This window comes from Nonomuraea sp. NPDC050547, from assembly GCF_044457345.1.
In the GTDB taxonomy this organism is placed as follows: Bacteria; Actinomycetota; Actinomycetes; order Streptosporangiales; family Streptosporangiaceae; genus Nonomuraea.
In genome coordinates this window covers 56125-112819 of the sequence record NZ_JBITGW010000008.1, presented here as the reverse complement: position 1 = coordinate 112819, position 56695 = coordinate 56125, and the positions used below count along the sequence as shown (strand labels likewise).

Sequence of the window (56695 nt, the reverse complement as noted above, 5' to 3'; positions counted from 1 at the left end):
CCGCGGCCGAACGGCTGCGCGGGTGGCGGCGGGCGTCGAAGGCGATGATGCGCCAGGAGAGCCCGATCTGCGGGGCGGCCAGGCCGGCGCCGGAAGGCTCCTTACGGAGCGTGGCCAGCAGGTCTCCGGCCGCGTTCAGCACGGCGGGATCGGCCGGTTCGACCGGCTCCGCCGTACGCGACAAGGTCGGGTGCGGCGCCCGCAGGATCTCCCTGACCGCACCCTCGCCGACGATCACCACACACCCCGGCGGGTCGGAAACGCGGCACGGACCGGCACAGTGGCCTCCTGTGGTGGGTGGGCGGCGCTGGAATCCCCGTCTTCACAGCAGATCCGGTTCCATGGGACGGAAGGTGATCTCCGAGTCGAGCCCGGAGCCCACGGCGGCCAGGCGGCGCATGAGCCCGGCCACGTCCACCTCGGCGGGCAGGTCGACGTCGGCGATGAGCACGTAGAGGCGGCCGGTGAGGCGGGTGCTCATGCCCGTGATGTTGCCGCCGACCGAGGCGAGCACGGCGCTGACGGCCGAGATGATGCCCGGCCGGTCGGGGCCGTGGACGGTCAGGACGTAGCCGATGCCGGTGCCGGGGCAGCCGAAGTCGCGCCTGGCCTCGACCGCCGAGACCATCACCACCAGCTCGGGCTGCGACAGGTGACGGGTCAGCTCCCTGGTGTCGAGCTCGCCCGAGACGAGCAGCATCATCGCCACGTGACCGCCCAGGAGGGTCATCGTGGAGTCCTGGATGTTCGCTCCGCACTCGGCGAGCGCCCCTGTCACCGCCGCGATCACGCCGGGCCTGTCGACGCCGAGCACGGTCACCGCTGAGAGCCCCAACCCAGGATCTCCTTCTCGATCACGCCTTAGCGGCGCATGGTCGCCACCGCGGCCCTGAACCCGTCACGCGGGTGCTCCATCTCGCCCAGCGAGATCGTCTCGCGCTTGAAGAAGAGCGCGAGAGTCCAGTCGACGACGACGCGGACCTTGCGGTTCAGCGTGGGCACCCGGGACAGATGGTAGGTGCGGTGCATGAACCATGCAGGGAATCCGCGAAGCTTGACCCCGTAGACGTTGGCGACACCCTGGTGAAGGCCGAGTCCGGCGACCGATCCGACGTACTTGTGGCGGTATTCGACCAGTTCCTGCCCGCGCAGGCTGCGGACGACGTTGTCGGCCAGAACCTTGGCCTGGCGCACCGCGTGCTGGGCGTTGGGCGCGCAGTACTCGCCCGGGTTGGTCACGTCGGGCACGCCGGCGGAGTCACCGGCGGCGAAGGCGTCACGGACGCCGGCGACCGTGAGCATCGTGGTGGTCTTGATCCGGCCGCGTTCGTCGACCGGGAGCCCGCCTTCGGCCACGATCGGGCTGGGCTTGACGCCGGCCGTCCACACGAGCGTCTCGGCGTCGAACTCGGTGCCGTCCGAGAGCACCACGTGGCCGTCCTCGCAGGACTCCAGGCGGGTCTCCAGCTTCACCTCGATGCCGCGCTCGCGCAGCTGCTCCAGCGTCCACTTGCCCATCTCGGGGCCGACCTCGGGCAGCACCCGGGCGGTCGCCTCGACGAGCACCCAGCGGATGTCGGCGGCCTTGATGTTGCGGTAGTAGCGGGTGGAGTGCTTGGCCATGTCCTCCAGCTCGGCCAGGGCCTCCACCCCGGCGAAGCCGGCGCCGACCACGACGAAGGTGAGCGCGCGGCGGCGTACCTCGGGGTCCTCGCTCGACTCGGCCACGTCCAGCAGGTGCAGGACGCGGTTGCGCAGCGCGATGGCCTCGCCGACGGTCTTGAAGCCGATGCCGATGTCGGTCAGGCCGGGGATCGGGAGCGTGCGCGAGATCGAGCCGGCGGCCATGACGATGACGTCGTAGGCGATCTCGCGGGGCGCGCCCTCCGGAGGCTCGAAGGTGACGGTGCGCTCGCCGTGGTCGACCTTGGTGACCCGCCCGTTGAGTATGCGCACCTTGGGCAGCACCCGCCGCAGCGGGGCGACCACGTGCCGGGGCGAGAGGTTTCCCGCGGCGGCCTCGGGGAGGAACGGCTGGTAGGTCATGTAGGAGTTGGGGTCGATGATCGAGACGCGCACGCTGCCGTCGCGCAGCTCCCTGCGGAACTTGCGCTGCAGCCGAAGCGCGGTGTACAGGCCGACGTATCCGCCGCCGACAATCAAGATGTGCTTGTTCATCTTGAAGCCCCATCCCTCGTGGAATGCTTGTGAAAGCATTCACAAGCTTACGCCGGGGGCGCGGGAAAACGCCAATCCCCTGGACATGGCGCGCGTCACACCGACAGTTCGCGGGCCCTGCCGAAGACGTCGTCCAGCATTTCCGCGGTGACCCTGCCGGTGAAGGTGTTCTGCTGGCTGGGGTGATAAGTCCCGAGCAGCGTGACCGGCGTCTCGCCATGTGAGACCTTCACCTCGACGCCGTGCCCGAACGCCGGCCGGGGGCGCGGCAGCTCGTATCCGGCCTCGCGCAACGCCGGCCACATCGCCTGCCAGGCGAATCCCCCCAGCGCCACCACGACCCGCACGCTCGGCGCGCACAGCGCCATCTCACGGGCCAGCCAGGGGAAGCAGGCGTCCCGCTCCCCCGTCGTCGGCTTGTTCTCCGGCGGGGCGCAGCGCACCGCCGCCATCATCCGCGCGCCGACGAGCTCCTGCCCGTCGCCCGCGTGCGTGCTGGTCTCCTGTACGGCCAGCCCCACCCGATACAGCGAGGCGAACAACCAGTCGCCGCTGCGGTCCCCCGTGAAGATGCGCCCCGTCCTGTTGCCCCCGTGGGCCGCCGGCGCCAGCCCCACCAGCAGCACGCGCGGCTCGGAGGCGCCCCACCCGGCGATCGGGCGCCCCCAGTACGTCTCGGTCGCGAACGCGCGCCGCCGCACCTCGGCGACTTCCTCCCGCCAGGCCACCAGACGGGGGCACGCACGGCAGACCGACTGCCTGGCGGCGAGCTCCGTGAGGGTGCTGCTGGTGGCGGCGAGGCGGCGCACGTCCGCGGGATCGCGGGCGACCGGCGTCTCGGCGGTGGCCGGGTCGCCGGGCCAGCCGGTGCCAGGAGGTACGAAGCTCATGGCACCGATGGTGCCCGATCAGCGGTGATCGGGCGGCCCTTCAGCGGGTCCTGGAGGGGCTGGAGGTGCCCGTGGGCGACTCTGACGGGCTCGGCTCGCTCTTGGCGGACTCCGACGGCTTCTCCGGCGAGCGCGGCGCCTCGGACGCGGTCACGCCCGGCTCGGGCGTGCTGAGGGCCGCGCTCGGCTCCGGCGTTCTGAAGGCCGCGCACGGGCGCGTCGTCGGCGGGGCCGAGGCCTGGCCGCCCGGCTCGTCGAGCTGGACGTCCGGGTCCTCGACCAGCGGCAGCGGGAAGCGGTTGAGCACCGGCTCGCCACAGCTGCGGTCCACGCGGTAGCCGAATTGGTCGGGGCTGGTGGTGATCGGCTGGCCGTCCTGGTCGTAGAGCAGGACGTCAGACAGCGGGGTGCCGTCCTTGGCGTAGGGCTTGATGTTGTAGACGGTGTCACCGAAAGCGGCTGGCTCCATCTCCACCGGCCTGTTCATCGTGTAGGCCAGGTGCTCGTCCCGGGAGCTCCAGGTCGACGCGGTCGCCAGGCCGCCGAGGATCACGAGGGCGACCAGGGCGTTGGCCGCGATGGTGAAGCCGCGCAGGACCCGGCCGGAGGCGTGCCTGCCGTACCAGATGGAGCCGAGGATCGCCCCGATCACCAGCAGGAGGTCCACCGGGTTGCCCGGCACGAGCCGCACGGGCCCGATCACCGAGACCGCGCCCATCGCGGCCGCGTAGCCGCGCAGGACCCACCACCCCGGCCGCAGCTGCGGCATGAAGGCGACGACCTCCTGGTAGGCCGACTGGCGGCGCAGCCACGCCAGCGCGGGGGCGAACCTGCGGCGCTCGCGCGGGCTCTGCGGGCGGCCCCCGTAGGCGGCCACGAGCTCCTCCGCGTAGGCCCCGGGCGGGCCGAGCCGCTCTTCGAGCGGCAGTTCCGACTCCTCCGCGATCTCCGCGAGGTGGTCGTCGAGGTCTTCGAGGAGCTCGTCCCGATCGGGGTGATCGGCCAGAGCCTCGCGTACGGCTTGCGCGTACTGGGCCGGGGTCATCGTGCGCTCCCCTCCGTGAGCAGGTTCGCCATCGTGGCGGAGAAGGTGGTCCAGGTCTTGGCCTGCGCCGCGTACATGCCGCGGCCTACCTCGTTCAGCCCGTAGTACTTGCGGTGCGGGCCCTCGTCGGAGGCGACCACGTAGGAGTTGAGCGCGCCGGCCTTGAACAGGCGGCGCAGCGTGCCGTACACGGAGGCGTCGCCGACCTCGTCGAGCCCGGCGTCCCTGAGCCTGCGCACGACGTCGTAGCCGTATCCGTCGCGCTCGCCGAGCACGGCGAGCACGGCCAGGTCCAGCACGCCCTTGAGGAGCTGGCTGTTATCCACGCGATGCACACTACTGTGCAATGCGTAATAGTGGCAAGAAGAAACCGGACGGCGCCACGGTGGGCGCCGTCCGGCCTCAGATCAATCCTGGTTCTCGCTCAGCGTCAGAGCTTCGGAGCCTCAGGGGTCTTGCTGTCCGTGGGCGTCGGCGTCGGCGCGGGGGTCGACAAGCAGCCCACGTAGCGGTCGGCGGAGGAGTCGCTGTTGTTCGGCCCGGAGACCGACAACGTGATGACGCCACCGTCGCGCGCGGCACCCGTCAGGGCGTGGTCCGGCAGCGAGACTCGCTCAGAACCGCCGTGGTAGCCGAAGTAGGCGGTGCCACGGTAAACGGTGCTGCCGTTGACCGACCACGAGTACTCGACGCGGGCGCGGCCGGTGGAGCTGACCGTGCCGGAAGCGTCGACCCTGCAGGCGGTCTGGTTGGTGACCGCGGACACGTTCGAGGCCGAGACCTTCACGGCCGGGGCCTCGTCCTTGCACCACACCTTGTAGTAGGCGCGGTTGGAGGACGTGCTGTCCGGGCCGAGAATCTCCAGAACCGCGGAGCCGCGGTGGCTGTACCTCGGCGAGAAGCCGAAGTAGACCTTGCGGGCGTCCCAGACCTTGATCTTGCCGTAGTCGACGACGTGACCGTTGAGGACCCAGCGGTAACGGACCCAGGTCGGGTCGGAAACCCTGATCAGGCCAACAAAGTCGATCTTGTCGCCAGGGGTGCAGGAACCGACGTAGCTGTCGGGGCTCGCCCAAGCGCGCGCCCAGACCTGCGGGTCCTTGTCAGTGCGGACCGGGCCCTTGTGGCAGTTGACGTCGAAGTAACCCTTGCGGGACGTCACCTTCCGCGGGCTCAGGACCTGGAGGGCCTCCCAGCCCTGGACATCCTCGTCGAAGTCGATGCTCGTCTTGACGTTGATGTACTTGGTGCCCTTGCCGACCTTGACGGTCTTCACGCCGCTCTTGGAGCCGTCGCCGTGCAGCCACCGGTACGAGACCTTGGCGCCCTTGGACGAGGAAACCTTGATGCGGGACGTGACATCGACCTGAACAGGACAGGCACCCTCGTAGGAACGAGGGTTGGCCTTGGGCGTCGAAACCGACACCTTGGCCTTGGAGGAGGTCACCTTGGCGCCGGCTGTGGTGGCCTTGCTCGCCGAGGCGGTCGAGGCCGCGGATGCCGGGGTGGCCATAAGACCCGACACCATGGCGGCCAGCACGGCGGTGGTGGCGCCGAGCGCCGCCACCCTCCGTGCCAACACAGTGGACTTCATCTGAGAGTGCTCCATTCCGTGAGGAACTAGATGCGCTCGGGAACGGTCGCCACGTCGCCACTATCTGTGCACGACAATATGGCAAAGCCCCCGTAAAGCTTCCTTACTTAAGCACAGATCAGATTGCAGTCACAATACGAATCAAGCCCGGTAACGTACCGATTTCGCGACCTTATCGGGCGACCGACCACGCAATTCCGTCGAGGATGTCGTGCTCCGAGACGATGACCTGCGAAAATGCGAACCGCCTCAGGACACGATCCAGTATCAGCGCGCCGGCCCCGATGACATCGGCCCTGCCGGGGTGCATCACCGGCACGGCAAGACGATCACCATGCGTCATCGAAAGAAGTCTGCGGGTTACTTCGTGAACCTGTTCGGTGGAAATCCGGGAGTGGTGAATTTTATCCGAGTCATATGTCGGCAGGTCGAGGGCCATACCGGCGAGCGTTGTCACCGAACCCGCGAGGCCGACCAAAGTCCGCGCCTTCTGAACCGGTACAGATTCCGTCACCCGATCCAGCGCCGCCTCGATATCGGCCACCGCGGATTCGAGTTCGGCGGCCGTCGGCGGATCGTTCCTGATGTAACGCTCGGTCAGCCGTACGCTGCCGACGTCGACCGAGATCGCCCCCTCGACCCGGTCACCGCCCACCACGAACTCCGTCGACCCGCCCCCGATGTCCAGCACCAGGTACGGCGGCCGCGCCCCCGCCTCCGGCGAGAGCCCGGCCAGGCCCCTGGTCGCGCCGGTGAAGGACAGCGTGGCCTCCTCGTCCCCGGTGACCACCTCGGGATCGACGCCGAAGATCTCGCGCACGCCCTCGGCGAACTCCTGCCGGTTGGCCGCGTCCCGCGTGGCGCTCGTGGCCACCACCCGCGTCTCCTCGGCGGCGTGGTGGTCGATCAGCTCGCGGTAACGGCGCATGGCGGCGAACGTGCGCCGCAGCGCCTGCGGGGCCAGCCGACCGGTCCGGTCGACGTCCTCGCCCAGGCGGACGATCTCCATCAGTCGTTCGAGGTCGCGCAGCGAGTCTCCGGCCACGTCCGCGATCAGCAGGCGCACCGAGTTGGTGCCGCAGTCGACGGCGGCCACGCGCGTGCTCATACGCACGGGCCGTCCTTCCACCACTCGCCGAGCGCGTCGAGCGCCTCTTCGCCGAACGGGTTGCCGCCGGGGACCGCCAGCTCGTGCGCGACCAGCGCGTGCAGGCACTTGACCCGCAGCGGCATCCCGCCTGTGCTCTGCATGTCGCGCGGCAGCGGCTCCATGTCCTCGTCCTCGGCGGCCTTGTCACGCCGGGCGATGTAGTCCTCGTGGGCGGCCTGGTAGGCGGCGGCCAGCTCGGGGTCCTCCGCCAGCCTCGCCTGCATCTCGCGCATCAGGCCGGAGCCTTCGAGCGTGCCGATGGCGGAGGTCGCCTTGGGGCAGGTCAGGTAGTAGAGCGTGGGGAACGGCGTGCCGTCGGGCAGCCGCGGCGCGGTCTCCACCACGTCGGGGTTGCCGCAGGGACAGCGGTGCGCCACCGAGCGCACGCCCCTCGGCGGGCGGCCGAGCTGCCGGGTGACCGCCTCGATGTCGCTACTTTCCACTCTGATCCTTAACGGTCTTCTCCCCTGTGGGCGCCTTCTGCCCCTTGCCGGTGTCGGCGGCCTCGATCGACTCCCACAACGTCTGGTACCACGGCGGCAGGTCCGCCTGCTCCTGCGCCGCCACCTTCTGCGGGCTCGCGTCCGGCCGCGTCACCACGTAGCACTTCTCGCCGGGGCCGCAGTAGTGCAGCCGCTCCTTGGCGGTGCGCTTGGCCCAGTTGGGGTCGCTGATCCGCCTGGACTCCTCGGCCAGCGCCTGCCGCTCGGCCTCGACCTGGGCCTTCTGTTCCTCGAGCTCGGCGATGTTGCGCCGGTTGGCGATGTACTCGCGCACCGGATAGGCCAGGCTCATCGCGATCGCGCACACCACCACCGCGAGGATGGCGGCCCGTCCGGTCAGCTGTGGTCTCTTCGCCAATGCGTCCCTCCCGGGCTGTGCTGGTAGGGCCGGCGTCCGCCGTGGACGCCGGCCGTACCCGAAACTAGCGCTGGAAGCGCGGGAAAGCCGCGCGACCCGCGTAACGGGCGGCGTCGTCGAGGAGCTCCTCGATGCGCAGCAGCTGGTTGTACTTGGCGACCCGGTCGGAGCGGGCGGGCGCGCCGGTCTTGATCTGGCCGCAGTTCACGGCGACGGCGAGGTCGGCGATGGTGGTGTCCTCGGTCTCGCCTGAGCGGTGGCTCATCATGCACTTGTAGCCATTGCGGTGGGCCAGGTCGACCGCGTCGAGGGTCTCGGACAGGGTGCCGATCTGGTTGACCTTGACCAGCAGCGCGTTGGCGGAGCCCTCGCGGATGCCGCGCTCCAGGCGCTCGGGGTTGGTCACGAACAGATCGTCGCCGACGAGCTGCACCTTGTCGCCGAGGGCGGTGGTGATGGCCTTCCAGCCCTCCCAGTCCTCCTCGTTCAGCGGGTCCTCGATGGAGACCAGCGGGTAGTTGGCGACCAGGTCCTCGTAGAAGGCGATCAGCTCGGTGGCCGACAGGCCCTTGCCGTCGATGGTGTAGACGCCGTCCTTGTGGAACTCGGAGGCGGCCACGTCGAGCGCGAGCCCGATGTCCTCGCCGGGCGTGTAGCCGGCCTTCTCGATCGCGACCAGGATGAGGTCGAGCGCGTCGCGGTTGGAGGGCAGGCTGGGGGCGAAGCCGCCCTCGTCGCCCAGGCCGGTGGCGTAGCCCTTCTCCTTCAGCACGCCCTTGAGCGCGTGGTAGACCTCGGTGCCCATGCGCACGGCCTCTTTGAAGCTCGACGCGCCGATCGGGGCGATCATGAACTCCTGGATGTCCACGTTGGTGTCGGCGTGGGCGCCGCCGTTGAGGATGTTCATCATCGGGACGGGCAGCACGTGCGCGTTGGGGCCGCCCACGTAGCGGAAGAGCGGCAGTTCGGCGCTTTCGGCGGCGGCCTTGGCCACGGCCAGCGAGACGCCCAGAATGGCGTTGGCGCCCAGCTTGGACTTGTTGGGCGTGCCGTCCAGGTCGATCATGATCTGGTCGACGATCCGCTGGTCTTCGGCCTCGACCCCGTGCACCTCGTCGAAGATCTCGTCGGTGACCGCGAGCACGGCCTTCTCGACGCCCTTGCCGAGGTAGCGCTCGCCGCCGTCACGCAGCTCGACGGCCTCGAACTGGCCGGTGGACGCGCCGCTGGGCACCGCCGCGCGGCCGGTGCTGCCGTCGTCGAGCACCACCTCGACCTCGACGGTGGGGTTACCACGAGAGTCGAGGATCTCGCGGGCGTAGACGACCTCGATGGTAGCCACGTCAAAGCTCCTAGAGTCGAAAGGGCAGTTCGCTCCCAGAGCCTATCGAGGTCTACCAGCCGGTACGGCTACCACCCCACAAGGTCCCAAACCGCCATCTCCTCGTCAGGTTTGGCCACCACCACGGACTTCCTGCCGTTGAACTGACCGATCGCCAGGGCGGTGGCGCGCCCGCTCGACGCGGGCAGATCCCTGACCCGCCTGCACGTGCGCGGATCCCAGACGCTCAGCCCGTCGATGCCGGTGACCAGCGCGCCCTTGGTCAGCGCGAAGTCGTCGATGGGCATGGCCGGGGAAGCCCCCTTGGAGGGGACCTTCACGGTGCACCGCTGCCGCTGCCCCTCTTGGTCGTAGATCTTCACGCCGACCCCCTCGACGCGGACCGCGACCAGCCCGTCGGCCGCCTCGACGCCGGAGGCGGGCGACCCCGGCTCGACGACCGCCCTGGGCTTGACCTTGGTGCTGCTCCACGGGTCGATGCGCTGCAGGATCCCCTTGCTCATGATCGCGAACACGTTCGTGCCGGCGCCCGCCCAGGCCACGTCGTGGACCGACTGGCCCACCCGCCACAGGCTCGACTGCTTGCCGCTGGCCAGGTCCCAGGCCTGCATGCGGCCGTCGGCGCAGCTCACGTACGCGGAGGCGCCTTTCTGCGAGGGCACGACGGACATCGCCGAACGGCCCCCGCCCCGGCACGCCCTGATCGTCTCGACGGCGTTGCCCCGTCCGGGCTGCCACACGCGGACCGCGCCGTCGGCCGCCGACCACACGATGGACTGCCTGGTGCCGATCTTGGTGAAGGCCAGCGAGCCGATGTCCCCGGCGCCCATCGCGACGGAGTTGATGATCTCGCCGCTGTCGGGTTCCCACAGCTCGATGCGCTTGCTGCTCTCGTTGGCCGCCGCCACCAGGCTCCCGTCGCCCAGGGAGCCGAGCGCGATCTTGGTGATCTGGTCATCGCTGTCGCCGAACGCCGTAATGCGCGGGCCGCCGTCCGCCGAGGAGGCCGCCCCGTCGTCGCCCATGGTCACCCCGCCGCCGCGCATCGTCAGCCCGATCGCGCCGCCGAACATCACCACGAGGGCCAGACCGGCCACCGCCATCCGCCGCCTGCGCCGCCTGACCCGCCGTACCGCGGGCCTGGTCTCCTCCGTACGCCTCGTCAGGGTCTTGAGCACCTCGGCCGCGCCGGGCCGGTGGGCGGGGACCTTCGCCAGGCAGGAGGTGAGCACCGAGCGCAGCGGCTCCTCGATGCCCGACAGGTCGGGAGAGGCGTTGAGGATGCGGTGCATGACCGCCGGGATCGAGTCGCCGCCGAACAACGACGTGCCGGTGGCGGCGTAGGCCATGGTGGAGGCCCAGGCGAACATGTCCGAAGCCGGTGTCACGCTCTCGCCGGAGATCTGCTCGGGCGCCATGTAGCCGGGCGTGCCGACGACGGAGCTGGTGGCGGTCGTGGCCGACTCGGGAGTACGCGCGACGCCGAAGTCGATCACCCGCGGCCCGTCGGGGCCGATGAGCACGTTGTTCGGCTTGAAGTCGCGGTGCACGATCTGCGCCTCGTGGATGGCGGCCAGCGACCGCGCGGTGGCGACGGCCAGGCCCGTGAGCGCCTCGCCGCTCATCGGCCCGTTCTGGGCCACGTACTGCTGGAGCGACGGGCCGTCCACGAACTCGCTGATCAGGTACGGCCGGTCGTCCAGGACCCCGGCCTCGATGATCCGGGCCGTGCCGTGCCCGGCGACCTTCTCCGCGGTCTCCGCCTCGGCCAGGAACCGGCGTACCGCGCGGCGGTCGTTGACCAGCCGGGCGTGCAGCACCTTCACCGCGACCTGGCCCCGCTCGGCGTCCTCCCCCAGGTACACCGAGCCCTGCCCGCCGTCGCCGAGCACGCCGATCAGGCGGTATCCCGCCACTTCACGAGGTTCGCCCGATCTCAGGCGGCGCACCTCAGCCATTCGCTACTCCCCCCGTAAACCCCGAACGATCCTGACATCTCCCGACATATCCCGCCACTTGGGTTTAGTCGGGCGCGGATCACGCCGGTGCTCAGGTGGTGCGCGTTTCCCAGTTGCGCACGCGCTCGCGGTAGTCGCGGGCCGCCCCGCGCAGCTCCGCCTCCGGGTCGAGGCCGGCCTCCTGCGCCCGGCGTACCAGGTCGAACAGCTCGCGGGCCACCCCCTGACCCACCGCCTGCGCCAGCGCCTCGGGGGCGCCGGACCGTTCGGCCCGACGGACGAGCTGGGCGGCCAGCGACAGCGACGGCTGGCCCATCGGGACGCCGTCCAGGATCGACTCGGTGCCCTTCTCGGCCCGCTCGGCGGCCTTGATGGCCTCCCAGTTGTCGTTCACCTCGTCGGCGGTCTCCGCCCTGACGCTGCCGAACACGTGCGGGTGCCGCCTGACCAGCTTCTCGACGATGCCCTCCGCGACGTCGTCGATGTCGAACGACTCGGCCACCCGCGCGTGGAAGACCACCTGCAGCAGCAGGTCCCCGAGTTCCTCACGCAGCGCCGGGTAGTCGCCGTGCTCGATCGTCTCCAGGACCTCGTAGGCCTCCTCCAGCAGGTACGGCACCAGCGTCTCGTGCGTCTGCTTGCGATCCCAGGGGCATTCCACGCGCAACCGGTCCATCACGCCGACCAGGTCGAGCATCCGGGCGCCCGGCAGGTCGTAGGAGCCGGGCACGATCTCGATCACCGGCGGCTCGTCCAGCGCCAGGGCGGCGTGCCCGGCCGCGCGCAGGAAGTCCTCGTCGTCCATGGCCAGCCAGACGAGCGTGGCGGCGGCGGCCCGCCGTACCAGCTCGGCCGGATTCTGCGGGCCGACCGTGACCTCGACGCCCGCCTCGGCGAGGTAGGGCAGCTGCGGGTGGGCGGCCGAGGCGGTCAGCACCTCGCCCGAGCGCAGCGCCTGCCACGCCTGGTGGCTGAGCAGGCCGGGAGCGACCCTGGGCGAGGTGGTGACGACGATGAGCGGCATGCTCAGCCCTGCGGCTGCTGTTGCTGCTGCTGGGGCTGCTGGGTGGGCGTGAGCTTGCCGAAGCGGCCCGTGTCGACGAACATCGACGGGTTCTCCTGCGTCGGCTGCGTGTTCAGCTGGCCGTAGCGCGGGCTGTAGGTGACCTTGACGGTGGTGAACTCCGAACGGAGCTTCTCGATCGCCTGCTGATTCTGGGCGCCGCCGAGCTGCTGGAGGATCTTCTGGATCGACAGCTCGCCGCGCAGGTAGTCGCGGGCGTCGCCCGGGGGCACGCCCTTCGACAGCAGGTTCATCGCCGGAGTCTGCTGCTGGCCCGGGTCCTTCAGCGCGGTGTCGATCTCCGACTCGCTGACCTGGACCTTGTACCTCTGCGCGAGCTGGCGGTACACCGCCTCGTTCGTCATCCGGAACAGGACGAACTGGTTGAGCGGCACCTGAAGCGCGCTCGCGTCCAGCCGCGCCGCGGTCAGCGCCTTCTCATACTGCTGGACCTCGGAGTTGAGGTCCTTCGCCGCGATGCGCTCCCCACCGACGACGGCGGCGGCGCCCGCCTCGACCGGGCTGGAGCAGGCGGTCAGCGCGACACCCACCGCGGCGGCGGCCACGGCCACTCGAATCGACTTCACGTGCATCCTTTCCGACAAAAACCGGCGCTAGCTTACCCGTGCGGGCTCCAGGAACATCGCCTCGACCAGATCCCCGCACCATTTGAGCAGGTCCAGGTCGCGAAGAGGCTGCCCGCCCACCGGCTTGGTCTTCGGCATCGGCACCAGGAGCGTCTCCGCCGCCTGCTTGTAGATGGCGCTCTTGTACAACCGGTCCAGGCGTACCTGCTGCGACTCCTTCAGCACGACCGGGCCGAACTTGACGTTCTGCCCCTGCAGCGTCACGTCCGTGAGCCCCGCCTGACGGGCCCTGAGCCGGAAGCGTGCCACCGCCAGGAGGTTCTCGACCTGCACGGGCGGCTTGCCGTACCGGTCGGTGAGCTCGGCGCGCACCTCGTCGATGCCGAGGTCGGAGGCGATCGCGGCGACCCGCTTGTAGGCCTCCAGCCGCAGCCGCTCCGAGGTGACGTAGTGGTGCGGGATGTGCGCGTTGATCGGCAGCTCGACCTTCACGTCGTGCTGCTCCTGCACGACCTGCTGCCCCGACAGCTTCGCCTTCTGCTCCTGTACGGCTTCCGCCATCAACCGGACATAGAGATCGAAGCCCACCCCGGCGATGAACCCCGACTGCTCGGCCCCCAGCACGTTGCCCGCGCCGCGGATCTCCAGGTCCTTCATCGCGACATACATGCCGGCGCCCATCTCGGTGTGCTGGGCGATCGTGGCCAGGCGCTCGTGCGCGGTCTCGGTGAGCGGCTTCTCCGGCGGATACAGGAAGTAGGCGTAGCCGCGCTCGCGGCCCCGGCCCACGCGTCCGCGCAGCTGGTGGAGCTGGGACAGGCCGTAGTTGTCCGCCCGGTCGACGATGAGCGTGTTGGCGTTGGGCACGTCGAGTCCGGACTCGACGATCGTGGTGCACACGAGCACGTCGTACTCGCGCTCCCAGAAGCCCACCATGATCTTCTCAAGCTGGTGCTCGTTCATCTGGCCGTGCGCGACAGCGACGCGCGCCTCGGGCACGAGCTCCTTGACCCGCGCGGCCACCCGGTTGATGGAGGCCACCCGGTTGTGCACGAAGAAGATCTGGCCGTCGCGCATGAGCTCGCGGCGGATCGCGGCGGTGAGCTGCTTCTCGTCGTAGGGGCCGACGAAGGTGAGGATCGGGTGCCGTTCCTCCGGCGGGGTCAGGATCGTGGACATCTCGCGGATGCCGGTCAGGCCCATCTCCAGCGTGCGCGGGATCGGCGTGGCCGACATCGCCAGCACGTCCACCTGCGTGCGCAGGTGCTTCATGGCCTCTTTGTGCTCGACGCCGAAGCGCTGCTCCTCGTCGATGATGATCAGGCCGAGGTCCTTGAAGCGCACCTCGGGGCTGAGCAGGCGGTGGGTGCCGATGACGATGTCCACCGCGCCCGAGCGCAACCCCTCCAGCGTGCCCTTGACCTCGCCGTCGGTCTGGAAGCGGGAGACCGGCTTGAGCGAGACAGGGAAGCTGGAGAACCGCTCGGTGAACGTCGACATGTGCTGCTGCACCAGCAGCGTCGTGGGCACCAGCACCGCGACCTGCTTGCCGTCCTGCACCGCCTTGAAGGCCGCGCGCACCGCGATCTCCGTCTTGCCGTAGCCGACGTCGCCGCAGATGAGGCGGTCCATGGGGACGCCGCGCTCCATGTCGCGCTTGACCTCGTCGATGGCCTCCAGCTGGTCGCCGGTCTCGGCGTACGGGAAGGCGTCCTCCATCTCGCGCTGCCACGGCGAGTCGCCGGCGAAGGCGTGGCCCGGACTGGCCATGCGGGCGCTGTAGAGCCTGATCAGCTCGCCGGCGATCTCCTTGACGGCCTTCTTGGCCTTGGCCTTGGCCTTGCCCCAGTCGGCGCCGCCCATGCGGTTGAGCGTGGGGGCCTCGCCGCCCACGTACCTGGTGACCTCGTCGAGCTGGTCGGTGGGCACGTAGAGGCGGTCGCCCTTGGCGTACTCGATGACCAGGTACTCCCTGGTCGCCCCCTGGACCGTGCGCTGGACCATCTCGATGTAGCGGCCGACGCCGTGCTGCTCGTGCACCACGTGGTCGCCGACCTTGAGCTGGAGCGGGTCGACCATGTTGCGCCGGCGGCTGGGCAGGCGGCGCATGTCCTTGGTGGAGGCCTTCTGCCCGACGAGGTCGAGGTGGGTGAGGACGGCGAGGTCCTTGGTGACGAAGCCGTGCTCGATGAGGCCGGTGGTGACGTGGACGACCTTGGGCTCCGGCGCCTTGTCCAGATATTTCTGCAGACGGGCGGGAACGTCCACGCCCTTGAGCAGCTCGACCATGCGCTCGGCCGAGCCCATGCCCTCGCTGAGCAGCACGACCGCCTTGTCCTCCGCCAGCCAGCCCTTGATGTCGGCCAGCGCCCGCGCCGTGTCGCCCCGATACGCCTCCGAGTCGTGCGCGTCCAGCTCCACCCCGGACCCGAACGGCGCCAGCGTCCACCACGGCTGCCCCAGCGCGCCGGTGTGCCCGCGCACGTCGTCCAGCGTCCTGAAGGCGGCGGCGCCGAGATCGATGGGCGCCTCGCCACCGGCCGCCGCGTTGATCCACGACGCCTCGAGAAACTCCTGAGAAGTCCGCACGAGCTCCTCGGCCCGCCCCCGGATCCGCTCCGGGTCACACACGAACACCGCCGACCGCGCCGGAAGATGATCGACCAGCAGGTCCATCTCCCCCGCCAGCACCGGCGCGAACGCCTCCATCCCCTCCACCGGCAGACCCTCGGCCAGCTGGTCGAGCACCTCCGCCAGCGAAGGATGCTCCTCCCCCAGCGCCCTGGCCCGCTCCCGCACCTCGGGCGTCAGCAGCAGTTCCCGGCACGGCGGCGCGAACAACCCGTCCTCCGCCGCCTCCAGCGAACGCTGGTCGGCCACCTTGAACCAGCGGATCTCCTCGACCGTGTCGCCCCAGAACTCCAGCCGCAGCGGATGCTCCTCCGTCGGCGGGAACACGTCCAGCAGCCCGCCGCGCACCGCCACCTCACCGCGCCGCTCCACCATGTCCACGCGGTGGTAGCCGTTGGTGACCAGCCGGTCGACCACGTCGTCGAGATCGGCGTCGTCGCCCGCCCGCAGCCGGATCGGCTCCAGATCGCCGAGCCCCTTCACGATGGGCTGCAGAAGGGCGCGCACCGGCGCCACGATCACACTGAGCGGCCCGGCCGAGACGTCACCGCGCACCGGATGCGCCAGCCTCCTGAGCACCGCCAGCCGCTGGCCCACGGTGTCGCTGCGCGGCGAGAGCCGTTCGTGCGGCAGCGTCTCCCAGGCGGGGAAGACGGCGACGGTGCCGGGCTCGATCAGGCTCGTGAGCGCCGCCGCCAGATCCTCGGCCTCCCGCCCGGTCGCCGTGACGGCCAGCACCGTCCGCCGGTCATGGCCGACCAGCGCGGCCACCCCGAACGGACGCATGGCCGCGGGCGCGACCAGCGCGACATCGCCGCCCTCCTCGAGAGCGGCGGTCAACTTGGGATCGGCGGCAACAAGGTCAAGCAGTCCGGAAAGACTCATCCACAGCCCCACGCAACATGATCGCCCCAGCCCGGGGCAACACGACTACCCCCGGCCTGTATCGGTCGCGGGGGTCACCCCCACCCTACTGTCCGCCCCCACACCCATCCCCCACGCCCCGTCCCCTCGTCCCCCGCCTTCCGTCTTCTCCGCCGTCCCCGTCTCCTCGTCCTCTCCCCCTCTCCCCGTCTCAACGGTGGCTGCACATTTCGTGCGTTCTGCCTCTCCGCCCCTTGCCCGCCGCACATCCCGCGCGCCCGGCCCATCCCTTACGGCTGCGCCACACACCCGCCTCCCACCGACATGGGCGAGCGTCCGTGCAAGGTCGCCCGGCAGTCGGACAGACGCACCTCCGTAACGGCGCCCGTTCACCACCCGCGCGGCCCCGGCACCCAGGCGGCGCTGCTGCGCCCCGGCACCCAGGCGGCGCTGCTGTGCCCCGGCACCAGGCGGCGCGCTGTGCCCAGGCAGCACTCAGGTGGCGCGCTGTGCCGAAGCAGCCGGATCTGGGCGGCGACCCGCTCGGCAAGTCACCGCGAAGGACCAGCCGTTGACCCGAGCGGCGACGGGGGTGGGTTAATCGGGTGGGGGGAGGAGGGCTTCTGAGCCCATGGGGAGGAAGCCGGCGGCGAGGAAGGCGCGGACGCTGGCGGCGTTGCCCGGGGCCACCTGGGCCCATACGGGTTCCGGGGTCAGGTGGCGGGCGGCGGTGGCCAAGGTGCGGCCCAGGCCCTTGCCCCGGTGTTCGGGGGCGATCTCCACGGCGGCCTCCCAGCGGCCCGCGACGCCTCGGCCCAGGACGAGGAGGCCGCCCTCGCATCCCCACGCGCGTACGCCGTCGCGGTGGCGGTGGGCTCGCGCGACCCTCGGGTGGGCGCGGCTCGTGACCTCGGCCAGGGCGGCCGACGGGGGGCCGGGCAGGGGCTGGGCGAGGAGGAGCATGTCCAGGCCGTCCACGCGGCGGCCGGTCTTGCGTTCCAGGGCGCGAAGGAAGGGTGGGTTCAGCGGCGCCGACAGGTCGCCTTCCGGCAGGCGGGCGCGCAGCCAGATGGGGTGGAGGTCGGCGAAGACCACGGTGTGGGCGGTGAAGGCGATGATGCCCAGATCTCGGGTGGTGGGTTGCGGGAGGAGGTCCACGGCTCCGTCGGGAGCGGGCAGTTGTCCGGCCGCCACGCCGTCAAGGAGGTCCTTCAGCGTCTCCACTCCGACATTTCACCAGATTTATCCCTACTTGCCGCGTTACGAGTCGGTCCCGATTCACGGTTTCCGCCCGATCCCGGCTCACGGTTCCCTCGGGTCCGGTTCATGGTTCCCTCGGGTCCGGTTCGTGGTTCCGCTCGGTCCCGGTTCATGGCTTCCGTGCGGGTGGTGAAACAGGCGCCGTCGCGGCGGCGCGTTTGTCCGACTGCCGGGCGACCTTGCACGGAGGCGCGCCCATGGCGGCGGGGGGCGTGGGGGCGGCTTGCCGTAACGGATGGGCGCGGAACGAGACACGACGGAGGGGCAGTCTGCCGCAACGGACCGGTGTGAGGCGAGGCGCGGGAGACACGCATAGGAGCGACCCGCCACAACGGACCAGAGCGAGGGGCGGCAAAGACGCACGGAGATGGTCTGACGTAGCGGACAGGTGCGAAGCAAGGCGCGGACAGAGGCGCGTGGGGCGGGCACCGCGCGGGAGCTTTGGCGCAGGACGGGAGGGAGTGGGCGGGAGGTTTGGTGCGGGGGTGGTGGAAGCGGACGAACTGGGGGTGCGGGGGAAAGGGGGCTGGGAAGAGTGGAGAAATGCGCAACTAAGAGCGATCGAGTGATTACTGTTGGTGACATGTCAGAGGTGCGTGCGGTCGCTCTGCGGGGCGACCTGTTTGGTCAGCGGATCCGCGAGCAGTGGACCGAGCAGCTGGGGCGGCGGCTCGACATTCTCATCGCCGGATGCGCGCGTGACGAGCCGCTCCTTCTGGAGCGCATGGAGACCAGGGTCACGGGGGTCGATGAGGAACTGCCCGCTGTCCGGGCGGTCGTCGAGGGGCGGCAGGACCTGGCCTCGTGGGCGCTGGGTGACATGCGGTCGGTGCCGATGCCGCCGCGGTCGTTCGACGTGATCCAGCTGACGTTTCTGCTGGAGCGGATCCAGCATGCCGAGCTGGTTCTCGACCGCATGCTCCAGGCTCTACGGCCGGGCGGGCTGGTGCTGCTCAGGATGCGCGATCGGCGTTCCGCCTATGGGTGGTGCGATCGGGCCGTTCCGTCATGGCTGCGGTCGCTGCTCTGGAAGCGGCTGGTCGCCGAGGGCACTCCGGGGCCGCTGCCGGCCGTGTACGAGCCGATCACCTCGCGCGACGGCATGCACGCCTTCTGCCTCACCCGCGGCCTGATGATCACCGACGACCAGACGGCGACCACCGGGCCTGCCATGGGCCGGATCGGGAGTGCGGCCGTCGCGCTCGTGGACAAACTCACGCGCGGCCGCCTCCCGTCCTCTCACGACGAGGTGACGATGGTCATCCGCAAACCCCAGAACCACTTCGCCCGGCTCATCTAGGCGTCAGCACCCCGACCCAGGGGTCCTCCTTCGTCTTGTCCTGATAGCCGCTGAGCTGCCGCTTCACCGAGCCGTCCACGCCTATCAGCATCAGCGCCGAATGAAACTCGTTGTCGCATTCGCCGGCGCATGCCAGGGCGAGGACGCTCTCGTCGTCGGCCCACGCGTGGAGTTGCAGCGCCTGCTGCCTGCCGACGACGCGGCCGGTCGCCTTCTCGGTGATCGAGGTGGGCAGGCCGTCCCGGCCGAGGAGCAGGGTGCCGTTGGGCGACAGCGGTGTGACGCGCGCGCTGGAGTACTTCTCAGGGGGCGCTTCGTGCTCGCGTCCGTCCGGGGTGAAATACACGCGGCTCGGCTCTCCGCCGCGGCCCTCCCAGACCAGCGTGCCGTCCTGGCTCCAGTTGAAGTTCTGTGAGCCGGCGGGAAGGAGGTTCTCGTCGTTGGGCATGGGGCGGAACGCCACCTCTTTGGTCGGCACGTCCACGACGTAGAAGCCGGTGCGGGTCGTCGGGAGGTGCTCCTCGGAGTTGGGGCCGACCCGCTTCCATCGCATGGGGTACTCGGCGTAGGCGGTGGCCAGCAGCTTCGTGCCGTCGGGTGACCATTTCAGGCCGATGACGTCCTGGTCCAGCTCGATCCAGGTCAGGAACTGCCCGGTGTTCAGGTCGAGTATGCCGATCCTGCGCCCCATCACCTCGCCTTCGAGCACGGCGGCCACCTGCAGGCCCGGCGCCACGTCCAGCCACGCGTAGGGCGTCTTCTCATAGGTGCCGGTCCGGGGGTTCAGCAGCCACCAGGTATGGCGGCGCCGCTCCCACCGGCCGCCCAGTTTCTCCGTCGAGTACACGAAATATGAGGAGATCGCGTAATTCCCCGCCGCGATCATGTTCCTGGGCGGGACGTTGTCCACGTCCGCCCGCACGTCCGTCGGCGCCGGTGACGGCCTGGCGGGCAACGTCACCTCGGTCGCGGGCCTGATCACGATGTCTCCCTCTCTGGTCACGATCGTCGCCGCCACGGCCAGCGCCGCCGCGACCCCCACCGCCAGCGCGCCGTAGACCCAGGGCCGCCGGGCACGCCGCCGTAGCGCCCGGTCGGCCAGGTCGTGCGGCACCTGGACCTCGTCGGCCCACTCGCCCATCACCTCGCGCAACTGATTCGTCATCCCACTACCTCCAGCTCCGGGAAGAGCTCCCGCAACTTGGCCAGCGATCGGTGTGCGGTGCTCCGCACGGTCCCGACCGAGCAGCCCAGTACCTTGGCCACCTCGTGGTCGGGCAGGTCCTCGAAGTAGCGCAGCACCAGGACCGTCCGCTGCCGCGGGGTCAGCCTGGCCAGCGCGCCGCGTAAGACCATGCGCAGTTCGCTCTGGTGGGTGGAGTCCGCCTCCGCCAGGTCGGGGACCGCCGGGCGCACCACCTCCGGCCGCCGTCCCGCCGCCCGCCACCAGCTCACCTGCTGGCGGTACATGACCTGGCGTATATATGCCTCGGGCGTGCTCACCCGCCGCCATTTCCCCGCGAGTTTCGACAGCGCGATCTGCACCAGGTCCTCCGCCGCGTGCTGGTCACCGCCGGTCAGCAGGAACGCCAGCCGCATCAGGGCGGGAGACCGCGCCGCGACGAACTCGCGGAAGGCTGGTTCGTCCACGTTCACCTCCAATGGGTCACCCCTAAGACGCCGCATGCACGGTCCCGCTATGCCTGCCGCACGCTAGAGTTCCTTCCTACCGATTCACTTGGGATGGAATACGTGGAGTTCACCCCAGACGAGCGCGAACTCGCCGATCTCGAACTTCTCCTTTCAGGGGCCTTCGAGCCGCTCAAGGGCTTTCTCGGGCACGACGACCTGCACTCCGTCGAGGAGCGCGGCACCTTGGCCGACGGCACGCCCTGGCCCGCGCCGGTGGCACTCCACCTGCCCGAGCAGGCAGGACCCGGCGACGAGGTCACCCTCCTCGACCCCGAAGGCCTGCCGCTGGCCGTGGTCACCGTGACCGGGCAGGGCGCCACCGGGCCGCTCAGGAGCCTCAACCCGCCGGAGCACGGGCCGTTCGCGCGGCTGCGCCGTACCCCTGAGCAGGTCCGCGCCGAGCTGGGCGGGCGCGAGACGCTCGCGATCACGATGCGCGGCCCCCTCGACGACCTCGGCGAGGTCGTCGCCACCGCCAAGGAGCTCGGCGCGCGCATCCTCCTTCTTCCTCTCGCGTACGGCGAAGCCGGCCCGGCCGTCGTCCGAGCCGCGCTCAAGGCCAAGAACCAGCTCCCCGAGGACACCCTCGTCGTCCCCGTGCCACTCGCGCCGCGCGAGGAACCCGAGCTCGACCTCGAACTACGCGAGCACGTCGCCGCCGCCTACGGAGCCACCGAGCACCTCGCCGGCCCGGAGCCCGTGAAGATCCCCGGGCCGCCGCACCGGCGCGGGCTGGTGGTGTTCTTCACTGGTCTGTCCGGTTCGGGCAAGTCCACGATCGCCCGCGGGCTGCGTGACGCGCTGCTCGAAGAGGGCGGCAGGACGATCACCTACCTCGACGGGGACGTGGTGCGGCACCTGCTGTCGAAGGGGCTGACGTTCTCCAAGGAGGACCGCGACCTCAACATCCGGCGCATCGGCTTCGTCGCCGCCGAGACCGCGCGGCACGGCGGCCTGGCCATCTGCGCCCCGATCGCCCCCTACGCACGGACCCGGGACGAGGTGCGGGCCATGGTGGAGGGGGTCGGGGCGGACTTCCTGCTGGTCCACGTGGCCACGCCGCTGGAGGAGTGCGAGCGGCGCGACCGCAAGGGCCTGTACGCCAAGGCCCGCTCCGGCGCCATCCCGTCGTTCACCGGCGTCTCCGATCCGTACGAGGAGCCCGAGGACGCCGACCTCGCGATCGACACCACGCACCTCTCGATCGAGGCGGCGGTGTCGCGGGTGCTGGACACCCTGCGCGCCGGGCGCTGGATCCGCTGACGTTCAGGGGCGCGGAACCCGGGTGGAGCGGAAGTAGGGGTCGCGGGCCAGGTCGGTGAAGGCACGGCGGCCCTCCGCCGTGGTGTCGAAGCGCGTGTCGCCGCGCGGCGCCTTCGGGGAGTCGAAGTAGACCAGCGCCCTGATCTGCGGATAGTGCTTGATCTGGGCCCGGACCGACTCGTAGAAGGCGCGTTTGAACGCGCGGTCGCTCCAGCGCTCGAAGACGCCCCATTCGGCGACCATGATGGGTTTGCCGGGAAAGCGCCACTGCATCCAGCGGTAGAAGCCCGGCCAGCCGGGGTAGTCCTTGCGGGTCTTGTTGACCAGCCCGGCCAGGTCGCGGACGTTGTCGTCGGCGTAGGGGTCCATGGCGACCCAGTCGACGACGTCGTCACCCGGGTACAGGTTCTGGAACCAGGACTTGGCGGCCCAGTTGGGCGCGCCCATGTAGGTCATGACGGTGATGGCGTTCTTCACGCCCTTCTCCCGCAGCCGGAGCACCACGTGCCGGTACATGGCGGCGTAGTCGGCCGCCTGCATGCCGGAGCCCGCCGAGGGCACGACGTCGTTCTCCGGTTCGTGGTGGATCGTGAGGAAGAAGCGCTCAGGGAACGTGTCGCGGACGTGCGCCGCCAGCCGGTCGATCCGGCGGTCGAGCGCGCCGTCGGCGATCTCGGCCCACGTGTGCTCGAACGAGGGCTTCCAGTTGATGAGCAGCATGCGTGGTTGGAGGGGGTCTCGGGCGAGCTCGATCTCCTTGTCCGTGGGGAACAACTCCTTCCCCCGGTGGTAGACGTGCACGATGTCGGCGGTCGCGCCCATCCGCTCCTCCGCCCTGTGTACGGCCCTGCCGACCGGCAGCCCGGTGAAGATCTCGGGCGCCATGCCCCACCAGGCGCCGCACGACGGGATGAGCTTGGCCGTGACCGCGCAGGCCGGCGACCTTTCGATGCCCAGTCTTCCGTCGACCAGGGCGGCGTCGGCCGGGCCCGGATCGCGTACGCCCTCGGCGCCGCTGCAGGCCGCGACCGGCAGGAGGGCGCCGATCAGCAGCATCGTCATCCCGATTTTTCGGCTTTTAGTAAGAATTCCCCGTTGAAACACGTCGACCCCTTTGTCCTTCCTCCCGGGACCCCCACCCCGGGGTAAAACAACGTTGCAACTTTGCCACGACTGGGCGACACTTTCAGCCAGTGCCACCTTCCCGGCTTTCCACGGCCGAGGTGGTTCGATGCGCGGGAAATCGCAGGTACACTCGGGGAACCGAGCTTGCCGAGAGCGCCGATCAGTCACCGCGGAATACACTCCGCCGCCAATTCCTTTCGCCCGATTTTGAGTGGCATTTCCCTATTATCTTGGGACATTTCCGGGCGGATGGCGGAGCCGTATCGGAGAAAATCTTCCGTATTCAAACGGGGCAATATCTGCGCGCCCTATAGTGACGCAGAGTCGCCGATCGGAAGCACGGGGTAAACACTTCCATGAGCCCGCCGCCGGCCGTCCAGGCCCGTAGCTCCGGCACGGACCTGGCGGAGCACCTGTCGCTGCTCCGCAGGCGCAAGCTGCTCTTCGCCGGCTGCATGCTGGCCGCGGTCGCCGCCGCGCTCGGCCTCTGGAGGCTCCTGCCACCCGCCTACACCGCGACCACCGAGGTGCTGGTCGCCCCGGTCGGCGTCCAGGAGCAGAACAACCAGGTCACCAGCCGCCAGCGCGAGGCGCTCAACCTCGACACCGAGGCGCGGATCGCGCAGTCGGCCGTCGTGGCGGCCATGACGGCGACGGCGCTCAGGATCCCGGTGGCCGAGCCGGCCGAGGTGAGCGTGCCGCCCAACTCGTCGGTGCTGGCGATCGCGGTCACCGCGGCGGACCCGCGGACAGCCGTCGCGCAGTCGCGGGCCTACGGCCAGGCGTACCTGACCCATCGCACCGAATCCGCGCAGACCGCGCTCGCCGCCCAGCAGAAGGCGCTCCTGGCCAAGCTCAAACAGGTCAACTCCGCCCTCGGCGACACCGCCGAGCAGGTGACCAAGCTGCGCAGGGGCACCGCCGGCCACGCCGTCGCCACCCACCGGCAGACCGTGCTCAACCGGCAGGCCCTCAGCCTGACGATGAAGTACGACAGCCTGAAGACGGTGGCCATCACACCGGGCACGGTGATCAGCGAGGCGGCCACGCCGACCGCGCCCAGCGCGCCCAGCCTGCCGCTGTATCTCGGCGCCGGCCTCATGCTCGGCCTGCTGACTGGTTCCGCCGCCGCCTACGGCCGCGACCGGCTCGACACCCGGCTGCGCCGCGCCGCCGACGTCGAGCGGCTGACCGGGGTCGCCGTCCTGGCCGACCTGTCCGATCAGGTCAAGGTCCTGGACAAGGGCACGCTCCACGACCTGGCCTCCTCGGTGGTCGCGGCATGCCCCGGCAAGCGGCTGCTGGTCAGGGTGGTCCCGCCCGGTCCCGGCGCGCACGCCCTGGCCGCCCCGCTGTCCGCCCGTGCCCGGCTGTCGGTGCTCAGCGGCGAGGACGTGGGCGACCTGGCCAAGACCGACGCGGCGATCCTCCTGATCACGTTGCGCAAGGCCGCGGCCGCGGACGTCGCGGCGGCCGTACGCCATCTGAGCAGGCACGACGTGCCGATCATCGGCGCTGTGACCTGCACGGGCGACCTCCCGGCACCGCCGGAGAAGTCCAGGGCGCTGCCGAAGCTGTCGCAGACCCTCGACAAGCTCGTCGTCCCCGCGCCCGCGCCCGAGCCCGAGACCACCCCCATGCCCGCCGTCACCGACACCCCGGGCGCCAAGCCGTGAAGGATCCGGCGTGGCCGATCGCCGCGCTCCTCGTCGGCTACCCCGTGTGGTGGGCCCTGGGTTTCGGCGGCCTGTCGGTCGTGGTGATGGCGGTGCCGATGGCGGTCATCCTGTGGCGGCGCCGGCCCATCAGGCTGCCGCGCGGCGCGGGGCTGTGGGTACTGCTGCTGGCCGGCTACCTGGTCAGCGGGCTGGCGCTGGCCGAGGCGCCGCCCGGCACCTACGGCGGCCTCGGGCCCGGGCGGCTGATCGGCTACGGCATGCGGTTCGCGCTCTACGCCTCCCTGTTCGTCGTCGTCCTCTACCTGGGCAACCTCACGAAACAGGAGCTGTCGCAGCTGCGGCTGGTGCGGATGCTGGGCGTGCTGTTCGTCTGGACGGTGGCCGGCGGACTGCTCGGCGTCCTGTTCCCGAAGTTCGCCTACACCTCACCGGTCGAGCTCGTGCTGCCCGGCTGGATCGCCGACAACTCCTTCGTGCAGAACCTCATCCACCCCACCGCCGCCCAGACGCAGAAGGTGCTCGGCTACGGCCTGCCCCGCCCCGAGGCCCCCTTCGAATGGGCCAACGCCTGGGGCAGCAACCTGTCGATCCTGCTGGTCTGGTTCGTGGTCGGCTGGTGGGTGTACGGCGGGCGGCACCGCAAGGCGGCGGCCGTGGTGCTGATCTGCCTGGCCGCCGTCCCCGTCGTGTACTCGCTCAACCGCGGCCTGTGGATCGGCCTCGGCCTGGCCGCCCTCTACCTCGTGGTCCGGGTCGGCGGCCGGACGAGGCTCACCGTCTGCGCGATCGCCGCCGCCGGCGCGCTGGTCTTCGCGCTGAGCCCACTGGCCCCGCTGGTCATTCAACGCCTCGACAACCCGCATTCCAACGACATCCGGGCGTTCACCGTCTCGGCGACGATCGAGGCCGCCGCCCACTCCCCGGTGATCGGCTTCGGCAACACCCGCAACGCCACCGGCAACCACCGCACGATCACCACCGGCAAGACCGACTGGTGCGCCGGCTGCGGCCATCCGCCGCTGGGCAGCGACGGGCAGCTCTGGCTGCTGCTCATCACCCAGGGCGTCACCGGCGCCGTCCTCTACATGGCCTTCTTCGCCGGCGCGGTGCGCCGTCACTGGCGCGACCGCAGCCCCGTCGGGCTGGCCGGGGTGCTGGTGATGCTGCTGGTGCTGTTCTACATGTTCGTCTACGACGGCCTGGTCACGCCGCTCAGCCTCTACCTCATCTCCTTCGCCCTCCTGTGGAGGAACACGACATGAACGACGCGAAGATCCGGCTGCGCTATCTGGGCCAGACCGTCAGGGTGCTGTTTCCCGGTCACGGATCGCCTCAGCCGTACAGTCTGCTGCCGCACGCGCTGCTGCCCCGGCGACTGGCGCCGCGCCGGTGGTGGCACGCCGCACTCGGGCCCAAGGTGATGGTCGCGGTCGAGGGGTCGATCTCGGAGTACCTCAGCGAGGTCTTCGGCGTCCGGGTCGAGACCGTCCTGCACGTACGGCCGGCCAGGCGCGCCAACCGCAAGCCGATCCTGGAGGCGCACACCGAGTCCGGGCGGATCGCCTTCGTCAAGATCGGCGATACCCCACGTGCCCAGGAACTGATCGCCAACGAGGCCGCCGCGCTCCAGCGGCTGGCCGACCTGCCGCTGAAGACGATCCAGCCGCCGACCGTCCTCCACCACGCCCGCTGGCGCGACCTGTCGGTGCTGGCGCTGTCACCGCTGCCGGTCACCGGCCGGGGCCGGGTGCCGGCGACGTTGCTGGCGCGGGCGGTCAAGGAGATCGCCGCCACCGGCGGCGCCGAGCACGCCTGGCACGGCGACCTCTCACCGTGGAACATCTGCCCGTCGGCCGACGGCCGCCTGCTGGTCTGGGACTGGGAGCGGTACTCGATCGGCGTGCCGTACGGCTTCGACGCGCTTCACCACCTCTTCCAGCGCGCGCTGCGCAGGATGGACGCGCCCACCGCCGCCCGCGCCTGCCTGGCCCAGGCCGTCGGCGTGCTGGCGCCGCTCGGGCTGAGCTCCGCCGTCGCCAGGCAGACCGCCCTGTTCTACCTGATCGCGCTGGCCGACCGGCACGCCGCCGACGGCCACGAGCCGCTCGGCCCGCCGAGCACCTGGCTCAACCCGCTCGTCGACTCCCAGGAGCTGCTCACATGAACGCGATGAAGCAATCGGTGCTCGCCGTCTCGCGGACCACGGGCAGATTCACCTCGGCCGGGCGGATCCTGCCGTCGTTTCTCATCGTCGGCGCGCAGCGGTGCGGCACCACCTCGCTCTACCGCGCGCTGGCGCAGCATCCGCTGCTGCTCAAGCCGGTGCTGCACAAGGGCGTGCACTACTTCGACGTCGACTACGCGCGCGGCCTGTCCTGGTACCAGGGCCACTTTCCGCTGAAGGTGGGCGCGGCGCTGCTGGCGCGCAAGCACGGGCACCGGCCGCTGGCGTTCGAGTCGTCGCCGTACTACCTGTTCCATCCGCTGGCCGGTGAGCGCATCGCCCGAGACCTGCCGGAGGTGAAGCTGATCGTGCTCGTGCGCGACCCCGTGGAACGGGCCTGCTCGGCTCACGCGCACGAGCTGGCACGCGGGTTCGAGACGGAGTCGCACTTCGAGTACGCGGTGGAGCTGGAGGACAAACGGCTGGCCGGCGCCGAGGAACTGCTGCGCGGCCGGCCGGAGGCCGTCCACCACTCCCACCGCCACCACGCCTACCTGGCCCGCGGCCGCTACGCCGAGCAGCTCGACCGGCTGGAGCCGCTGTTCGGGCAGGAGCGCATCCTGGTGATCGACAGCCACCGGTTCTTCCACACGCCCGAGCGGATCTATGACCGGGTGCTGGAGTTCCTGGGAGTCCCGCGCCTGGGCGATCCTGTGTTCGAGCGGCACAACGGGCGTCCGCTCCCCAAACCGGTCGCGGAGTCGCTGCGGCAGACATTGCGCGACCACTTCGAGGTCTACGACCAGCAGCTCGTGCGATGGCTGGGCGGTGATCCGTCATGGCGCCGGTGACCGGGGTACGGCGGGCGTCGCTGCGCCGGGTGGCCAGGGGCGGCGTGGCGGGACTCACCGGGGCGGCCGCGGGAGCGGTGGCGCAGTTCGTGCTCGTGGTGCTGGTGACCAGGGCCTTCGAGGTGTCGGTGGCCGGGTCGTTCTTCACCGCGGTGGCGCTGGCGCTGATGGTCGCCGGGGTGGCCAAGCTGGACGCGGGCAACGGGCTGATCTTCTTCATCGCGCGGGCGAAGACCTTTGAATATCGCGGCATTTCCGGATATGTCAGGGCGGCGTTGGTGCCGGGGGTGGTGCTGGCGTCGGTCGCCGGTGCTCTTCTTTATCCACAGCTGGGGATGGTCGCGCTGGTCCTGCCCGTCATGGTGGCCGCGGACATCCTGCTGGCGGCCACGCGCGGGTTCGGCGTGATGCGGCCGACCGTCCTGTACGACGGCATCCTGCTGCCGGTCACCCAGCTCGTCCTCGTGGCCGCGGTCTGCCTGGCGTGGACACGCGGGTGGTTGCCCACGGGTTCACCAGACGCCTTGGCCGGGGACTCATCGGAAGGATCAGCCCTGGCGGGCTGGGTGGGAGGGTCGCCGGAGGGGTGGTTGCTGGCGGCTTGGGCGGTGCCGTACCCGATGGTGCTGGCGCTGGCGGGGTTCAGCCTGCGCGGGCGGCTGCCGCGCACCCCCTACCTGCCCGGGACCGGGCACGACCTGTGGCGCTACACCGCGCCGCGGTCGGCGGCCGGCGCCATCCAGGCGATCTTCCAGCGGCTCGACATCGTGGTCGTCGCGGCGCTGGCCGGGCCCGCCCCCGCCGCCGTCTACACCGCCGCCACCCGGTTCAAGGTCATCGGCCAGCTCGCCAACCAGGGCCTCGCCCAGGCCGCGCAGCCCCGGCTCATCCAGGCGCTCGCCCGCGGCGACCTGGTGCGCGCCCGCGAGCTCTACCAGGCCACGACCATGTGGCTGGTGCTGCTGACCTGGCCCGTCTGGCTCGGTTACGCGGCCATCGCGCCGTGGCTGCTGCGGATCTTCGGCCAGGAGTACGGCGCGGCCGTACCCGTGGCGCTGATCCTGTCGGCGACGATGATGCTGGCCACCGCGTGCGGCATGGTCGACGTGGTGCTCACCGCCGCCGGACACACCACCTCAAGCCTCCTCAACCTGGTCGCCGCCGTCGCCTGCACGCTCGCGCTCGACCTGGCGTTGATCCCGTCACACGGGGCCGTCGGCGCGGTGCTCGGCTGGTCCGGCGGTGTGATCGTCAAGAACCTGCTCCCGCTCTGGCAACTCCACCGCCGCTACGGCCTGCACCCCTTCGGCCGCCACAGCCTGACCGCCCTACGCCCCCGAACCTGGGCCACCACATGACTCCGAACCCCATCCCCGGACCACCCCGAGCCGCCCCGCGGGACTCCACATGACTCCGAGCCCGAGCACCGGACTGCCCCCTGCCGCTCTGTGGGCCGCCGCATGACTCCGATCCTGGTCACCGGGCTGCCTCGCAGTGGGACGAGCTGGGTCGGCAAGATGCTGGCCGCCTCCGGCGAACTCGTCTATGTCAACGAGCCGCTCAACCCGCAGCACCCGCCCGGCCGCTCCCCCGGTGTGCTGCGCGCCAGCGTTACCCACCGGTTCCAGTACATCTGCGATGACAACGCCGCCGACTGGCTGCCCGCCTTCCGCGACACCGTCCGCCTGCGCTACCGGTTCCTGGCCGAGCTGCGCGCGAACCACTCGCCGTACGACCTGGCCAGAATGATCCGGTACGGCGCCGCCTTCACCCACGGCCGCCTGACCGGCAGACGCGCGCTGCTGGACGACCCGTTCGCCGTGCTGTCGGCCGGCTGGTTCGCCAGGAGGCTCGGCTGCCGGGTCATCGCGCTCGTCCGCGACCCGGTCGCGTTCGCGGCCAGCTGGCGACGGCTCAGCTGGACCGTCTACTTCCACGAACTGCTCGAACAGCCACTACTGGTCCGCGACCACCCCGAGGTGGAGGACCTACGCCCCCTGATCGGCTCCCAGGACCACCTGGCCAAGGCCGCCGCCCTGTGGCGGGTCACCCGGGCCGTCCTCGACAAGACCCCGGACGTCCTCCAGGTCTCCTACGACAAACTGGCCGCCGACCCCGTGAACGGCTTCCGCGCCCTGTACTCCTACGCCAACCTGACCTGGACCCCGGCCGCCGGACACCGCATCACCCGCGCCTGCCTCACGGAGGGCACCGCCGAGCGGGGCTTCGCCTGGACGGGTCTGTCCAGGACCGCGTACCGCCCCATGAACTCCCGCCAAGCCCTCCACAACGCCACCCGCGGCCTCACCTCCGAGGAGATGAGCCGCGTCCGTCACTTCACCTCGCGCGGCGCCTGAGGTAGTGGACCAGGCATCCACCCAGCAACCGGGCGGCGAAGGGCAGGTCGTCCACCAGGTACCGCTTCGCCAGCCGTCCCGGTTCGCTCGTCAGCCGGTAGAGCCACTCCAGGCCCAGGCTCTGCATCCAGTCCGGCGCACGGTGAACCGTTCCCGCCGCGAACGCGATCGCCGACCCGCAGCCCACGAACCACGCGCCGGGCAGTTCCGGCCGCAGTTCCTCGATCAGCAGATCCTGCTTGGGAAAGCCGAGGCCCACGAACACCAGCTTCGGCCCGGCCGCCACCACCCGCGCCCGCACCCCGGCCCGTCCTTGAGCGGTCACGTCGAAGTCGAACGGCGGCGCATCGTACCCGCAGACGTTCAACCGGGGATGGCAGCTACTGAGCTCTTCCCCCGCCTGGCGTGCCACGCCTGGCGGCCCGCCCAGCAGGTAGATCGAGAACCCCTTCCGCGCCGCCATCTTGCTGAGCGACCAGATCAGATCCGCCCCGGTCACCCGTTCGGGCAACGCCACGCCGATGAGCCGCGACGCCCACACGAGCGGCATCCCGTCGGCCACCACGACCTCGGCCTCACGCACGAGCCGACGCAGCGCCTCGTCCTTGGCGACAGTTCGGCAGATGTCCACATTCGGGGTGATGATGTGCCCGCCCCGCCCGGCCGCCAGCTCGGCCGCCACCCGCTCCACGACCTGCCGCTCGGTCAGCGGATCAACCGCCACCCCACCGACGACCACCCGCCCGGCCCTGTCTGCCGTGGAGGGCGTGCAGACATGCCGTTCCCTCTCGTACGGCCGCGCGCTGTCGCTTCCCTTGACCCGCCGAAGCACCTCCAACGCCCCGACGGGCATCTCCTGACCACCCCGGCCCACCCTCGGAACCACATGCGGACCACCCCGATGCCTGCCACCCCCCGAAGCCACATCCCCACCACGGGCCCCGTCGCCGGGGGCGCTCGGGTGGGGGGCGGTGCCCGGGTGAGGGCCGTCGCCACCGAGCCCCGTGTTCACGGCACGGGCCACCGGGACGACCGGATCGTGGACACTCCCGCCGGCGGGACGCCGGGGATCGCCCTGAGCCGTGGGCAGGTCGCCCGCGGGCCGCAGGGAGTCGGCCTGAGCCGTGGACAGATCGCCCGCGGGCCGCAGGGAGTCGGCCTGAGCCGTGGACAGATCGCCCGCGGGCCGCAGGGAGTCGACCCGAGCTGTAGGCGGGTCGCTAACGGGGTGCTGGGGGGCCGTCTGGGGGATGGGTGGTGGATGTTCGGTGCGTTGGCGGGGAAGTGTGGGAGGGCGCACGTCCGCGAGATCCAGGCCGGGGGTTGAGGCAGTCGGGGTTGGCTCCGGGGGACCGGGGTCCGGGGAGGTGGGGTGGGTGAGATCTCGGGTGGTCAAATGCCGTGCCCCCGATGGTGCAGCAGGGATAGGACCGCCGAGGCCGGGATCAGCCCGGCGGCCACGGCGAGCGCGATCGGTGCGCGTGGCTCGCCGATCCGGGCGGCGAAGGTACGCAGCGCCCAGCGTCCAGCCTCCCGGCGCCGCCCCAGTGCGGCGTTGTGGAAGGCGAGTTGACCGTAGATCCGCGCCGCGCCGCGCGGATCCACGGCCAGTTCGGGGTGCCGGGCGAGCATCCACTCCAGCCCGGCGATGCGGTCGGCCCAGCGGGCGACGTAGTGGGAGGCGCCCCAGGCGACCTGGACGAGCGGCCGGTCGACGTGGACGATCGGCTGCCGCCCGGCGGCGCGCAGGGCGAGGTCCCAGTCCTCGTTCTGGCCGCCGGGTGCGCTCTCGTCGACCCACAGCGCCCCGCGCCGGAACAGGAACGTCGAGCTGTGCACCATCACCATCCGCGACCGGATCAGGTCGGCCTTGGTGACGCGGTCGGTTCCGGCGAGCCGGGGTACGCGGCGGGAGCCGTACGCGATCTCGATGGCGCAGGAGGCGAACTCGGCCCCCGGCTCCAACCGGCGTGCCTGGGCGGCGAGCTTGCCGGGCAGCCACATGTCGTCGTCGTCGCAGAAGGCGATCAGGTCGGTGTCGCAGGCGGCGATGCCGGTGTTGCGGGCGCCGGGCAGGCCGGGGCTGAGCCGGTTGGGCAGCACGCGGACCCGGTGGTGCCCGGCCGTGGCGTCGCGGGGCGCGATCACGTCGGCCACCTGTTCCGCCACCTTCTCCGGTGACGCCCCGTCGACCACGATGACCAGGTCGATGGTTCCGGGGTACACCTGGTCGAGAGCCGCTTTGGTCGCCGCCCGCAACTGCTCGGGCCGGTTGCCCCGGGTGGGGATCACCACGCCGATGGACGCGCTCACGCCGCCTCCTCCCCGCCCCGCATCGGGACGCCGCCGTTCAGATCGCCGGACCCAGCGCCTCCGGGGCGGTAGCCGTACCGGCGCATGAGAGGTTTGGTCAGGGCTGCGACCAGGGCGCGGTGGCGGCGGGGCAGGCCGGTGTTCCACGCGTCGTCCCGGATCAGCCTGACCGGGCCGATGGTGAACCGCATCGGGTTGCCCGACGCCGTATGGGCCGGACCCAGGGTCGCGAGCGAGCCGTCCAGGTGCGGGAAGACAGGGTCGAGGCCGAGGCGGGAGGCGAGGCCGGTGAGGGTCGCGCGCGGGTCGGCGAGCAGGTCTTCGTAGCGGACCCGGGTGAGCGGCACCCCGCGCCGCGCCAGCAGGTCGAGCGCGAGGTTCTGGGCGGTCCAGTGAAGGGAGGTGCGGATCGGGCCCCAGCGGGTCATGGGCCGCCCGTCCTCGGGACGTTCGACGCCGCGCCGCCACGAATGGGCCACCGCCCGCGGGTCGCGCACCACCTGGACGACGTGCACGTCCACGCCCCCAGCGGCCAGGCACCACGCCAGCGAGGCGTGCTTGCTGGAGTCGATCACCAGCCGGGACCCGGCCACCGAGGCCGCGGCCGTGTAGACGCGGCGGTAGGCGCGCACGTACTCGTCAAGGTCGCGATGCCCCATGCGCGGAATGCGCCTGGTCCGGTCGACGCGGTCGCGCAGCCCCAGGACCCGCTCGGCCAGCATCGGCGACCATCCGCCGAACGCCCGCTCCCCCACCCGCCGCCAGAAGTCGCACGCCGCGAACCCCGCCCCGCACCCGCACGGCTCCCCCGCGAGCACCCCTCTGGCCCACAGATGGGCCACCTCGCCCAGCGCGGTCACGCCCGGCGACTCGCCGAGCAACCGCTCCAGCAGCGTGGTGCCACTGCGGCCAAGGCCGCCCAGGAAGATCACCCCGGGGGCGGGCGAACGGTCAGTCACGGACAGGGACCTAACCTCGTGAATACGGAACGTGGGAGACAGTAGCGCGGAGTAATCGCGCAGTCACCGAAAGCCCAAATGATCTACCTGACGTTCGAAGTCGCCGAGGACTCCCCCACGGTGGTTAGCTGTGCGGCGTGGGATCCGCGACATTAGTACCCCAAACACGCACGATGGAGCTTTCCGCCGATCATGCGTGGACCACCCTGCGCGAGTACGGCATGCGCCGCCTGGCCCATGACTCGTTCGTCCGGTTCCGGTACGGCGACGGCATGAGCCACTCCAGAGCCCTGGCGTTCCAGATGTGCCTGTCGATCATCCCGGGCGCCATCGCCCTGGTCGGCCTCAGCTCCGTCACCCACCAGGAACAACTCGGCCAGGTCCTCCAGCTCTCCCTCAGCCGCCTCGCGCCGGGCGAAGGGAGCGCCTCGGTCATCGACGTCCTCGGCGGCGGCTCGCGGCGCGACGCGCTGGCCCTGTGGCTCGGCCTGGCCACCTCGCTGATCTCGCTCACGTCCACGATGGCGCAGGTCGAGCGCGGCGCCAACCGCATCTACGGCATGGAGCGCGACAGACCCTTCCCCCGCAAGTACGGCAGAGCCGTCATCCTGGCCCTGACCGCCGGCGCCCTCATGGTGACCGGCTTCGTGGCCATGGTCGGCGGCGCGGCCATCGGTGGCGCGCTGGCACAGGTGTGGGACTGGAGCGCCGGGCAACATCTGGCGTTCGACGTGGTGCGCTGGCCGGTGGGGTTCCTGCTGGCGCTGGTGTCCACGTCGGTGCTGTTCCGGGCGGCGCCCAGGCGGCGGCAGCCCGGCCACACGTGGCTGGCGTTCGGGGCGCTGGTGACGCTGGTGTTGTGGACCTCGTTCACGCTCGCCCTGGCCCTCTACACCGACAGGAGCGGCACGTTCGGCAGCACCTACGGCCCGCTGACCACGGTGATGGCGCTGCTGCTGTGGGCGTTCCTGAGCTCGATCGCGCTGTTCCTGGGACTGGCGTTCGCGGCGCAACTGGAGGCGGCACGGGCCGGGGAGCCCGGCCCCGCCCTGCCGGACGTGGGGCCGAGCGCCCTGGAGGAACGCGAACCCCTGGTCGGCGCGGTGGGGGCGGCCGGAATCGCCGCCCTCCGCACCGCGTACGGCCTGCTCAGGCGCAGACGGAGGTGACCCGGGTCAGCGGGATTCGATGACCATGCCGGCGCCTACCGTGGTGTTGGTGGTCTCGTCGACCAGGATGAAGCCGCCGGTCGCCCGGTTGCGCGCGTAGTCGTCCACGAACAGCGGCTGCGTCACCCGCAGCGACACCCGCCCGATCTCGTTCAGGCCGAGCCCGGTCGCGGTCTCGTCGCGGTGGAGCGTGTTGACGTCGAGCCGGTAGTGCAGCTCGCGCACCATCGCCCGCGCGGTGCGGGTGGTGTGCTTGATGACCAGCTTGGAGCGGGGCGCGAGCTTGGTGGCGTCGGTCATCCAGCAGACCATCGCCTCCAGTTCCTGCGCGGCGCTCGGCTGGTTGTTGGGCCGGCAGATCATGTCGCCGCGCGAGATGTCGATCTCGTCTTCCAGGCGCAGCGTCACCGACATGGGCGGGAACGCCTCCTCGACGGGCCCGTCGTAGGTGTCGATGGAGGCGATCCTGCTGGTCAGGCCGGAGGGCAGGTGGAGCACTTCGTCGCCCGGCTTCAGGACGCCGCCGGCCACCTGGCCCGCGTAGCCGCGGTAGTCGTGGAACTCGGTCTTGTGCGGCCGGATGACGTACTGGACCGGGAAGCGCACGTCGACCAGGTTCCGGTCGGAGGCGATGTGCACGTTCTCCAGGTGGTGGAGAAGCGAGCTGCCGTGGTACCAGGGCATGCTCTCCGAACGGGACACCACGTTGTCGCCGTGGAGCGCGGAGATCGGGATGAAGGTCAGGTCGGCCACGTTGAGCTTGGAGGCGAAGGAGGTGAACTCCTCGCGGATCTCCTCGAAGCGCTCCTCCGAGTAGTCGACCAGGTCCATCTTGTTGACCGCGAGCACCAGGTGCGGCACCCGCAGCAGCGTGGTCAGGAACGCGTGGCGGCGCGACTGCTCCAGCACGCCCTTGCGGGCGTCGATGAGGATGATGGCCAGGTCGGCGGTGGAGGCGCCGGTGACCATGTTCCGGGTGTACTGGATGTGGCCCGGGGTGTCGGCGATGATGAACTTGCGCCGCGGGGTCGCGAAGTAGCGGTAGGCGACGTCGATGGTGATGCCCTGCTCGCGCTCGGCCCGCAGGCCGTCGGTGAGCAGCGACAGGTCGGTGTACTCGGTGCCGCGGTCGCGCGAGGTGCGCTCGACCGCCTCCAGCTGGTCCTCGAAGATCGCTTTGGAGTCGAAGAGCAGGCGCCCGATGAGGGTGGACTTTCCGTCATCGACGGAGCCGGCGGTGGCGAAACGAAGAATGTCCATCTTAGAAGTAGCCCTCGCGCTTGCGGTCTTCCATTGCGGCTTCTGAGGCGCGGTCGTCGGCCCTGGTGGCGCCGCGCTCGGTGATGCGGGTGGCCGCGATCTCCTCGATGATCTCCTCGACCGTGGCGGCGGCCGACTGGACGGCGCCGGTGCAGGTCATGTCGCCGACGGTGCGATAGCGCACGACGGCCTCGAACAGCGGCTCGTCCTCTCCGCGCGACACGACGGGCGCGTCGGGCAGCAGCATGCCGTCACGCTCGAACACCTTGCGGGTGTGGGCGTAGTAGATCGAGGGGATCTCGATGCCCTCGCGGCGGATGTAGTCCCAGATGTCGAGCTCGGTCCAGTTGGACAGCGGGAAGACCCGGATGTGCTCGCCCTTGCGGATGCGGGAGTTGTAGAGGTTCCACAGCTCGGGGCGCTGGTTCTTGGGGTCCCACTGGCCGAAGTCGTCGCGGAAGGAGAAGACGCGCTCCTTGGCCCTGGCCTTCTCCTCGTCGCGGCGGGCGCCGCCGAAGACCGCGTCGAACTCGTGCTCCTCGATCGCGTCGAGCAGCGTCGTGGTCTGCAGGCGGTTGCGCGAGGCGCGCCGCCCGGTCTCCTCGCTGACCCGGCCGGCGTCGATCGACGCCTGCACGCTGGCGACGACCAGGCGGGCGCCGAGTTCGGCGGCCCTGCGGTCGCGGTACTCGATGACCTCGTCGAAGTTGTGCCCGGTGTCGACGTGCATCAGCGGGAAGGGCAGTGGCGCGGGCCAGAAGGCCTTCTCGGCGATGCGGAGCATGACGATCGAGTCTTTGCCGCCGGAGAAGAGCAAACAGGGACGCTCGAACTCGGCGGCCACTTCACGCATGATGTGAATGGCCTCGGCCTCGAGAACGTCTAGCTGCGACGTGGTGTAGTCGCGCTGGAGCATGGGGCTTCCTCCGGCGTGGTGTCAGCGGTGCAGGTCCCGAATTCCGGCGAGCAACGTTGGCGCCAGCTCAGGTAGGGAAACAAGGATATCCGGTAGTGAGGGGTCGACCTGGTTGTAGGTCAGCTTCGAGCCGTCGATCCGGCTGGCGTGGGCGCCCGCGGCCTGGGCGACGGCGACCGGCGCGGCGGAGTCCCACTCGTACTGTCCGCCTGCGTGAACGTAGGCCTCGACGTCTCCGGTGAGCACCGCGGAGATCTTCGCTCCGGCCGAGCCGATGGGCACCAGATCGGCCCCGACGAGATAGGCAAGTCTTTGCACGAACTCCGGCGGCCTGGTACGGCTGACGGCGATCCTGAACCTGCCCTTGTCATAGGCGGGCAGCTTCGGCGGCTCACCGGTGGTGAGCGTGCGCCCCTGCGCGGGCAGCGCCACCGCGCCCGCGGCCAGCGCCCCGCGCTCCCACAGCGCCACGTGGACGGCCCAGTCGGCGCGGCCCTCCTCGGCGAACTCGCGGGTGCCGTCGAGCGGGTCGACGATCCACACCCGCTCGGTACGCTGCCTGCGCGGGTCCTCCCGCTCCTCGCGCGTGGCCTCCTCCGACAGCACGCCGTCGCTCGGCCGCAGCCGCGCCAGCGCCTCCATCAGATAGAGGTGGGCGCCCCGGTCACCGGCTTTGCGCAGCGCCGGCGCCTCGCCGAACCCTTCGCGCTCGCGGATCTCCAGCAGCCGCCGTCCCGCCTCGTCGGCGAGATCGGAGGCGAGGGCGTGGTCGTCGCGAATCGTCATCAGTAAGCTCCTTGCCCGCGGGCGACGGCCGACCAAGTCTTCCACAGGATCTGGAGATCCAGCATGAGGGACCAGTTCTCAACGTAACGCAGGTCGAGGCGGACGGATTCCTCCCACGACAGATCAGACCTGCCGCTCACCTGCCACAGCCCCGTCAGCCCCGGTCGCACCAGCAGCCGCCTCCGGACGTCGTCGCCGTAGCGCTCGACCTCCTCGGGCAGCGGCGGGCGAGGGCCGACGAGCGACATGTGCCCGCACACCACGTTGATCAGCTGCGGCAACTCATCGAGCGAGTGCCGACGCATCAGCGCGCCCAGCGAGGTCACGCGCGGGTCGTTGCGCACCTTGAACAGCACTCCGTCGGCGTCGCTGACGAGCGTGAGCTTCTGGTGCTCGGCGCCCAGCCGCATGGTGCGGAACTTCACGATCGTGAACAGCGTGCCGTCGCGGCCGACGCGCGTCTGCCTGAACAGCGCGGGCCCGGAACTGCTCGCCCGTACGGCCACCGCCAGCCCTGCCAGCAACGGCGACAGCGCCACCAGCAGCGAGGCGGCCACGACCCGGTCGAAGACGTTCTTCACCAGTTGCCTCGCCCCTGCCAGCTCCGGATGCTCGACGTGCAGCAATGCCAGCCCGGCCGCCGGACGGATGGTGGTGCGCGGCCCGGCGACCTCCATGAGCGCGGGCGCGACGACCAGTTCGGTGTGGGTGCGCTCCAGCCGCCAGGCCAGCCGCCGCAGGGCCACGCCGTCCATCTCGGGGCAGGCGAGCACGGCGACGGAGTCGGCCCCCGACTGCTCCACCACGAGCGGCGCGTCACTGAACCCGCCCGCCACCGGCACCCCCGCCACGTCGTCGCCCGGCGCGTCCTCGGGCAGGCAGGCGGCCACCACCTCCATGCCGTGGTAGCGCTCGCGCCGGAAGCGCTCGACGAGCTCGGCGATCGAGGCGCGGTGCCCGACGGCGACGACGCGGCGCATGCACTCGCCACGCGCTCTGCGCCGGTGCAGGGCGCGGCGCAAGCAGTACCGGAAGATGAGGGTGAGCAGGGTGGTGAGGGGCAGGGCGAGCACGACGTAGCCGCGCGCGACGTCGGTCTTGGTGAGGTAGGCGACGATGGCGGTGGCGGCGGTCAGCGCGAGGCCGCAGCGCACGACGCGCTGGAACTCCTCGGGCCCGACGCCGAACATGCGCGGCTCGTAGGCGCGGTTGAGCGTGTTCGCGCAGACCCAGGCCAGCGGCAGGGCCGCGCTCAGCAGCAGGTACGGCGCGGCGTAGGGGGTCAGCTCGCCGAAGCGGGCGAAGAAGGCCAGCGCCGCGCCCGCGCCCGCGCCGCCCAGATCGGCCACCAGGGCCCGTACCCGGTAGGCGCGGACCCAGCCGGGCACGCCGGGGGCGGCCTGCCAGACGAGCTCAGGATGCGCACGGACGACGGCCATCAGCACCTCGCCCTTGCTCACGCCGCGCCTCCCCGTGACCGACCGTCAACGAATGGTCACCAGATAGTAGCGGCGGGCAACGTCGGCCGGATCGCGAACGGCCTTACGTGGTGATCAGCGTGGAGGGCCGGAAATGTTGAGGTCTGACCGGTGGAACTCGTTCTGGGTGACGTCGAGGCCGCGTTCCATGAGCGACTCCACCACGTCAGCGGCGCGGTCGACGAGGAAGGCGAGGTCCTTGCGCTCGGCGGTGGCGAAGTCCTTGAGCACGTACGCGGCCGGGTCCATGCGGCCGGGCGGGCGGCCGATGCCGAAGCGGACCCGCAGGTAGTCGCGGGTGCCGAAGACCTTGGTGATGGACTTGAGCCCGTTGTGGCCGTTGTCGCCGCCGCCCAGCTTTGCGCGCAGCGCCCCGTAGGGGACGTCCAGCTCGTCGTGCACGACGATCATCCGCTCGGGGGCGACCTTGTAGAAGTCGGCCAGGAGTTTGGCGGGGCCGCCGGAGAGGTTCATGTAGGTGAGGGGCTTGGCCAGGATCGCCGGCCGCGTCTCCAGGACGGCGGAGCGGCTCTTGTGCGCCTTGAACTTGCCCCCCGCGCGGGCGGCCAGCTCGTCGAGCACCATGAATCCGGCGTTGTGCCGGTTTCCCGCGTATTCGTCGCCGGGGTTGCCCAGCCCGACGATCAGCCAGCGGTCCAAAGCGACTCCTTGCTCACGTGGCGGCCTGCCGTAACTCTACGAGAACACCACGACGGGGCAGCCGGATGATCCCGGCCGCCCCGTGCGGTGAACGTGGGTGTTACTCGGCGCTCTCGCCCTCGGCGGCCTCGGTGACGGCGGCGGTCTCGCCCTCGGCGGCCTCGTCCTCGTCGGCGGTCTCGGTCGGCTTGGCGATGACCTGGAGGACGACGGTCTCCGGGTCGGCGGCCAGCGAGGAGCCCTGCGGCACGACCAGGTCGGCGGCGGTGACGACGCGACCGACCGCGAAGCCCTCGACGTCGACCTCGATGCCGGTGGGGATGTGGGTGGCCTCGGCCTCGACGCCGATGCTCATGAGCTGCTGGTCGAGGATGCCCTCGGAGTCGACGTCACCGACGGTGGTGACGGGGATCTCGACGGTGACCTTCTCGCCGCGCTTGACCAGGAGCAGGTCGAGGTGCTCGACGAAGCCCCTGATCGGGTCGCGCTGGACGCCCTTGGGCAGGGCCAGCTCGTCGACGCCGTCGCCCTTGAGGTGGATCAGGACGTTGGCGGTGCGCAGGGCGAGCAGGACCTCGTGGCCGGGCAGCGTGAGGTGCTTGGGGTCGATGCCGTGGCCGTAGAGGACGGCGGGCACCTTGTCGGCGCGGCGGATCTTGCGGGCGGCGCCCTTGCCGAACTCGGTGCGAGCCTCAGCGGCGATACGTACTTCAGACACGACATCTCCTAGGGATGCACGTTGGCGGAGTTTCTCTGCGCTCCCCCTGACCCGCCCTAGCGGGAGGCGTTACGAGCGCAACCCTCACAGCCTACCCGCATCCGGGCCCCGCATCAGCCGCCTGCCGCCGCGCCAGACGCCGAGGATGTCGAGGGTGCGGTCGATGTCGGCCGTCGGGTCGCCGTCGACCAGGAGCAGGTCGGCGCGGAGCCCCGGCGCGATCCTGCCCCGGTCGGCGAGGCCGAAGCAGCGGGCGGGCGCCGCGGTGGCGGCGGTCAGGGCCCGGCCCGGGGTCATCCCCGCCGCCACGAGCCGGCGTAGTTCGTCGTGGAGTGTGGCTCCGTGGGCGGTTCCGACGTTGGAGGCGTCCGAGCCCGCCAGCACGGTGACGCCGGCGTCGAGCAGCCGCGCCAGGGTAAGCGTGGCCACGGTGACGTCGTGCCGCGCGCCCTCGCCGAGCGGCACGGGCCCCATGGTGAGCATCCGCCGCGCCCCTTCGCCCAGGTGGGGCGCGACGCGGGGGTCCGCGGCGAGCCGCCCGCCGCGCGGCTCGCCGAACAGCTCTCCCAGTACGGCCAGCGTAGGGATGACCACGGTCCCCCGGTCGGCCAGTTCATGGGCGAGCTCGGGGTCCGGCGCGTCCACGAACAGGTGCCCGAGCACGTCGGCCCCGGCCTCGGCGGCCAGCCGGGCGGAGCCGGCGTTCAGCGCGTGGACGACGGCCAGGGCGCCGTGGTCGTGCGCGGCGGCGACGAGCGCGCGCAGGGTCTCGCCGGTCAGCGTCGGGGTCGGCAGTCCCGCGGTCGAGCCGTCGTCGAGCATGATCTTGAGGTAGTCGGACCCCTCGGCGATTCTGTCGGCGACGAAGGCGGCCGCCTGCTCGGGTCCGGTGAGCGTGGGGAAGGGCGGCAGGAGCCCCATCTCGACGAGGTACCAGCCATAGCCGGCGGGGACCGTGGCCGCGGTGCCGGCCGTGCGCAGGTCCGCCCCGTCGCGGGCGCCGCGGAGCTTCGCGATCCCGACGGGGTCGGCCATCATGTCGAGCACGGTCGTGACCCCGAACGCCGCGGCCTGCTCCAGGTCGCCGGGGAAGACGTGGGCGTGCGCGTCGATCAGGCCGGGCAGCAGCGTCGCGCCGCGGCCCTCGACGACAACCGCTCCCGGCGCCTCGACCGGCCCGATCGCGACGATCAGGCCCTCGTCGATCGTGACGTGCGTGGACGGGAGGAGCTTCTCCCCGTCGAACACCTTGACGTCGCGGAACTGCAGCATCGTGGCCCCTTTACATACATGTCAGCACGTATCATTAGAGCGAGCATACATGCCGACACGTATGAGAATCTGGGCGTCATGCGCAGAACCGCCGAGGAGGCCGCGGAAACCCGCCGATCCCTGCTGGTCGCGGCCCTGGCGGAGTTCGCCGAACGCGGCTTCGCGACGGCGACACTGAACGGCATCGCCGCGCGGGCGGGACTCACGCGCGGCGCCCTCTACCACCACTTCACCGACAAGGCCACGCTCTGCCTGGCGGCGATCAACGAGCTGTGGGCCGAGTCGGCGACGCCCGTCTGGAGCAGGCTCGACGGCCCGGAACCGCCCGTCGAGCGGGTCGGCGGCTTCCTCGTGGCGTTCTTCACCGCACTGGAGGAGGACACGACGTTCCGCCAGGTCTACGCGCTGTCGATGCGCAGCGCCGAGGGCGTGCCCGAGCTGGAGAAGGGCCTGCACGACAAGCAGGTCGTCATGGAGGGCTGGCGGCGGCAGCTGTCCGGGCTGCTGAGCACCGCCGAGCTGCGGCCCGGCGTCAGCCCGGACACCGCGGCGCTCGCGATCATCACCTCGGCCAACGGCACCGCGGCCACCTGGCTGGCCTGCCCCACGCTGTTCTCGCCCGCGAGGGAGGCGAGGGCGCTCACCGACGCGATCGTGCACGGCATTAGCAACTGAGGTTGACTAAGGCGAAATTAGTCAACTACGGTTGCTCATGTTCCTTCAGGGTGCGCGAGGCCGGCATCGGCGTGCCCGAAATCCCTTATCTGAGGACGATGAATGAAACGGGTAGCTGCTGTGCTCGCCGCGCTCGCGGTGGGAACCGGGACGCTGACCGGCGTCTCCCACGCCGACGACACCCTCGGCCGCTTCTACGGGCAGGAGGTCACGTGGACCGCCTGCGCAGACACCGCCCTGGACCAGGCGGGCGCCCAGTGCGCCCAGGTCGAGGTGCCTTTGGACTACTCCGCGCCGCGGGGCCGTACCCTCAAGATCGCGATCTCCAGGATCAAGGCGAGCGACACCGCGCGGCGGCGCGGGATCATGCTCTCCAACCCCGGCGGGCCGGGCGGGGCGGGACTGCACTTCATGCTGTACGTGCGCGGCGGCCTGACCCCCGAGGTCGCCTCACGCTACGACCTGATCGGCATGGACCCGCGGGGCGTCGGGCGCAGCGCGGCGATCGACTGCGACTGGCCCGTCGGGCACATGCTCTGGTCGGCCGGGCTCACCAGGCGGGACTTCCGCGACGCCGTACGGACTCAGGAAGATCTCGCGCGGCGGTGCGAACAGAAGGAGGGTGACCGGATCGCCCACATCACCACCCGCAACACCGCGCGCGACATGGACGTCATCCGCGGCGCCCTCGGCGAGCCCAAGACCTCCTACCTGGGCTTCTCCTACGGCACCTACCTCGGCGCGGTCTACACGCAGATGTTCCCGCGGCGCGCCGACCGGATCGTGCTGGACAGCGCGGTCGATCCCGCTTCCTACATGGCCGAGTCGATCAGGAAGCAGGGGCCGGTCAACGAGGCCGCGCTCGACGACTGGGCCGCCTGGACCGCGGCCCGCGACGCCGACTACGGCCTCGGCACGACCGGCGCGCAGGTGAGGGCCCGGGTCGAGGGCCTGGTCGGGCAGGCGGCCAGGTCGCCCATCCGGATCGGCACGCACCGGCTGGACGCGCGGTTCCTGCCGATGACGCTGTTCACGCTGCTGCAGGACGCCCGCTACAACGGCCACCTGGCGGCGCGGGTCCGGCAGATCGCCGACGCGGCCGAGGGCAAGCCCGTCCAGCCGACCGCGGACTTCGACCAAGAACTGCGTCTGCACCTCAACGGCGAGCCGCAGGACCTCTCCAGCCAGGGGGCGGTGATCTGCGGTGACACGGCCGCGCCGCGGAATCCGGAACGGCACTGGCGCGACATCCGGCGCAGCCGGGCCACGCAGCCGGTGTTCGGGGCCTATGCGAACAACATCACGGCGTGCGCCTTCTGGCGGACGCCGCTGGAGCCGCGGACCGTGGTGCGCAACGACGTGCCCGCGCTGATCGTGCAGGCCACGCAGGACACCAGGACCGTCTACCAGGAAGGGGTGGCGCTGCGGCGGGCCATGTCGGGCTCGCGGCTGGTCACGCTGCGGGACGTGCGCATGCACGGGATCCTGGGCCGGCTGCGGAACGCCTGCGTGGAGGAGGCGGTCAACACCTACTTCCGCGACGGCGTCCTGCCCGCAGCCGACCTCACCTGCCGTGCCTAGGAGTCGCCCTCGAACAGGCTCGTGACGCTGCCGTCGCTGAAGACCTCGGTGATCGCGCGGGCGATCAGCGGGGCGATGGACAGCACGGTCAGCTTGTCGAAGAGCTGGTGCTCGCGCAGCGGCAGCGTGTTGGTCACGATGACCTCGGAGATGCGCGAGTTCTTCAGCCGGTCGACGGCCGGGTCGGAGAAGACGGCGTGGGTGGCCGCCACGATCACGTCGGTGGCCCCCTGCTCGTAGAGGGCGTCGGCGGCCTTGCAGATGGTGCCGGCCGTGTCGATCATGTCGTCGATCAGCACACAGGTACGGCCGCGCACCTTGCCGACCACCTCGTTGACCTTCACCTGGTTGGCCACGTCGAGGTCGCGGCGCTTGTGGATGAAGGCCATCGGGGTGCCGAGCGTGTCCGCCCAGCGCTCCGACAGCCGCACGCGGCCCGTGTCGGGCGAGACGATCGTGGTGTTCTCCAGGTCGAGCTTGTCCTTGAGGTAGCGCTCAAGGACGGGCATGGCGAACAGGTGGTCCACCGGGCCGTCGAAGAAGCCCTGGATCTGCGAGGTGTGCAGGTCGATCGACATCAGCCGGTCGGCGCCCGCGGTCTTGAACATGTCGGCCATCAGGCGGGCGGTGATCGGCTCGCGGCCGCGGCCCTTCTTGTCCTGGCGGGCGTAGCCGAAGAACGGCATGACCACGGTGATGCGCTTGGCGGAGGCCCGCTTCAGCGCGTCGACCATGATGAGCTGTTCCATGATCCACTTGTTGATGGGCGCGGTGTGGCTCTGGATGACGAAGGCGTCGCAGCCGCGTACCGACTCCAGGTAGCGGGCGTAGATCTCGCCGTTGGCGAAGTCGTGGAGCTTGGTCGGGGTGAGCGACACGCCGACGTTGTTGGCCACTTCCTCTGCCAGCTCCGGGTAGGCCCGGCCGGAGAAGAGCATCAGCTCTTTCTCACCTGGCTGCTTGATGCTGGTCACGTGCCACTCTCCCGCTGCTCTTGCTCGGCCAGCGCCCTTTCGGCGGCCGCGGCCGATTTCGTGCCCGCGCGCCTGCGCAAGACCCATTTCTCGATGTTGCGCTGCCGCGCTCTCGCCACCCCGATCGCTCCGGGTGGCACGTCGCCGTCGATGACGGACCCGGCGGCCGTGTAGGCGCCGTCTCCGACCGTCACCGGGGCGACGAGCATGCTGTCACACCCCACGAACGCGCCGTCGCGCACGGTGGTGCGATGTTTGTTCACGCCGTCGTAGTTGACGAAGATCACCGCTGCGCCGATGTTCACGTCGTCGCCGATCGTGGCATCGCCCGCGTACGACAGGTGCGGCACCTTGGAACGTTCGCCGACCTGGGTGTTCTTCATCTCCACGAACGTCCCGGCCTTGGACTTGCGGCCGAGGACGGTGCCGGGGCGCAGGTAGGCGTACGGGCCGACGCTGGCGTCGGGGCCGATCTCGGCGCTGTCGCAGACCGCGTTGCGCACGACGGCGCCGGGGCCGACGGTGGTGTCGGTGAGCGTGGTGGCCGGGCCGATCTCGGCGCCCTCCCCCACGACGGTCTCGCCGTGGAGCTGGGTTCCGGGGTGGATCACGGTGTCGGGCGCCAGCCGTACCTGGACGTCGACCCAGGTGGAGGCGGGGTCGACGACGGTGACGCCGCCGCGCATGTGGGATTCGAGCACGCGCTGGTTGAGCACCTTGCGCACGAACGCCAGCTGCACGCGGTCGTTGACGCCCTCGACCTCGACGTAGTCGGCGGCGACGTGCGCGCCGACGCGGTGGCCGTCCTCGCGCAGGATCGACAGCACGTCGGTGAGGTACTCCTCGCCCTGCGCGTTGTCCGTCGACACCCGCTTGACCGCGTCGGCCAGCAGGAGGCCGTCGAAGGCGTAGATGCCGGAGTTCATCTCGTCGATGGCGCGCTGGTCGCCGGTGGCGTCCTTGTGCTCGACGATCTGCAGAACGGCGCCGGACTCGTCGCGGACGATCCGCCCGTACCCGGTCGGGTCGGGCACCCGCGCGGTCAGCACGGTGACGGCGTTGCCGTCGTCGGCGTGCTTGGCGAGCAGCGCGGCGAGCGTCTCGGTGCGCAGCAGCGGCACGTCGCCGTACGTGACCAGGACCGTGCCATTGATCGTGCCCGTCTCCTCCAGCACCGTGCGGACGGCGTGGCCGGTCCCGCGCTGCTCGCGCTGCACGACGGCGCGCGCGTCAGGGCTGGTCTCGGCGAGATGGGCGCCGACGCGCTCGCGCGCATGGCCGATGACGACGATCAGCCGCTCGGGTTTCAGGTCGCGGGCGGCCGCGAGCATGTGGTCGACCAAGGCGCGGCCGCACACCTCGTGGAGGACTTTCGGGGTCTGGCTCTTCATCCGGGTGCCCTCGCCTGCGGCGAGGACGATGACGGCTGCCGGGCGCGGCACACTCACGGACTGAGGCTCCCTGTGGCTGGACGGATCAGGGCTGCTGGTACGGCTACCGCACCGCTACCCTCCCGACACGCTGAGGATACCTGCCTGTGCCACACATGCTTCATCCCGCCCACCGCGGGGGCGTCGAACCTGGTCAGTGCTGCTCCCGGGGGAGGATTCGAACCTCCGTTAGCAGAACCAAAATCTGCGGTCTTGCCCCTAGACGACCCGGGATTGGGCTTTTGTCCGTTTACCGAACTTCGTGATCAGACCCAAGGATAGCGAGATCTGGACCCGCGACGTGATCCAGCATCGACCCCGAGCCCAGCCTTCAATCTCGCGATAGAGCCAGATCGAGCGGCGAACGTCGACACGCAGGCACCCATGATAGTCGTCGCCCGGGTTGTGACGGACCGTCTTGGGGTTGTGCCGCTTCAGAGTCGGGCGCCTGAACCGGTCCGCCCCACAACCTGTCACCGCCCGCCAGAAAGCAGTCGCAGCCTCGGCGTCCGCGCTCTCGTGGATCATCAGCCGGAACGCCAGATCGGCCGGGTCCGCTCCGGCCCCTCGCGCCAAGGCCCTCGTCGTTGCGCCTGCGGGACTCCTCGTATCGGCCGGCTCCCGAAGGTAAATAGACAGTCTTAGGGCTTCCTTACTTACGACAGCGTAGGTTACGTTTGCGTAGCCAGGACATTCTCCCCATACACGTCGTGAGAGGTAGCCCATGACCGTTGTTGCCGAGCGTTCCGCTCCCGGTCCCAAGCCGGACGCCGATCCGGAGCCCAGGACCAAGGTCGAGCTTCTGACCTTCGGCCTGGTGGTGGGCCTGCCGCTGGTCGCCATCGCGGCCGCGGTGCCGTTCGCGTGGGGGTGGGGGCTCGGCTGGACGGACGTGGCGATCGCCTTCGTCTTCTACATCGTCTCCGGCCTCGGCGTCACCGTCGGCCTGCACCGCTACTTCACCCACGGCTCGTTCAAGGCCAAGCGCCCGCTGAAGATCGCGCTCGGCATCGCGGGCAGCCTGTCGCTCGAGATGTCCGTGCTCGACTGGGTGGCCACCCACCGCAAGCACCACAAGTTCTCCGACAAGGAAGGCGACCCGCACTCGCCGTGGCGCTTCGGCCCCGGCTTCAAGTCGCTGACGAAGGGCCTGCTCTACGCCCACATGGGCTGGATGTTCGACGCGGAGCGGACCAACCGGGAGAAGTTCGCCCCCGACCTGGTCAAGGACGACGACGTTGTCAAGCTGCACAAGTGGTTCGGGGCGCTGGCCGTCACCTCGATCTTCCTGCCGGGCATCCTCGGCGGCCTGCTCACCTGGTCCTGGCAGGGCGCGCTGACCGCGCTGTTCTGGGGCTCGCTGGTCCGTATCGGCCTGCTGCACCACGTCACCTGGTCGATCAACTCCATCTGCCACGTGTTCGGCGAGGAGGAGTTCCAGGTACGCGACAAGTCGCGCAACGTCTGGTGGCTGGCGATCCCGTCCTTCGGCGAGTCGTGGCACAACCTGCACCATTCGGACCCCACCTGCGCCCGTCACGGCGCGCTCAAGGGGCAGATCGACCTCAGCGCCGGCCTGATCCGGATCTTCGAGAAGCTGGGCTGGGTCCACGACGTACGCTGGCCGACCCCCGAGCGCCTGGCGGCGAAGCGCATTGCCTGAGGCGACCGCTGTGTCGGCGGGCACTGCAATTATGGAGAATGTGACCACCGAACCCCGATCTCGCAGACGCATGTCAGGAAGAGAACGCCGAGAGCAGCTGATTCGCATCAGCCGCACGCTCTTCGCCGAGAAGGGGTTCGACGGGACCTCTATCGAGGAGATCGCGGCCACCGCCCAGGTCTCCAAGCCGGTCGTGTACGAGCACTTCGGCGGCAAGGAGGGCGTCTACGCGGTCGTCGTGGACCGGGAGATGCAGAAGCTCCTGGGCATGATCACCTCGGGCCTGTCGGCGTCCCACTCCCTGATCAAGCTGGAGCGGGCGGCGCTGGCGCTGCTGCAGTACATCGAGGAGAGCAGCGAGGGGTTCCGCATCCTGGTGCGCGACTCCCACGCCGCCTCGGGCACGGGCACGTTCGCCAGCCTGATCAGCGAGATCGCCAGCCAGGTGGAGGACGTGCTCGCCGACGAGTTCGCCGGCCGGGGCTACGACCCGAAGCTCGCCCCCATGTACGCGCAGATGCTGGTCGGCATGGTGGCACTCACCGGCCAGTGGTGGCTCGACGTGCGCAAGCCGGGGCGCGAGGAGGTCGCCGCGCACCTGGTCAACCTGGCCTGGAACGGCCTGACCGGGCTCAACCCCCAGCCGCGCATCACCGCCGCCACCCGCGAGGGCGCCGATCTCGCGGTCACCGCACCGCCGCGGGCCAGCGAGAAGGAGCTGCGCGAGCTGGAGAAGCAGCGCGAGCGCGAGGCCAAGGAGGCCGAGAAGCTCCGTCAGCGCGAGCTGAAGGAGGCGGAGAAGGCCAGGCTGCGCGAGCTCAAGGAGCGTGAACGGCTGCTCAAGGAAGCGGAGAAGGCACGTGAACGGGAGGACAAGCTGCGTCAGCGCGAGGCGCGGCTGGCGGAGCGGGCGGCCAAATTGGGCCAGGGCGACCAGTCAGAGTAAGCCGTTGAGACGTCGTTAACGTTCTGTTCAATCAAACAGGGCATATTGCTCATATGTCCGCGGAACCGTTGCACCCAGGAAACGACTTGCCCTTGCCCCAGGAGCGGTTCCTCAACCGTGAGGAGAGCTGGCTTCAGTTCAACCAACGGGTGCTGGAACTGGCCGAAGACGACTCGCTGCCCCTTCTGGAGCGGGTGCGCTTCCTCGCGATCTTCGCGAGCAACCTGGATGAGTTCTTCCGGGTACGCGTGGCGGGTCTCAAGCGGCGTATGGCCACCGGCCTGCTGCTGCGGACCAAGAGCGGCCTGAAGCCCCGCGAAGAACTGGCCCGGATCGCCACGATCGCCGGCGACCTGGCCAAACGGCATGCGGCGGGCTTCCACGAGCGGATCAGCCCGCAGCTCGCCGGCGAGGGCATCGAGATCGTCCGCTGGGACGACCTGGGCCGCGAGGAACGCACCGAGCTGCGCAAGCTGTTCCGCGAACGCATCCGCCCCGTGCTCACCCCGCTGGCGGTGGACCCCGCCCACCCTTTTCCCTATATTTCCGGCCTGAGCCTCAACCTTGCCGTCGTGGTGCGGAATCCGACCAACGGTCACACGGTCTTCGCCCGGGTCAAGGTCCCGTCCCAGTTGCCGAGGTTCGTCACCGCCTCGAAGGATCGCTTCGTCCCGCTTGAGGATGTGATCGCCGCCCATCTCGGCCAGTTGTTCAAGGGCATGGAGATCGTCCAGCACCACGTCTTCCGCGTCACCCGCAACGAGGACCTCGACGTCGACGAGGACGTCACCGAGAACCTCATGCAGGCGCTGGAGAAGGAACTGCTCAAGCGCCGCTTCGGCCCGCCGGTCCGGCTGGAGGTCGAGGACACGATCACCGCCGAGGTGCTCGACCTGCTCGTCGAGGAACTGGGCGTGGCGCCGCACGAGATCTACCGCGTCGCCGGCCCGCTCGACCTGACCGGCCTGCACGCCATCGCCGACCTGGACCGCGGCGAGCTCAGCTACCGGCCGTTCGTGCCGGCGGAAGCCGTACACGCCGATGACGACGTCTTCTCCGTGCTGCGCGAGCGCGACGTGCTCCTGCACCACCCCTACGACTCCTTCGCCACCAGCGTGCAGCGTTTCATCGAGGAGGCGGCGGCCGACCCGCGCGTCCTGGCGATCAAGCAGACCCTCTACCGCACCAGCGGCGACTCGCCCATCGTCGACGCGCTCATCGACGCGGCCGAGGCCGGCAAGCAGGTCGTCGTGGTCGTGGAGATCAAGGCCCGCTTCGACGAGCACGCCAACATCTCCTGGGCCCGCAAGCTGGAGCGCGCCGGCTGTCACGTGGTCTACGGCGTCGTGGGCCTGAAGACCCACTGCAAACTCGCCCTCGTCGTACGGCAGGAGCCGTCCGGAGAGCTACGCCGCTACTGCCACATCGGAACCGGCAACTACAACCCCAAGACCGCCAGGCACTACGAGGACTTCGGCCTCCTGACCTCCGACCCGCTGGTCGGTGAGGACGTCACGGACCTGTTCATCCACCTGACCGGCTACTCCAACCACTCCGCCTACCGCCGCCTGCTGGTCGCCCCGCACTCGCTGCGTGGCGGCCTGCTGGCCAGGATCGAGCGGGAGATCGCCCACCAGCAGGCCGGGCGCCCCGCCAGGATCCGGATCAAGACGAACTCGCTGGTCGACGAGCCCCTGATCGACGCCCTCTACCGGGCCTCGCGCGCGGGCGTGCCGGTGGACCTGTGGGTACGCGGCATCTGCATCCTGCGTCCGGGCATCCCCGACCTGTCGGAGAACATCCGCGTACGCTCCATCCTCGGCCGGTTCCTGGAGCACTCGCGGGTCTACGAGTTCGGGCTCGGCCGCCGTCCCGAGGTGTGGGTGGGCAGCGCCGACCTCATGCGCCGCAACCTGGACCGCCGGGTCGAGGCCTTGGTCAAGGTGACCGGGCAGCAGCACAAGGCGTACCTCATCGAGCTGATGGACCTGGCCATGGCCGACACCACCAACGCGTGGTGGCTGAAGGCCGACGGCACCTGGGTCCGGCACCAGGGTGAAGACCTGCAGACCCACCTCATCGGCACCCGCCGCTGGAGAACCGTTGATGACTGAGATCTTCCGGGCCGCCGGCGCCGTGGTGTGGCGGGGCGACGCGGAGAACCCCGAAGTGGCGCTGATCCACCGTGATCGTTACAACGACTGGACCTTCCCCAAAGGCAAGCTGAAGACCGGCGAGCACATGATCGCCGCCGCGGTCCGCGAGGTGCGCGAGGAGACGGGCATCACCGCGCAGCTGGGCCGCGCCCTGCCGCCGATCCACTACCTGTTCAAGGGCCGGCTGAAACGCGTCGACTACTGGGCCGCCCAGGTGGCCGACGAAGTGCCGTTCGTACCGAATGACGAGGTCGACGCCCTGGAGTGGATGCCGATCGCCGAGGCGCGCACCCGCCTCACCTACTCCTGGGACGGCGGCCTCCTGCACGCGCTGACCGCCGTGCCCCTGCGCACCGTCCCCCTTGTCCTGGTACGGCATGGCGCCGCTGGATCCCGGCAGAACTGGAAGGGCGACGACGACCTGCGCCCGCTGGAGGCGGAGGGCTACGTCCAGGCGGTCACGCTCGCCCAGGTGCTGCCCGCCTACCGCCCCGAGGTGCTGCTCAGCTCGCCGAGCCTGCGCTGCGTGCAGACGATGGAGGCCTTCTCCACCGCCATCGCGACCGATCCGCTGCTCAGCGAGCGGCACCAGGACGCCGACAAGACGCCCGCGCTGGTGAACGGCATCACCGTGCCCGCCACCGCCTGCAGCCACGGGAAGGTGCTGCCACACCTGATCTCCGCGCTCAGCGGCGTCGACGTCCACCTGCGCAAGGGCGCCTTCGCCGTCCTGCACCGGGCTGGGACCAGGACGGTCAGCGTCGAACGCTATTCCACGTGACGGGCAGCTTCGCGAAGCCCTGGGTCAGCCGGCCGGTGTTCACCTCCAGCTCTGGCAGCGGGACGGCGAGCCGTAGGCCCTCGAAGCGCTGGAAGAGGCGGCTGAAGACCGCCTCCAGCTCGACCCTGGCCAGGGTGGCGCCGAGGCAGAAGCGCGGGCCGTACCCGAAGCCGAGGTGCGGGTCGCCGGGTTTGCGATGCAGGTCGAAGACGTCGGGGTCGGAGAAGACCTGTTCGTCGCGGTTGGCGGCGTCGGTGGAGATCAGTACCGCTTCGCCCTTGCGGATGGTCAGCCCGCCGTACTCGACGTCCTCGCGGGCCCAGCGGGGGATGCCGTGCAGGCTGGGCACGGCCATGCGCAGGATCTCCTCGACCGCCGCGGGCGCCAGCGACGGATCCGCCTCCAGCTCGGCGAGCTGGTCGGGACGCTCAAGCAGGAGCAGCACGCCGTAGTCGATGCGGCCGACGGTCGTCTCGTGCCCGGCGAACAGCAGGCCGCCGGCGAGCCGGGCGACCGTACCGTCGTCGTCGATCACACCGGCGAGATCGGTCAGCACGTCCTCGCCCGGCTCGCGGCGCTTTCGCTCGATCAGCCCGGCCATGTACGCGCCCATCTCGGCGCGGGCCGCCTCGCCCTTGACCGCGTCGTCGATGTCGCCCATGCGGATGGAGACCTCGCCGAAGTAGTCCCTGTCCTCGAACGGCACGCCGAGCAACTGGCAGATCACCAGCACCGGCAGCGGGAAGGACAGCTCGGCGTGCAGGTCGGCGGGTGGCGTCAGGCCGGCCAGGTGGTCCAGGCGCTCGTCGACCAGCGTTCCGACGTGGTCGGCCAGTGCCTTCATCCGGCGGGCGGAGAACGACGGCTGGAACAACCGCCGCATCCGCTCGTGGTCGGCCTTCTCGGTGGCGTGGTCGCCCGACGGGCCGCCCAGGAGCGCCGAGCCGGAGATGCGCGGGGCCTTCTCCGGCTCGGGGTGCGAGCGGCCCAGAAGCGGCTCGGCGAACAGTTTGCGGGCGTCCTCATAGCCGCTGACCAGCCAGACTTCATCGCCGGTCCGGGTGCGGACCTTGGCTATGCCCTGCTGTAGTCGTAGCTCGCGGTAGGCGGCGGGAACGTCCAGAGGTGTGGTGCGCTCGAACGGGATGACGGGGAGCTCACTCATAGGATCTTTCTAACAGCCTCCACCGTCTTCTCCCAGACCGCCGGGAACTCGGCGTGTGCCCGCTCGGCGGTGCTCTTCTCCATGCCGATCAGCAGACCGTAGGTGAAGGTGTCCTCGCCCGCGTGCCGCGCGCTCTCGGCCTCCTTGGCGAGCGTCTCCTGCGCCACCACGCCGTCCTGGTAGAGCCCCAGAATCTCCTGTACGGCCTCCGCGTGCTTGGCCAGCTTCTTCATCCCGAGCGCCTCGGCCGTGTAGCGGGCGCGCTTGGCCGCCTTGCGCACGTCGTGCATGGCGATCTCGCGGCGTTCCTCGTCCTCGATGGCCTGCGCGTGGTCGTAGGCGTCGGTGACCCGCTTCCAGTTCTTGGCCGCGACACCCTGGAGCGTCGCCTCGGCCGGTCTGCCCGCGGGCTTGGCCAGCTCGGGCTCGGCCACAAGCGCGTCGAGGCCGTCGAGCAGCGTGTAGTAGCGGTCGCCGCTCAGCGCCTCCCTGATCCGGTTGTAGGAGTCCTGCTCGCGCTTGAGCAGGTCCTCGCCCAGGCGTTCCTGGATGGGTCCGTGGATCAGTTCCGGGGCCAGCGAACGCAGGAGGCCGGCGAACCTGGCTCTGGTCACCTCCAGGTCGCGGGCCTCGCCGAGGACCGTTCCCAGCCAGCGCAGCTCGTCCTGGAGGTGCTCGGTGCCGGTGACGATGCTCTTGAACGCCTTCAGGGCACTGCGCATGCGCCTGGCTGCCACGCGGGCCTGGTGAACGGCGTCGTCCTCGGCCCGCCGTACCCTGGGATCCTGCGACAGCAGCGCGCTGACCTGGCTGTCGAGATAGTCCATGACGACCTCGCCCGCGGAGCCCGCCTTGGCGGGCCCGCCGGGACGGGGCGGCCGGTCGAGCAGCCGCGCGAGCTTGCTGGACGACTCGGCCGGCGTGGCGCCCGCCTTCATGAGACGTTTGCCCACCTTGGCGAGCAGCGCCTGGTCGCCTTCGAGCAGTTCCGCCTCGACCTCGCGCCAGCGCTCCACGCGCGGCTCGTCGCCGAACACGGTGCCCTTGACCCGATCGTCGGCGATCTCCACCAGCGGGCTGCCGTCGACGGAGACGACCGTGACGTTTCTGCGGGTGTCCAGCTCGGCGACGGGCACGAGCTCCGCGCCCCGGGTGAAGGCGCGCACCAGGTTCTCCAGCGGCGCCGGGACGACCTTGGTGCTGCGCGTCAGCGGGTGGGTGATCTCCTGGCGCGCCCCCTTGGCTTTGGGGAGTTTCAGATGCCAGCCGGGATCGGAGCCGCCTCGCCTGCGCCGCAACGTGATCCCGCGGGCCGCCAGCCGCAGGTCGGGAGTGTCGTAATAGAGCGCGACGAGCTGATAGCTCTTCGGCCCGTCCACGTCACCGATCTTGCTCAGGTCCGGGATGGCGTAATCGTCGGCGACGTCGAACTTGTCTTCGATCTCGATGCCCACAGCACCTCGCAAGTGTCCGATTTCGGAACATCATGCCACTGGAAGGTTAACTTCACACGACCTGCAGAAGCTCGATTCTGTTCCCCACGGGGTCGGTGACGTAGACGCGGCGATACCCGGGGAAGAGCAGGTCCACCTCGCCTTCGGGCAGTTCGTCCACCAGGAACGCGGGATGGGCCTTCCTGGCCGGGCGGAAGTCCTCCTCGATGCCGAGGTGCACCTCCACGCCGTCGCCTCGGAACCAGGCGCCGCCGCGCTTGGCCAGTTCCGGCGGCTTCGGCACCTCGGTGAGACCGAGGAAGCCGGAATAGAACTCCCTGAGCTGCGGCTCGCTGCCCTTCGGCGCCGCGAGCTGGACGTGGTGCATGGCGATGAGCTTCACGCGTGCGCCACCTCTTTGCTGGCCACTACGAAGATGCGCCGGAAGGGGAAGGCGGTGCCGTACTCCTTGCGAGGATATGCCGCATCGAAGAGCTTTTTGAGGTCCCGTTTGAAGGAGGTCTGCTCGCCGGGGTTGAGCCGGTCGAGAACTGGACGCAGGGCGGTGCCGGAAACCCAGGTCAGCACGGCGTCCTCGCCCTGGAGCAACTGGACGTAGGTGGTCTCCCAGGCGTCGACGCGGGCGCCCATGGCGCTGAGCAGTTCCATGTACTCCACGGCCGTGGAGACCGGCGCGCCACGGTCGAACTCGCCGAGCTTGTCGCGCCAGGTGTCGCTGCGGCAGAGTTCGCGGATCAGCACGTGGCTGGGCGCGTCGAAGTTGCCCGGCACCTGGAAGGCCAGCCAGCCGCCGTCGGCGAGCGCGTCGACCCAGTGTCCGAGCAGGTCGCGGTGGGTGGGCACCCACTGGAGCACCGCGTTGGAGACCAGGACGTCGACCGGCCGGTCGGGACGCCACAGGGTGACGTCGGCCACGGTGAACCTGCCGCCGGTCTCGCGGGCCTTGGCGATCATCGCGGGCGAGGAGTCGAACCCCTCGACCGTCGCCTCCGGCCAGCGTTCGGCCAGCGCCATGGTGAGCTCGCCGGTGCCGCAACCGGCATCTACGACATACTGTGGTGCGTCGGCCTGGATTCTGGCGGTCAACTCGAAGAACGGCCGTGACCGCTCGTCGGCGTAGCGTTCGTACGTTGACGGGTCCCAGATATCTCTCGACATAGAGATATTTGATATCGAGATATGTATCTCGATGTCAAGACAGTACACTGCATCCATGACGGATGCGCACGAGTCCCTTGACGAGGTCGACCGGCTGGTCGCCGCCTGGCGGACCGAGCGGCCCGACCTCGACGTCGAACCCCTCCAGGTGCTCTCCCGCGTCTCCCGCCTAGCCAAGCACCTCGACCGGGCCCGCCGGGCCGCCTTTGCCGAGCACGACCTCGAACCATGGGAGTTCGACGTGCTGACGGCACTACGGCGAGCGGGCAAACCCTACGAACTGTCCCCCGGCGCCCTCCTGCGCGCCACGCTGGTGACGTCGGGCACGATGACCAACCGCATCGACCGCCTGGCCCAGGCCGGCCTCGTCCGCCGCCGCCCCGACCCGGAAGACCGGCGCGGCGTGCTCGTCTCGTTGACGGACACGGGACTGCAGCGGGTGGACTCGGCGTTCTCCGGACTGCTACGCCGCGAACACGACCTCCTCGCCGGCCTCGACGAGCCCGACCAGCGCACCCTCGCCGCCCTCCTCCGCACCCTCCTCGCCCCGTTCGACGCAGGTTCCTCCAACTGACGCTTTATGCCGTTACGGCGCTCTACGGTCGCGGCGCTCTACGGTTGTCGTGCTCTGCGGTTGTCACGCTCTGCGGTTGTCGTGCTCTGAGGTTGTCGTGCTCTGCGGTTGTGGCCGCCTTTAGGGTTACGGCTAGCGCCGGGCCGCCCGCACCGCCGTCGTGGGCGCGCGACCGTCGAGCGCCGGTCGTGAAGGCTCACGAGGTTCCCGCCGCAACGACTCCGCCCTTGCCCACCCCAGGCCAACGGCACACCGGGTATCTCGGCCCCACTGCACGCGGGCCCACCCACGCTTTTCAGGCGCCGCCGCGGCGAGACGCGGTACGGCGGAGCCCGGCGCCCCTCTACGGCGCTCAGCCCACCCGGGTGTCCCTGCTACCCGGCCCTACCCGGCACGGTCGGCGACGCCACCCGGCCACGCGGCATCACCCGGCCACGCGGCATCACCCGGCGATGTTGGCCACCTGGGGGCGTTGGTAAGTCCGGGGTGGGTTGCTCGCCGAGGCGGTCGGCGGCTACTCGCCGAGGCGGTCGGCGGTTTCCAGCCATTCGGCTTCGATGGTGTCCTTCTGGGTTTGGATGTCCCTCAGCTGGGCGTCCAGCGAGCCGAGCCGCTCGTAGTCGCTGGCCGCCGCCGCCATCTGTTCGTGAAGCTTGGCCTCCTGGCCGGTCAGCTTGTCCAGCTGGCGCTCCAGGCGGCTCAGTTCCTTGCGGAGTTCGCGTTCTTCCTTGGCCGACGGGCCCGAAGGGGTGG

At 70.3% G+C, this 56695-nt stretch carries 52 protein-coding genes and 1 tRNA gene (2 of these 53 running past the window's edge); 16 read left to right on the top strand and 37 right to left on the bottom strand.

Annotated elements, in window-relative coordinates; genetic code table 11:
* The 16 genes from def to ACIBHY_RS21040 form a co-directional block, all read right to left on the bottom strand.
* On the bottom strand, positions 1-238 hold the beginning of the coding sequence (def, locus tag ACIBHY_RS21115; RefSeq protein WP_397251753.1) for a peptide deformylase. The gene continues 287 nt to the left of window position 1, outside the view; the window shows 238 of its 525 coding nt (coding positions 1-238); the start codon lies at positions 236-238; its stop codon lies off the left edge, out of view.
* Positions 239-322: 84 nt separating this feature from the next.
* Positions 323-835: a glycine cleavage system protein R gene (locus tag ACIBHY_RS21110; RefSeq protein ID WP_397251754.1), complete on the bottom strand. Its 513-nt coding sequence runs from the start codon at positions 833-835 to the stop codon at positions 323-325.
* Positions 836-861: 26 nt separating this feature from the next.
* Positions 862-2178 (bottom strand): NAD(P)/FAD-dependent oxidoreductase, encoded by a 1317-nt coding sequence (locus ACIBHY_RS21105; protein WP_397251755.1) that lies wholly within the window; start codon positions 2176-2178, stop codon positions 862-864.
* Positions 2179-2273: 95 nt separating this feature from the next.
* Positions 2274-3068 carry a uracil-DNA glycosylase gene (locus tag ACIBHY_RS21100; protein ID WP_397251756.1) on the bottom strand — a complete coding sequence of 265 codons (795 nt, stop codon included), beginning with the start codon at positions 3066-3068 and terminating at the stop codon, positions 2274-2276.
* A gap of 40 nt (positions 3069-3108) precedes the next feature.
* Positions 3109-4113: a hypothetical protein gene (locus tag ACIBHY_RS21095; protein ID WP_397251757.1), complete on the bottom strand. Its 1005-nt coding sequence runs from the start codon at positions 4111-4113 to the stop codon at positions 3109-3111.
* Positions 4110-4439: a PadR family transcriptional regulator gene (locus ACIBHY_RS21090; protein ID WP_397251758.1), complete on the bottom strand. Its 330-nt coding sequence runs from the start codon at positions 4437-4439 to the stop codon at positions 4110-4112. The genes ACIBHY_RS21095 and ACIBHY_RS21090 overlap by 4 nt, the downstream gene beginning before the upstream one ends.
* 104 nt (positions 4440-4543) lie before the next feature.
* On the bottom strand, positions 4544-5707 hold the full coding sequence (locus tag ACIBHY_RS21085; RefSeq protein WP_397307510.1) for a hypothetical protein: 1164 nt from the start codon (positions 5705-5707) through the stop codon (positions 4544-4546).
* A gap of 172 nt (positions 5708-5879) precedes the next feature.
* Positions 5880-6815 (bottom strand): exopolyphosphatase, encoded by a 936-nt coding sequence (locus ACIBHY_RS21080; protein ID WP_397251760.1) that lies wholly within the window; start codon positions 6813-6815, stop codon positions 5880-5882.
* Positions 6812-7300, bottom strand: a complete 489-nt coding sequence (locus ACIBHY_RS21075; RefSeq protein ID WP_397307509.1) for a DUF501 domain-containing protein — start codon at positions 7298-7300, stop codon at positions 6812-6814. The genes ACIBHY_RS21080 and ACIBHY_RS21075 overlap by 4 nt, the downstream gene beginning before the upstream one ends.
* The gene (locus ACIBHY_RS21070; protein ID WP_397251762.1) at positions 7290-7718 is read right to left on the bottom strand and encodes a septum formation initiator family protein; all 429 of its coding nucleotides are present in this window, start codon (positions 7716-7718) and stop codon (positions 7290-7292) included. The genes ACIBHY_RS21075 and ACIBHY_RS21070 overlap by 11 nt, the downstream gene beginning before the upstream one ends.
* 64 nt (positions 7719-7782) lie before the next feature.
* Positions 7783-9060 (bottom strand): phosphopyruvate hydratase, encoded by a 1278-nt coding sequence (gene eno, locus ACIBHY_RS21065; RefSeq protein ID WP_397251763.1) that lies wholly within the window; start codon positions 9058-9060, stop codon positions 7783-7785.
* 68 nt (positions 9061-9128) lie between these two features.
* Positions 9129-11018: a WD40 repeat domain-containing serine/threonine protein kinase gene (locus tag ACIBHY_RS21060; RefSeq protein WP_397307508.1), complete on the bottom strand. Its 1890-nt coding sequence runs from the start codon at positions 11016-11018 to the stop codon at positions 9129-9131.
* A 91-nt stretch (positions 11019-11109) separates the two neighbouring features.
* Positions 11110-12042: a MazG family protein gene (locus ACIBHY_RS21055; RefSeq protein ID WP_397251765.1), complete on the bottom strand. Its 933-nt coding sequence runs from the start codon at positions 12040-12042 to the stop codon at positions 11110-11112.
* 2 nt (positions 12043-12044) lie between these two features.
* A complete protein-coding gene (locus ACIBHY_RS21050) occupies positions 12045-12668 on the bottom strand; it encodes a SurA N-terminal domain-containing protein (protein WP_397251766.1) in 624 nt (207 codons plus the stop codon).
* Positions 12669-12695: 27 nt separating this feature from the next.
* Positions 12696-16184 (bottom strand): transcription-repair coupling factor, encoded by a 3489-nt coding sequence (mfd, locus tag ACIBHY_RS21045; protein WP_397307507.1) that lies wholly within the window; start codon positions 16182-16184, stop codon positions 12696-12698.
* Between the two features lie 576 nt (positions 16185-16760).
* Entirely contained in the window at positions 16761-17387 is a 627-nt protein-coding gene (locus tag ACIBHY_RS21040) for a GNAT family N-acetyltransferase (RefSeq protein ID WP_397251768.1), read from the bottom strand.
* 619 nt (positions 17388-18006) lie between these two features.
* Here ACIBHY_RS21040 and ACIBHY_RS21035 point away from each other — a divergent pair.
* A complete protein-coding gene (locus ACIBHY_RS21035; RefSeq protein WP_397251769.1) occupies positions 18007-18723 on the top strand; it encodes a class I SAM-dependent methyltransferase in 717 nt (238 codons plus the stop codon).
* On the opposite strand, the gene ACIBHY_RS21030 is transcribed toward ACIBHY_RS21035, so the two are convergent.
* A complete protein-coding gene (locus ACIBHY_RS21030; RefSeq protein ID WP_397251770.1) occupies positions 18716-19888 on the bottom strand; it encodes a hypothetical protein in 1173 nt (390 codons plus the stop codon). The genes ACIBHY_RS21035 and ACIBHY_RS21030 overlap by 8 nt on opposite strands.
* A complete protein-coding gene (locus tag ACIBHY_RS21025) occupies positions 19885-20373 on the bottom strand; it encodes a SigE family RNA polymerase sigma factor (protein ID WP_397251771.1) in 489 nt (162 codons plus the stop codon). Before ACIBHY_RS21025 ends, ACIBHY_RS21030 begins: the two co-directional genes overlap by 4 nt.
* Before the next feature lie 102 nt (positions 20374-20475).
* On the opposite strand from ACIBHY_RS21025, the gene cysC reads away from it, so the two are divergent.
* Complete coding sequence (gene cysC, locus ACIBHY_RS21020; protein ID WP_397307506.1) at positions 20476-21678, top strand: adenylyl-sulfate kinase; 1203 nt, start codon at positions 20476-20478, stop codon at positions 21676-21678.
* Between the two features lie 3 nt (positions 21679-21681).
* Here cysC and ACIBHY_RS21015 read toward each other — a convergent pair whose 3' ends face one another.
* Positions 21682-22740, bottom strand: a complete 1059-nt coding sequence (locus ACIBHY_RS21015) for a glycoside hydrolase family 26 protein (RefSeq protein ID WP_397307505.1) — start codon at positions 22738-22740, stop codon at positions 21682-21684.
* Between the two features lie 419 nt (positions 22741-23159).
* Between ACIBHY_RS21015 and ACIBHY_RS21010 the strand changes: the two genes are divergently transcribed.
* The 6 genes from ACIBHY_RS21010 to ACIBHY_RS20985 all read left to right on the top strand — a co-directional run bounded on the left by ACIBHY_RS21010 (position 23160) and on the right by ACIBHY_RS20985 (position 29854).
* Entirely contained in the window at positions 23160-24479 is a 1320-nt protein-coding gene (locus ACIBHY_RS21010; RefSeq protein WP_397251774.1) for a Wzz/FepE/Etk N-terminal domain-containing protein, read from the top strand.
* Positions 24476-25744 carry a hypothetical protein gene (locus tag ACIBHY_RS21005; protein WP_397307504.1) on the top strand — a complete coding sequence of 423 codons (1269 nt, stop codon included), beginning with the start codon at positions 24476-24478 and terminating at the stop codon, positions 25742-25744. The genes ACIBHY_RS21010 and ACIBHY_RS21005 overlap by 4 nt, the downstream gene beginning before the upstream one ends.
* Positions 25741-26646 (top strand): hypothetical protein, encoded by a 906-nt coding sequence (locus ACIBHY_RS21000; RefSeq protein WP_397251776.1) that lies wholly within the window; start codon positions 25741-25743, stop codon positions 26644-26646. Before ACIBHY_RS21005 ends, ACIBHY_RS21000 begins: the two co-directional genes overlap by 4 nt.
* Complete coding sequence (locus ACIBHY_RS20995) at positions 26643-27497, top strand: sulfotransferase family protein (protein WP_397251777.1); 855 nt, start codon at positions 26643-26645, stop codon at positions 27495-27497. Before ACIBHY_RS21000 ends, ACIBHY_RS20995 begins: the two co-directional genes overlap by 4 nt.
* Positions 27485-28855 (top strand): lipopolysaccharide biosynthesis protein, encoded by a 1371-nt coding sequence (locus ACIBHY_RS20990; protein WP_397307503.1) that lies wholly within the window; start codon positions 27485-27487, stop codon positions 28853-28855. The genes ACIBHY_RS20995 and ACIBHY_RS20990 overlap by 13 nt, the downstream gene beginning before the upstream one ends.
* A 102-nt stretch (positions 28856-28957) precedes the next feature.
* Positions 28958-29854 (top strand): sulfotransferase, encoded by an 897-nt coding sequence (locus tag ACIBHY_RS20985; protein WP_397251779.1) that lies wholly within the window; start codon positions 28958-28960, stop codon positions 29852-29854.
* Here the strand turns inward: ACIBHY_RS20985 and ACIBHY_RS20980 are convergent.
* The 3 genes from ACIBHY_RS20980 to ACIBHY_RS20970 all read right to left on the bottom strand — a co-directional run bounded on the left by ACIBHY_RS20980 (position 29835) and on the right by ACIBHY_RS20970 (position 33126).
* The gene (locus ACIBHY_RS20980; protein WP_397307502.1) at positions 29835-30707 is read right to left on the bottom strand and encodes a WecB/TagA/CpsF family glycosyltransferase; all 873 of its coding nucleotides are present in this window, start codon (positions 30705-30707) and stop codon (positions 29835-29837) included. The genes ACIBHY_RS20985 and ACIBHY_RS20980 overlap by 20 nt on opposite strands.
* 539 nt (positions 30708-31246) lie before the next feature.
* Positions 31247-32167, bottom strand: a complete 921-nt coding sequence (locus ACIBHY_RS20975) for a glycosyltransferase family 2 protein (protein ID WP_397307501.1) — start codon at positions 32165-32167, stop codon at positions 31247-31249.
* The gene (locus ACIBHY_RS20970) at positions 32164-33126 is read right to left on the bottom strand and encodes a sulfotransferase (RefSeq protein WP_397307500.1); all 963 of its coding nucleotides are present in this window, start codon (positions 33124-33126) and stop codon (positions 32164-32166) included. The genes ACIBHY_RS20975 and ACIBHY_RS20970 overlap by 4 nt, the downstream gene beginning before the upstream one ends.
* Positions 33127-33299: 173 nt before the next feature.
* Here ACIBHY_RS20970 and ACIBHY_RS20965 point away from each other — a divergent pair, with 173 nt between their 5' ends.
* Positions 33300-34295: a YihY/virulence factor BrkB family protein gene (locus ACIBHY_RS20965; RefSeq protein WP_397307499.1), complete on the top strand. Its 996-nt coding sequence runs from the start codon at positions 33300-33302 to the stop codon at positions 34293-34295.
* Positions 34296-34301: 6 nt separating this feature from the next.
* Here the strand turns inward: ACIBHY_RS20965 and cysN are convergent, their stop codons facing one another.
* From cysN to ACIBHY_RS20930, 7 genes are all read right to left on the bottom strand, one after another.
* Positions 34302-35555 (bottom strand): sulfate adenylyltransferase subunit CysN, encoded by a 1254-nt coding sequence (gene cysN, locus ACIBHY_RS20960; RefSeq protein ID WP_397251785.1) that lies wholly within the window; start codon positions 35553-35555, stop codon positions 34302-34304.
* Between the two features lies 1 nt (position 35556).
* Entirely contained in the window at positions 35557-36471 is a 915-nt protein-coding gene (gene cysD, locus ACIBHY_RS20955; RefSeq protein WP_397251786.1) for a sulfate adenylyltransferase subunit CysD, read from the bottom strand.
* A gap of 21 nt (positions 36472-36492) precedes the next feature.
* Positions 36493-37257: an inositol monophosphatase family protein gene (locus ACIBHY_RS20950; protein ID WP_397251787.1), complete on the bottom strand. Its 765-nt coding sequence runs from the start codon at positions 37255-37257 to the stop codon at positions 36493-36495.
* Entirely contained in the window at positions 37257-38696 is a 1440-nt protein-coding gene (locus ACIBHY_RS20945; RefSeq protein WP_397307638.1) for a sugar transferase, read from the bottom strand. Before ACIBHY_RS20945 ends, ACIBHY_RS20950 begins: the two co-directional genes overlap by 1 nt.
* 114 nt (positions 38697-38810) lie before the next feature.
* Positions 38811-39395, bottom strand: a complete 585-nt coding sequence (pth, locus tag ACIBHY_RS20940; RefSeq protein ID WP_397251788.1) for an aminoacyl-tRNA hydrolase — start codon at positions 39393-39395, stop codon at positions 38811-38813.
* 100 nt (positions 39396-39495) lie between these two features.
* Complete coding sequence (locus ACIBHY_RS20935; RefSeq protein ID WP_397251789.1) at positions 39496-40113, bottom strand: 50S ribosomal protein L25/general stress protein Ctc; 618 nt, start codon at positions 40111-40113, stop codon at positions 39496-39498.
* Positions 40114-40197: 84 nt separating this feature from the next.
* Positions 40198-41385 carry an amidohydrolase family protein gene (locus tag ACIBHY_RS20930; protein ID WP_397307498.1) on the bottom strand — a complete coding sequence of 396 codons (1188 nt, stop codon included), beginning with the start codon at positions 41383-41385 and terminating at the stop codon, positions 40198-40200.
* A 78-nt stretch (positions 41386-41463) separates the two neighbouring features.
* On the opposite strand from ACIBHY_RS20930, the gene ACIBHY_RS20925 reads away from it, so the two are divergent.
* Together ACIBHY_RS20925 and ACIBHY_RS20920 are read left to right on the top strand one after the other, a co-directional pair.
* Positions 41464-42060 (top strand): TetR family transcriptional regulator, encoded by a 597-nt coding sequence (locus ACIBHY_RS20925; RefSeq protein WP_397307497.1) that lies wholly within the window; start codon positions 41464-41466, stop codon positions 42058-42060.
* Between the two features lie 102 nt (positions 42061-42162).
* The gene (locus ACIBHY_RS20920; protein ID WP_397307496.1) at positions 42163-43641 is read left to right on the top strand and encodes an alpha/beta fold hydrolase; all 1479 of its coding nucleotides are present in this window, start codon (positions 42163-42165) and stop codon (positions 43639-43641) included.
* On the opposite strand, the gene ACIBHY_RS20915 is transcribed toward ACIBHY_RS20920, so the two are convergent.
* From ACIBHY_RS20915 to ACIBHY_RS20905, 3 genes are all read right to left on the bottom strand, one after another.
* Positions 43638-44615: a ribose-phosphate diphosphokinase gene (locus ACIBHY_RS20915; protein WP_184967496.1), complete on the bottom strand. Its 978-nt coding sequence runs from the start codon at positions 44613-44615 to the stop codon at positions 43638-43640. The two genes, ACIBHY_RS20920 and ACIBHY_RS20915, sit on opposite strands and share 4 nt — an antisense overlap.
* The gene (gene glmU / locus ACIBHY_RS20910; protein WP_397251793.1) at positions 44612-46063 is read right to left on the bottom strand and encodes a bifunctional UDP-N-acetylglucosamine diphosphorylase/glucosamine-1-phosphate N-acetyltransferase GlmU; all 1452 of its coding nucleotides are present in this window, start codon (positions 46061-46063) and stop codon (positions 44612-44614) included. The genes ACIBHY_RS20915 and glmU overlap by 4 nt, the downstream gene beginning before the upstream one ends.
* A gap of 145 nt (positions 46064-46208) precedes the next feature.
* Positions 46209-46279: transfer RNA gene (locus ACIBHY_RS20905), tRNA-Gln, on the bottom strand.
* Positions 46280-46769: 490 nt separating this feature from the next.
* On the opposite strand from ACIBHY_RS20905, the gene ACIBHY_RS20900 reads away from it, so the two are divergent.
* From ACIBHY_RS20900 to ACIBHY_RS20885, 4 genes are all read left to right on the top strand, one after another.
* Complete coding sequence (locus ACIBHY_RS20900; protein WP_397251794.1) at positions 46770-47708, top strand: acyl-CoA desaturase; 939 nt, start codon at positions 46770-46772, stop codon at positions 47706-47708.
* A gap of 70 nt (positions 47709-47778) precedes the next feature.
* Positions 47779-48654 carry a TetR family transcriptional regulator gene (locus ACIBHY_RS20895; protein WP_397251795.1) on the top strand — a complete coding sequence of 292 codons (876 nt, stop codon included), beginning with the start codon at positions 47779-47781 and terminating at the stop codon, positions 48652-48654.
* A 53-nt stretch (positions 48655-48707) separates the two neighbouring features.
* Entirely contained in the window at positions 48708-50768 is a 2061-nt protein-coding gene (locus tag ACIBHY_RS20890; RefSeq protein WP_397251796.1) for an RNA degradosome polyphosphate kinase, read from the top strand.
* On the top strand, positions 50761-51591 hold the full coding sequence (locus ACIBHY_RS20885) for an NUDIX domain-containing protein (RefSeq protein ID WP_397307495.1): 831 nt from the start codon (positions 50761-50763) through the stop codon (positions 51589-51591). The genes ACIBHY_RS20890 and ACIBHY_RS20885 overlap by 8 nt, the downstream gene beginning before the upstream one ends.
* On the opposite strand, the gene ACIBHY_RS20880 is transcribed toward ACIBHY_RS20885, so the two are convergent.
* The 4 genes from ACIBHY_RS20880 to ACIBHY_RS20865 are packed head-to-tail and all read right to left on the bottom strand — an operon-like array spanning position 51566 to position 55368.
* Positions 51566-52756, bottom strand: coding sequence for a cytochrome P450 (locus ACIBHY_RS20880; RefSeq protein WP_397307494.1), 1191 nt, complete (start codon positions 52754-52756; stop codon positions 51566-51568). The genes ACIBHY_RS20885 and ACIBHY_RS20880 overlap by 26 nt on opposite strands.
* Entirely contained in the window at positions 52753-54210 is a 1458-nt protein-coding gene (locus ACIBHY_RS20875; RefSeq protein WP_397307493.1) for a CHAD domain-containing protein, read from the bottom strand. The genes ACIBHY_RS20880 and ACIBHY_RS20875 overlap by 4 nt, the downstream gene beginning before the upstream one ends.
* A gap of 52 nt (positions 54211-54262) precedes the next feature.
* Positions 54263-54592, bottom strand: coding sequence for a glyoxalase (locus ACIBHY_RS20870; protein ID WP_397251800.1), 330 nt, complete (start codon positions 54590-54592; stop codon positions 54263-54265).
* On the bottom strand, positions 54589-55368 hold the full coding sequence (locus ACIBHY_RS20865; RefSeq protein WP_397251801.1) for a trans-aconitate 2-methyltransferase: 780 nt from the start codon (positions 55366-55368) through the stop codon (positions 54589-54591). Before ACIBHY_RS20865 ends, ACIBHY_RS20870 begins: the two co-directional genes overlap by 4 nt.
* Before the next feature lie 55 nt (positions 55369-55423).
* Here ACIBHY_RS20865 and ACIBHY_RS20860 point away from each other — a divergent pair, with 55 nt between their 5' ends.
* A complete protein-coding gene (locus ACIBHY_RS20860) occupies positions 55424-55942 on the top strand; it encodes a MarR family winged helix-turn-helix transcriptional regulator (RefSeq protein ID WP_397251802.1) in 519 nt (172 codons plus the stop codon).
* A 514-nt stretch (positions 55943-56456) separates the two neighbouring features.
* Here the strand turns inward: ACIBHY_RS20860 and ACIBHY_RS20855 are convergent.
* Positions 56457-56695 carry the end of an ABC-F family ATP-binding cassette domain-containing protein gene (locus ACIBHY_RS20855; protein WP_397251803.1) on the bottom strand. 1570 nt of this gene lie beyond the right edge of the window, so 239 of the gene's 1809 nt are visible here — the last part of the coding sequence; its start codon lies off the right edge, out of view — the gene reads right to left on this strand; it ends in the stop codon at positions 56457-56459.

Bases quoted from the DNA above. Each gene is read 5' to 3' on its own strand.
- mfd (WP_397307507.1), bottom strand. From the start codon at position 16,184: ATGAGTCTTTCCGGACTGCTTGACCTTGTTGCCGCCGATCCCAAGTTG.
- ACIBHY_RS21015 (WP_397307505.1), bottom strand. From the start codon at position 22,740: ATGACGATGCTGCTGATCGGCGCCCTCCTGCCGGTCGCGGCCTGCAGC.
- ACIBHY_RS20895 (WP_397251795.1), top strand. From the start codon at position 47,779: ATGTCAGGAAGAGAACGCCGAGAGCAGCTGATTCGCATCAGCCGCACG.
- ACIBHY_RS20980 (WP_397307502.1), bottom strand. From the start codon at position 30,707: ATGCCCGTCGGGGCGTTGGAGGTGCTTCGGCGGGTCAAGGGAAGCGAC.
- ACIBHY_RS21000 (WP_397251776.1), top strand. From the start codon at position 25,741: ATGAACGACGCGAAGATCCGGCTGCGCTATCTGGGCCAGACCGTCAGG.
- ACIBHY_RS20900 (WP_397251794.1), top strand. From the start codon at position 46,770: ATGACCGTTGTTGCCGAGCGTTCCGCTCCCGGTCCCAAGCCGGACGCC.
- ACIBHY_RS20945 (WP_397307638.1), bottom strand. From the start codon at position 38,696: ATGGCCGTCGTCCGTGCGCATCCTGAGCTCGTCTGGCAGGCCGCCCCC.
- ACIBHY_RS21010 (WP_397251774.1), top strand. From the start codon at position 23,160: ATGAGCCCGCCGCCGGCCGTCCAGGCCCGTAGCTCCGGCACGGACCTG.
- ACIBHY_RS21035 (WP_397251769.1), top strand. From the start codon at position 18,007: ATGTCAGAGGTGCGTGCGGTCGCTCTGCGGGGCGACCTGTTTGGTCAG.
- ACIBHY_RS20985 (WP_397251779.1), top strand. From the start codon at position 28,958: ATGACTCCGATCCTGGTCACCGGGCTGCCTCGCAGTGGGACGAGCTGG.
- ACIBHY_RS20995 (WP_397251777.1), top strand. From the start codon at position 26,643: ATGAACGCGATGAAGCAATCGGTGCTCGCCGTCTCGCGGACCACGGGC.
- ACIBHY_RS21055 (WP_397251765.1), bottom strand. From the start codon at position 12,042: ATGCCGCTCATCGTCGTCACCACCTCGCCCAGGGTCGCTCCCGGCCTG.
- ACIBHY_RS21105 (WP_397251755.1), bottom strand. From the start codon at position 2,178: ATGAACAAGCACATCTTGATTGTCGGCGGCGGATACGTCGGCCTGTAC.
- ACIBHY_RS21060 (WP_397307508.1), bottom strand. From the start codon at position 11,018: ATGGCTGAGGTGCGCCGCCTGAGATCGGGCGAACCTCGTGAAGTGGCG.
- ACIBHY_RS20865 (WP_397251801.1), bottom strand. From the start codon at position 55,368: ATGTCGAGAGATATCTGGGACCCGTCAACGTACGAACGCTACGCCGAC.
- cysN (WP_397251785.1), bottom strand. From the start codon at position 35,555: ATGGACATTCTTCGTTTCGCCACCGCCGGCTCCGTCGATGACGGAAAG.
- ACIBHY_RS20965 (WP_397307499.1), top strand. From the start codon at position 33,300: ATGGAGCTTTCCGCCGATCATGCGTGGACCACCCTGCGCGAGTACGGC.
- cysD (WP_397251786.1), bottom strand. From the start codon at position 36,471: ATGCTCCAGCGCGACTACACCACGTCGCAGCTAGACGTTCTCGAGGCC.
- ACIBHY_RS20925 (WP_397307497.1), top strand. From the start codon at position 41,464: ATGCGCAGAACCGCCGAGGAGGCCGCGGAAACCCGCCGATCCCTGCTG.
- ACIBHY_RS21080 (WP_397251760.1), bottom strand. From the start codon at position 6,815: ATGAGCACGCGCGTGGCCGCCGTCGACTGCGGCACCAACTCGGTGCGC.
- ACIBHY_RS20990 (WP_397307503.1), top strand. From the start codon at position 27,485: ATGGCGCCGGTGACCGGGGTACGGCGGGCGTCGCTGCGCCGGGTGGCC.
- ACIBHY_RS20950 (WP_397251787.1), bottom strand. From the start codon at position 37,257: ATGACGATTCGCGACGACCACGCCCTCGCCTCCGATCTCGCCGACGAG.
- ACIBHY_RS20930 (WP_397307498.1), bottom strand. From the start codon at position 41,385: ATGCTGCAGTTCCGCGACGTCAAGGTGTTCGACGGGGAGAAGCTCCTC.
- ACIBHY_RS20885 (WP_397307495.1), top strand. From the start codon at position 50,761: ATGACTGAGATCTTCCGGGCCGCCGGCGCCGTGGTGTGGCGGGGCGAC.
- ACIBHY_RS20890 (WP_397251796.1), top strand. From the start codon at position 48,708: ATGTCCGCGGAACCGTTGCACCCAGGAAACGACTTGCCCTTGCCCCAG.
- ACIBHY_RS20920 (WP_397307496.1), top strand. From the start codon at position 42,163: ATGAAACGGGTAGCTGCTGTGCTCGCCGCGCTCGCGGTGGGAACCGGG.
- ACIBHY_RS20860 (WP_397251802.1), top strand. From the start codon at position 55,424: ATGACGGATGCGCACGAGTCCCTTGACGAGGTCGACCGGCTGGTCGCC.
- ACIBHY_RS21085 (WP_397307510.1), bottom strand. From the start codon at position 5,707: ATGAAGTCCACTGTGTTGGCACGGAGGGTGGCGGCGCTCGGCGCCACC.
- ACIBHY_RS21100 (WP_397251756.1), bottom strand. From the start codon at position 3,068: ATGAGCTTCGTACCTCCTGGCACCGGCTGGCCCGGCGACCCGGCCACC.
- ACIBHY_RS20880 (WP_397307494.1), bottom strand. From the start codon at position 52,756: ATGAGTGAGCTCCCCGTCATCCCGTTCGAGCGCACCACACCTCTGGAC.
- ACIBHY_RS21030 (WP_397251770.1), bottom strand. From the start codon at position 19,888: ATGACGAATCAGTTGCGCGAGGTGATGGGCGAGTGGGCCGACGAGGTC.
- ACIBHY_RS21095 (WP_397251757.1), bottom strand. From the start codon at position 4,113: ATGACCCCGGCCCAGTACGCGCAAGCCGTACGCGAGGCTCTGGCCGAT.